Origin of the sequence: Ramlibacter sp., assembly GCF_028291745.1 — a bacterium.
GTDB lineage: Bacteria > Pseudomonadota > Gammaproteobacteria > Burkholderiales > Burkholderiaceae_C > Ramlibacter.
Genome location: NZ_JAQGNQ010000086.1, coordinates 1 through 57,671, shown reverse-complemented (window position 1 = coordinate 57,671; position 57,671 = coordinate 1). Strand labels below are relative to the sequence as shown.

Here is a 57,671-nt window from a genome sequence, read left to right as displayed (position 1 = left end):
ACCAGCCGGTAGCCCGCGTTCTCGGGCGCCCAGCGGACGGCTTCGGTACCCTCGGTGATCGCGGCCTTGATGTCGCCGGCCTGCAGCGCACGGTACATCGCTTCGCCCGCGGCCTGGGCGCGCATGCGCGCGAGCTCGGTGCGCGCGCGGGCCAGCGCCTGGTCGTCGCCGCGCAGCTGCGCGGCGCGGTTCAAGGCCTGGTCGGCCTGGTCCATCTGCTGGTTGCCGGCATGCGCCTGCGCCAGCAGCAGCCAGTAGTCGCGCCGTTCGGGCGCGAGTTGCACGGCGCGCTGCGCGCTCTCCACGGCAGCGGCGTAGTCGCGGCGCGCGAACGCCTTGTAGCCGGCGTCCGCCGCCGCATTGGCGGCCTGCGCGGTGCGTGCGGTCGCGGCATTGCGGGCAGCCGCGCCCCGCGGCGCGGTCTGGGCCGCCACCTGCCAGGAGGAGAGCGCGAGCACCGCGGCGAGTGCCAGCGCCTTTCGTTGTTGTTGTTGTTGTTTCATGTTCTTTGGGGGGCGGTTCCCTAGGTGGGTTGGGCGGACGGCTTGCCGAAGAATCCCCTGTGCGCTTGTTCCGGTTGCGCGGCGGTGCGGGCGAAGTAGCTGCGCTGCTCCTGCACCACCTGCTCCAGCATCTCGCGCGCGATCACGCCGCGCTGCACCAGGTAGTCGCCGATGCGGCCATGGCGGTCAGGCTTGTATTCGTGCATCGCGGTCTCGAACTGATCGCGCCGCAACAGGCCACGCTCGATCAGCATGTCGCCCAGCAGCGGCCCCGTGGGGACGGTGCTCTTGCCGTCGTGCCCGGCATCGCGCAGCAGGCGCAGGGCCACGGCCAGTTCACCCTCGCGGGCGATGCGCTGCACCGGCTCCACGCCCAGGCCCTGCGTCATGTCGGCCAGCGCTGCTTCGGACAGCGGGCTGGTGACCGCCAGCACCGGCCGGCTGTGCTTGTTCAGGCCGATGTGCACGGCGCGATGGCGGATCGCCAGCTCCAGCGGCATGTCGGCTGCGTGCTTGCGCACGGTTTCGGCAGACAGGTGCGCGCGCGGCAGGTCGGCCTGGTACGCGATCGCTTCGGCCAGCGTCTCCTCATCGAGCCAGCCGTTGGAAACCAGCACGCGGCCCAGCGGCACGTCGGCACCGGCCTGCTTTTCCAGCGCGCGCTGGATGGCACTCTGGTCGACCGCGTTCCACGAGGTGAGCAGCTCGCCCAGGCGCTGGCGCCTGCGGGCCAGTTGCGCGGACGACGGGAATTCGTGCGCCGTCTTGTCCCACGCCAGGCGCGTGCCCTTGAACAGGTACGACAGGTACATCTTCCAGGCGCGCGCCACGGCCATGCAGTTGACGAAGTTGCCCACCACCATGCGCGGCAGCGACATCAGCCCGTGCTCCCATCCGTACAGCGCCGAGGTGAAATACACCCGGTGGGCCGCGCGCAGCGCGAGGAAGAAGGCGTTGATGTAGATCATCTTGCGCCAGATGCTCCCGTCCTGGAACAGCGAAGGATAGTACGCATGCCACCAGCCGGTGGCGAGTCCGACGTGGAACACGATGAAGTGCGCCACCAGGATGTAGGCCAGGATGCTGACGAACGACGTGATCACGCCCTTGCGGTCGTGCAGCAGCAGGTAACGCGCCGCGGTGGAGCGGCCGCGCCAGCGGATCTGCTCCCAGCTCTGCAAACCGATGCCCAGCACCCAGCGCGCCTTCTGGCGGTAGGCGGCGCGGAAGTTGTCGGGGAAGTACTCGCGCACGCACAGGGGCATCTGCATCAGCAGTTCGCGCCGGCGGCTGGTGCCCCAGGAATTGCGGTTGATGTGGAAGGTGACCGGGAACACGCCGAAGATCGAGCTCATGCCCAGCTGCGACAGGCGCATGCCGACGTCATAGTCCTCGGTGAGGCTGTCGATGTTGAAGGGCTTGTTGCGCGTCGCGCCGACCAGGCCGAGCAGGGCCTTGCGCGAGAAGCAGGTGCCGACGCCGGCGGACGGGACCATGCCCGAGACGCTCTCGCGCACCACCATTTCCTTGGCGTGGCTCTCGGCGAATTCGTCCATGTAGGTGCCGGCCACGAGCTCGTACCACTCGCGCTCCAGCGAAGCCACCGGCAGCTGGATCATGTCCTTGCGCGGCAGCAGGTAGTTGAAGAACTTCAGCTCCAGCGGATGCAGCACGTCTTCGCTGTCGTGCAGCACGACGCCCGCGAACTCGACGCCCATTTCCTTCTCGTGCTCGAAGATCGCCGCGACCACCGCGTTCAGGCAGTCGGCCTTGCTGGTGGGGCCGGGGTGCGGCACTTCCACGCGCTGCAGCTGCGGGTAGCGATTGACCATGCGCTCGACCTCGTCGATGGTCGGCTGGTCGTTGGGATAGGTACCGACGAACACGCGGTAGTTGCGGTACTCCATCACCTCCACCATGTTCTGCACCATGGCGGCGATCACGTCGCTTTCCTGCCAGGCCGGGACCATGATGGCCATCGGCTGCTCCTGGCGATCGCGCAACGCCTCGGGCGTGAGGCGGCGGTACTGCGCGCCGCGCTCCACCCTGGCCCGGCGGAACAGCCGCCGCGCCCAGTACCAGCAGTCGATGAACACGTCATCGAGCGACGACACGAAGATGACCAGCGCCAGGATCGCCGCAAGCACCTCCAGGCCCGAGTTGTACTCCGCAATCAACAAGTCCCAATTCATGGCGATCCCCTTACTGCTTCAATCTTCTGGACTGCATTGCGCGGCAAGCCGCGCCCCTCTTGCTCGGACCGCGCGCGAGCACGCGCGGTCCTTGTGGCTCACCGGTCGCCGGCGATGGCCTTGCGGCGACGCATGCGGCTTGCGAACACCAGCAGGCCGACGAACAGCGCCACCAGCACGATCGGCAGCAGCCACCAGTAGCCGCGCTCGAACAGGCCGGGTTGGGCTTCCTTCATGATGCCCTGCCCCGAAGGATCGCGGGTGTTCACCTCGGTGCGCAGGCCGTTGTTGCCCATGATCGCGAGGTTGCCGCTGGATAGCTGGATCGGCTTTTCCATCGACGGCGCCTGCGGACCCAGCGTGCGGTAGACCGCGCCGATGTCGTTGCCCTTGCCGTTGACTTCGAGGATGCCGACGCGGTTCAGGCCACGCACGTCCAGCAGCGGACGGTCCTTGGTGCCGGCCAGGTAGAGGCGGTCCTGCTCGGGCTTGACGCCTTCGGCGTAGCCGTCGGGGATCACGTCCACCGCCAGGTAGGGACCGTCGACCTTCGGATGCGCGCCGTCGGCCACGGTCTGGAACTTCGCCTTCGAGGGCGACAGGCCCGTGCTCGCGGCCAGGCGGATCACGCGCGGCAGCGTGCCGGTGGCATCGCCCATGTGCGCCTGCGGCACCAGCAGCGTGCCGCCGCTCGCGAACTTGGACATCAGGCCGGTGAAGTCACTCGACGGATCGATCTTGTCCAGCAGCATGTGGCTGGAGGGCAGCACCGACACCGGATAGGGCTCGGGCGTCTCGCGGCAGCGGTCGGAGGCGAGCTGGCGCACGAAGGACACGCGGATCACGTTGCGCGTCTGCAGCGCGTAGCGCGGCACGGGCGCGACGATGCGCTCGCGCTTGCCGGTCGCTTCCATTTCCTTGGCGCCCAGCAGCACGTCGTTCATGAACACGGACACCACGGGCGGCGTGCGGGCGGCGCTCGGAGAGGCGGCGACGTCCATCACCAGCGTGCCGGGAGCCTTGCCGTCGGCAGCCACCGAGCCGATGTCGAAGGTCGCGGTCCAGTCGGCATGGGCCAGCACGTCGAAGCTCGAGGGCTTGGCGCCGAGGTACTGCAGCGACACCGCGTTGGAGTCGCTGTTCTTCGGCGTGTCGACCGCGTTGATCGTGAGCTTGGTGCCGTCGGCCGCCTGCTGCCAGATCTGCGTGAACAGGCCCGCGGCTTCGGCGCCGGCATCGGGTGCGACCACGATGATCGGGCGGCCGCCCACGTTACCCAGCGCGATCTGCTTGGAGGCCACCTGCTGGCCGCCGGCCGAGGCGCCGATCACGATGTCGGCATCCGCCGGAGTCGGCGCGGGCGTCGCCTGCACGCCGCCGGGCGTGGTGGGAGGAGGCGGCGTGCCGCTGCCGTCGCCGGTGATGATCCGCGGCCGCTTGCCGGCGCGCTCCAGCGCCACGCCGACGCGCCAGGCCGTGTCGTACACCTGCGGCTCGACCCGGTTGGACGGGATCAGGATCGTCGGCGTCGTGGGCAGCGAGCCCCAGGCCGTGGACAGGTCGTGGATCGCCGAGCCGTCGTAGCGGAACACGAAGCGGGAAGTCGGTTCGATCCGCAGGATGTTGCCCGGCGTGCGCGCGTCGGCACAGGTGTTCTCGCGGGCGACTGCCGTGCGCCAGTCGACGTTCAGGCGCACGAAGCCGCTGGGCCGCGGCTTGCCGTCGACCGGAATCGAGGCGCTGGCGTCACCGCGGTCGGCAGTGATGCCGTTGGCGATCGCCGGCGCGCCGTCGATGGCATACACCAGCGTCGTGCGGCCGCCGTCGGCGCGCACGTAGCTGGCATCCAGCTGCAGGGTCGCGCCGGAGAGATTGATGCCGGGCGGCACCGGCAGGTAGATCTCCTTGATCGTGTCCGGATAACCCAGGACCACGGGCTCGGTGAACCCCAGGTCCGCGAAGCTCACGGTGCGCGGCACCCACACGCCGGCGTTGGCCTGGGCCGCCGCCGGCGAGGCGCCCGGCTGGGACGGATCCACCGGCCGGAACACCGAGGTCTGCGGCGGCACGTTCGCCCCTGCCGGCTGTTGCACCGGCCGTAACGGCGGCTGCGTAGGCTGCTGCGCCTCTCCCCAGCCGGGCAGCAGGCACAGGGCCGCCAGCGCGGCGGCGGGCAGGACACGGGCGATTTTCATGGTGCACCTCGTAGTGGAGTTCATGGCACGGCTCATGGCAGCTTGCTGGGCGCAACCCAGGTGAAGCCGAGCTGGCTAATGCCATCCATGGTCTTCTGGAAATCCGCGAAGCCGGGGGTGCCCACTTCGGGCTCCAGCCAGAACGGATGGAAGAAGAAGGATGCAAAGCCGTCACGCACCGCCTTGGCGTATCTGGCGTTGGTGACGATGTCGTCGGCCGTGTAGCTGTAGTTCGACGTGGGGTCGATCGTGTGGATGTCGTACTCGATGTTGCCCAGGTTCTCCGGCAGCACGCGCTGGCCGTAGTAGTCCTTCTGGATCACGTACGGGAAGATCTGGCCGAGCGCGAAGTCCTTGCCGGTGGGGGCGAAGAAGTTCGGCTTGTCCGCGGTGTAGTACACGACGCGCTGGTAGGTGGTGTTGAACATCGTCGCCGCCGTGCGGTTGGCGATCGCCGAGCCCTGGTAGTGCGGCATCTCCCACGCCACCGGGTTATAGCCGTTCGCACGCAGGTCCGTGAGACCCGCAGCCAATCGGCCGCGCACCCAATCGACCGAGTCCTCGGGCACCGGCTTGTTGTCGACGATGTCCCACATCTCGTAGTCGTCGCCGCTCACGCCCGTGTTGGGGTTCTTCATGCGGCCGTACTGGTGGGTATAGCCGTGCATCACGATCTCGGCGCCGCGGTTGACCGCGTAGTCGAGCGAGCGCTTCAGGTTGGTCGCCTGCGACAGCGGCACCGTCTCGGCCACGCCGCCGTTGTAGGCACCCAGCGGGTCGAGGTAGAGCGGGATCGTCGCGATCGAATACGGGAGGTGCCGGGCGAACATGTAGTCCGACAGCGTCTTCATCGCCTGCACGCTGACCAGCGCACCGACGTCTTCGAAGCGCACCATGGCCTGGTGGCTTTCGGCGTGGTTGATGCCCAGGATGTCGTGCAGCATGTCCGCGAACACCAGGTAGCGATCGCGCGGGCCTATGAAGCTGAAGGGCATGTCGGCGACATACCAGAAGTTGCCGGAGCGGGTCACGTAGCCGGCCGCTTCGGCGCCGTCGTAGATCGAGACCAGTTGCTGCGCCTTGGTGGCGTCCTGGATGGTCGTCACGCCGATGTCGGGATCGGCGTTCACCACGTTGCGCGCGGCGTCGTACGCGTAGTACTTGACGAAGTCCAGGCCCTTGTACTTCACCGTGTCGAAGAAACCAGGCGCCGGGTTCGCGGCCGACGCAGCCGCATTCAGGCCGCGCAGCGCGCTGAACGCAATCCCCTTGGAAGCCGTGAAGTTGTAGGCGGCATTGCCCGCGAGCTGCCACAGGTTGTACTTGAACCAGACCAGCGGCTTGGCCGTGGTCATGGTGTCCTGCAGGAACGCCGCCGGCACCGGGTTGTCGTAGATCGCGCCGAGGTAGAAGGTCGCGTTATAGGCCTCGACCTTGCCGGCCGTGTAGGCGCTGATCGGCTGCAGGTCGACGTTGGCGTTGAAGTGGCCCAGCAGGTTGCGCAGCATGATCGCGTAGCCGAACCCGAGCTTGTCGAATTCGGTCCCGGAGGCCGCGTCGTACAGGACGAGCACGGACGGAGCGGCACCCGCCGGCGCAGGCGCCGGCGTCGGAGTGATACCCGTGCGCAGGATCTGCAGCGCCTGCAAGCCGAGCGACTGCAGCGTGGCGAAGTCCGGGCGCGCCGGCAGCTGCGCCAGCAGGGCCTGCAGCTTCGCGCGCTGCACGGGATCCCGCACTTGGTTGATCAGGTTCTGCAGTTGCGTGCGGTCGACCGGCAGCGTCTGCGCGCCGGCGGCACCGGCCAACGCGAAGCAGGCCACCAGGGCGAGCAGGATTCGGCGAAAAAACATCATGGTTGGCGGCTCACTTCTTGGTGTTGTTGTTGTTGTTGCCGCGTGCCTTGGAGCCGGCGTTGTCTTGCGGCCCGTCCGTGCTGTCGTCCTTGGTGTAGTCCTTCTTGTTCTGCATCTTGTGGTGATGCGCACGGACGTAGCGCTTCTTCTCGTCGTCGTTCAGCCCGGCGCCGGGGCGCACGAGGTTGGCGCCCGGCGGCAGCGGCGGCGGCGTGACGGACTGGGCCAGGGCCACCGCAGCGCTCCAGGAAAGAGCGGCCGTCGTGGCGAGCCGGATGATGTTGGACGTCATTCGTTTGGAACTCCTCTTGTTGGTCAGGCCGGCTCGGCGGCTACTTGGGCAGGGACGACCAGCCGTGCCATCACGGCCTGGGCGATGCGACGGGACGCTTGCCCGTCGCCAAAGGGGTTGGCCACCTTGCGCATCGCAGCGGCGGCGACGGGGTCGGTCAGCAGGCGCTCGGCTTCGCGCACGATCGCCTCGCGCTTCGGGCCGACCAGGCGCGCGCAGCCGGCCTCGACCGCTTCCGGGCGCTCGGTCTCGTGGCGCAGCACCAGCGTGGGCACGCCGAAGGTGGGCGCTTCTTCCTGCAGGCCGCCGGAGTCGGTGAGCAGCAGCGATGCGCTGACCAGCGCCTGCTGCATGCCCAGGTAGTCGAGCGGAGCGACCAGCTTCACGTTCTCCAGGCCGGCCAGGATCGTGTGCGCGGGACGCTGCACGACCGGGTTCAGGTGCACCGGGAACAGCACGCGCTTTTCGGGGTGCGCCCGGGCGATGTCGGCCACGGCATGGAAGGTCTGCTCCATCTCGTCGCCCCAGTTTTCACGGCGGTGCGCGGTGACCAGGATGTGGCCGTTCCCGGCATCGCCTTCGCGGCGGATCCCGTTGCGCTCGCACACCCACTGCTGCGCGTCCACCACCGTGTTGCCGGTGAGCTGGATCTTCTCGGGCTCGATGCCCTCGCGCAGCAGACCAGCGCGGGCGCGCTCGGTCGGCGCCCAGTGCATGTTGGTGATGCGGCTGATCATCTGGCGCAGGCCTTCCTCGGGGAAGGGGCGCTCGAGGTTGTAGGTCCGCAGGCCCGCTTCGACGTGAGCTACCGGCACCCGGCGATAGAACGCCGCCAGTGCACCGAGGAAGGCGCTCTCGGTATCGCCTTGCACGATGCACAGGTCCCAGCGCTGGCGGGCCATCAGGGCGTCGAGTTGCGAGCGGCAGTCGACGCTGAATTCCTCGAGCGACGAGCCCTTGCGCGCCAGGCGCTCGTCGGGTTCGATGCCGAAGCAGCGCAGCATGTCGGCGGCCATGTCACCGTGCTGCCCGGTGTGCACCCAGAGGACGCACAGCTCCTCGTGCTGGCGCAATGCGTGGTAGACCGGCGCGAGCTTGATGATTTCCGGCCGCGTGCCGCTCACGATCCCGACGATACGTTTGTCCAAAGACGCCTCCCTGTGGGCGCCGGTCCTACCCGGCTGTTACTGCTGGTCGGCGGAGGTAACGCCCGTTACGGTCCGCCTGCACGTCTGTTTACAAACAAGGCCTTGCTGCGATGTGCGCACTGCTCGACGGGGCTGGTATCGAGTTCCCTCGACGGCCGCATGCAGTGCAACGTGCTTGTTTCAACCTGTTTGTTTCAAACTCGAACGGATGTTGGATTTCCAAGGTCAGCCGCTTCGACAGTGCCACCCGCATTCGCGGGTAGGACGGTGCCTACCGCCGAGTGAATGGCGCCTGCATGGCAACATTGCCGCGCCTGCAAGACTTTTTTCGTATGACCCCGACCCTCGATTCCCCCCTGCAGCAGGTGCTGCTGCAGCTGCTGCGATGGCTCACCGAAGAGGGCTATGCCTTCACGACCGTCACGCCCGCCACGCACGAGCGCGTGCTGGCGCGCGACCCCGATGCGACTGCGCGCTCCTTGCGCGACGTCTTCGGCTTCAGCCGCGCCTTCACGCCCGATCTGCTGCCGCGGCACGCGCTCGACGCCCTGCGCGCCGCGGACCTGCTGGCGCCCGCAGACGGCGGCCGCCTGCGCAGCGCGGTGCGCTTCTCCACGCTGCACGAGCTGCTGTTCGCGCATTCGGCCTACCCGACCACCGCCGCCGATTCGGTGTTCTTCGGGCCGGACACCTTCCGCTTCGCGGATCTGGTGGTACAGGAGCTGGCGCGCGCGCCGCTGCGTGACGGCGCGCGCATCCTCGACGTCGGTTGCGGCGCTGGCCCCGGCGGCATCGTGGCGGCGCGTGCCAGTGCGCCGGCCTCGCCGCGCCTGGTCCTGAGCGACATCAACCCGCGCGCCCTGCACTTCGCAGCGGCCAATGCGACCCATGCGGGCCTGCCGGACGCGAGCTTCGCGCAGGGCGACCTGTTCGCGCCGGTGAGCGGGTCGCTGGACCTGATCGTCGCCAACCCGCCTTATCTCAACGACGCGGCGCAGCGCACCTACCGCCACGGCGGCGGCCGCTGGGGCGAGGCACTGTCCCTGCGCATCGTGCGCGAAGGCATGCCGCGGCTGGCTCCAGGTGGGCGCCTCGTGCTGTACACCGGCGTTGCCATGGCCGAAGGCGTCGATCCGCTGCTCACTGCCCTGCGCCCTTACCTGCAAGATGCAGGCTGGACCTGGCGCTACCGCGAGCTGGACCCGGACGTCTTCGGCGAGGAGCTCGCGCAAGCCGCGTACCGCGATGCCGAGCGGATCGCCGCCGTCGCCCTGATCGTTGAGCGTGCAACTACCTGAGCAAGGGCGTCCTGCCCCCGCGTAGGAGCGTCCCCACGCAATGCGGCGTCCGGTCCCGATAGCGTCGGGCAAGCCATCGCCACACAGTGGTGCCATGCATATCGGACAACAAGAATGGCGGCAACTTCAGAGCGCGAGCGAACCGCTCGCATTCCGGCCCCTGTACGAGCGGCTGGCCGCGGGTGAACCGGACGCGGCAACCCGTGCCGCCGCCGCCGACTTCCTGCGTGCGCGCCTGCAGGCGCTCCAAAGCGAGCAAGGCGAGCTTCCGCCCTCCCCCGCCGACCTGCTGGCCTGGATGGAAGAGAACACGCGCAGCGTGCATGCCCGCTACGCGCACTACCTGGAGCAACGCCGCGCAGGTGCGCCGCGCCGCTTCTTCGGCAACCGCGCGCATGCGCTCTACTTCCTGCGCAATGTCGCTCCGACCAAGCTGGTGGACGGCGCCTGGCTGTACGGGCTGCTGCCGCACTGGGGCAGTCCGCGCCTGGGCGATCTGGTGCGCACTTATGTCGAGGAGTTGGGCGAAGGCGCGACCGACAAGAACCACGTGGTGCTCTATCGCAGCCTGCTGGCGCGCTACGCGCTGGACCCGCTGGACGACCTGCCGGATGCCCTGTACGAGCAGGGGCTGATCCAGCTCGCACTGGCGTGGAACGCGCAGGAGTTCCTGCCCGAGGTGGCGGGCTTCAACCTGGGCTACGAGCAGCTGCCGCTGCACCTGCTGATCACCGCCTACGAACTCAACGAGCTGGGGCTGGACCCCTACTACTTCACCCTGCACGTGACGGTGGACAACGGCGACACGGGACATGCACGCCGCGCCTGCCAGGCGGTGCTGGACCTGCTGCCGCGCCTGGATGACGGCGGCGCCTTCTGGCGGCGCGTGCAAGGCGGCTGCAAGCTGGCGGGCGCCGGCCTGGGCACCAGCGACGTCATCGCCGGCTTCGACATCCAGGCCGAAGCGCTGCGGCTGCTTGCGCGCAAGGCCGGCGCCGGCAGCGGCGCCCACTCGGACTATTGCCGGGTCGGGGGGCGCAGCATCAACGAGTGGCTCGCGCAGCCGCAGCGCATGGGCGAATTCGTGGCCGCCCTGCAGCAGGCGGGCTGGATCCGCATCGGCGAGCCGGCGGAGCAGAGCCGCTTCTGGTCGCTGCTGCAGGGCGAGCGCGCGGAGATGTTCGGGGTGTTTTCGAGCTACGAACTGCAGGTGCTGCACGACTGGCTGCGCGGCGCGGGCAGCGCCGACGGCCGGCCCTTCACCGAGGCAGCGCCGACGCAGCCGCGCCGCCGCGCCACCTTCCGTGCACTGGCGCGCAATGCGCCGGCGCTGGCGTTGCCCGGCGCCGACGATGCGGTGGATCCCGATCTGATGCTGCTGCGCGAGCAGCTGCGCGGATCCGACCCCGTCGCCCGATCGGCGCTGCTGCTGCGTGCGATGTCGCCGGCGCAGCACTGGACGCCGGCCGGCCTGGAAGCGACGCGCCTGTTCTGGGCGGAGGCGACGCGCTAGGGTCGGTGAACAGGCCCCAGGGTCGGGCGCTGCACGGTGGGGCTCGCTGCGCGAGACCCACCCTACCCGCTGGCCCTGGTGCAATCAGTGGCGCCGGCAAAAGGGCTATCCTAGCCGCCGAGGTGCCACCGCATGAAGCGTGATCCATCCCCCGCCGAACCGCCCGTGCAGGCGATCAGCCAGGACGTCCTGCGCGAGAAGTACCTGAAGGGCAGCGAGACGTCCGGGCTCGATGTGATGCGGCGCGTCGCCCGGGCGCTCGCCAGCGTCGAGGCCGAGCCGTTGCGCGCGGAATGGGAGCGCCGCTTCCTCGCGAATCTCCAGGCGGGCGCGATCGGCGCCGGCCGCATCATGAGCGCCGCCGGCACCGACCTTTCGGCCACGCTGATCAACTGCTTCGTGCAGCCGGTGGGCGACGCCATCCAGGGCCGCGACGACGAGGGCTATCCCGGCATCTACGAGGCCTTGCGCGAAGCCGCCGAAACGATGCGCCGCGGCGGCGGCGTCGGCTACGACTTCTCGCGCATCCGCCCCCGGGGCGCCGAAGTGCGCGCCACCGCTTCGCTGGCCTCGGGCCCGTGCAGCTACATGGACGTATTCGACCGCTCATGCGCCACCGTCGAAAGCGCGGGGGCGCGGCGCGGCGCGCAGATGGGCGTGCTGCGCATCGATCATCCCGACGTGCTGGAGTTCATCACCGCCAAGCGCACGCCGGGGCGCTGGAACAACTTCAATGTCTCGGTCGCGGTCAGCGACGAATTCTTCGCCGTGCTCGCGGCGGCCGGCGACTGGGCGCTGGTGCACCGCGCGCGCCCCGGCGCGGCGCTCATCGCACAGGGGGCGCACCTGCGCGCGGACGGCCTGTGGGTGTACCGCACCCTGCCCGCGCAGCAGCTGTGGGACACGATCATGCGCTCGGCCTACGACTTCGCCGAGCCGGGCGTGGTGTTCATCGACACGATGAACCGCGACAACAACCTGCGCGCCATCGAGCGCATCGCCGCCACCAATCCCTGCAGCGAGCAGCCCCTGCCCGCCTATGGCTGCTGCGACCTCGGGCCGGTGATCCTCACGCGCTTCGTGAGCCACCCCTTCGGCCTGGTCGGAGCGCCGCGCTTCGAATTCGAACGCTTCGCCCGCGCGGTGGCCATCCAGGTGCGCGCGCTCGACAATGTGCTGGACCTCACCGTGTGGCCGCTGCCGCAGCAGCAGCAGGAAGCGCACTCCAAGCGCCGCATCGGCGTGGGCTTCACCGGCCTGGGCAATGCGCTGGCCATGCTGCGCCTGCGCTACGACGCGCCCGAAGGCCGCGAGATGGCATCGCGCATCGCCCGTGCCATGCGCGATGCCGCCTATGCCGCATCGGTCGAACTCGCGCAGGAGAAAGGCGCGTTCCCGCTGTTCGACGCCGATGCCTACCTGGAAGCGGGCACCTTCGCGAGCCGGCTCGAGGCGCCGCTGCAGGAGGCGATCCGCGCGCACGGCATCCGCAACAGCCACCTGCTGTCGATCGCGCCGACCGGCACCGTGAGCCTGGCCTTTGCCGACAACGCTTCCAACGGCATCGAACCCCCGTTCTCGTGGACCTACCGCCGCCGCAAGCGCGAGTCCGACAGCAGCACCACCGAATACGAGGTGGAAGACCACGCCTGGCGCCTGTACCGCGCGCTCGGCGGCGATACCGCGCAGCTGCCGCCCTACTTCGTGTCGGCGCTGCAGATGCCCGCCTCGGAGCACCTGGCCATGCTGCAGGCGGTGCAGCCCTTCATCGACACGGCCATCTCCAAGACCGTGAACGTGCCGGCCGACTATCCCTACGCAGAGTTCCAGGGCCTCTATCTCGCCGCGTGGCGGGCCGGGCTGAAGGGCTTGGCGACCTACCGGCCGAATGACATCCTTGGGTCGGTGCTGTCGACGCAGGCCGCCGCCGTCGATCCCGCGCCGGAAGGAGACCGCCGCAGGCACGACCCGATGCGCGCCATGATCGAAAGCCGGCCCAAGGGGCAGCTGCCCGCGGTGGTCGAGAAGCTGGAGTACTGGACGCAGCAGGGGCGGCAGGCGCTCTACATCGTCGTCTCCTTCATGCCGGTGGCCGACGGGCGCGAGCGCGCGATCGAGTTCTTCATGCCGGTGGGCCAGAGCGGCGAGTCGCAGCAGTGGATCACCTCCAGCATGCGGCTGTTGTCGCTGGCGGCACGCGGCGGTTTCCTCGAGCGCGCGCTGGCCGACATGCGCAAGGTGGCCTGGGACCGCGGGCCGGTGCGCCTGGGCACGCACCTGCGCGCCGACGGCAACACCGTGCCGCTCTGGCACGACTCGGAGGTGGCGGCGATTGCCTATGCCATCCAGAACATCATCGCCCGCCGCAACGGCGAGCCGGTCGCCGCGCTCGCCACGCCGCCAGCGCCGGTCGCCGCCGCACCGACCCTGGCGGGCGCGAAGTGCCCGGAGTGCGGCGCCCACGCGATGATCCGCCGCGACGGCTGCGATTTCTGCACGCAGTGCGGGCACGTGGGCGCCTGCGGGTGAGGCGGCGGGCGGCCTCGCGATGACGCAGCCCATTGGCCTCGCCTCGCTGTTCGCCCCGCCGGCCGCGGGCTTCGAGCAGCCGTTCGAGATGCTCGCGGCCTGCCACGAACGGATGCAGCGCATGCTGGCCCTGCTCGCGCGGCTGCGCACGCACCTGGCCAGCCACCGCGCCGACCCGCAGGCGCAGCAGGCCGCCCGCGATGTCATGCGCTACTTCGACCAGGCGGCGCCGCAGCATCACCGCGACGAAGAACTGCATGTGTTCCCACCACTGCTCGCCGCGGGCGATCCGCCCCTGGTGGCCATCGTGCAGCGGCTGCTGCGGGAGCACGCCCGGATGCAGGAGCGCTGGCCGCCCGCCCGCGCCGTGCTGCTGGGCATTGCAGAGGGCGCCCTGCCGGCACTCGCCACGGACGACGATGCCGCACTCGACGCTTTCGCGGCCCTGTACGAGGAGCACCTGCGGGCGGAAGACGCCATCGCCTATCCCGCCGCGCAGTCCCTGCTCGACCCGCAGGCGCAGCACGCGATGGGCGAGGAGATGATGCGGCGGCGCGGCGTCAAGTAGTACGCGCCAAGCCCCAGCGCCCGCCATCGTGAGGATGCCGGCAACCGGCAGCGGTGGCATGCTGGCTCCATCGCGGGCCGCCCGCGGCGGTGGCGCAGCAAGCGCCTGCCACGGAAGTACCGGCCGCGAGTCAGGACAAACACCGACTCAAGGATCCGCTCGCGAGCCCGAGCATGCTCATCGTGCCTGCACTGCCATCCACCGACGCGCTGTATCCGCTGCTCGCCATCGCCCTGGCGATGGTGATCGCGCTGGCCTGGGCGCTGTGGCGGCGGCGCCGGCAGATCGCGCGGCGGCGGGCGGCCGGCTACCGGCTGATGGATTCCCTGAAGGCGTATACCGCCTGGATCGACTGGCACCGTGGCGAGCCCCTGCTGCACCAGGACCCCGAGAACCTGACGATCCCCGCCGCGCTCGCCGCGGCCGTGTGCATCAAGGATGAACACTTCCCCGAGCTGCATCGGCTGATGGTGCAACTGCTCGAGACCCATCGCGAGCTGATGAAGTACCTGTGGGAAGAGAACATCCTGCGCATGACGCACTCGTCGCACCAACGCGCGCACTATGCCGACCCGCGCTATCACGCGTTGCGCGATACCCAGGACGCCGCGCTCGACAGCCTGTTCCTGCGCTGCCGCCAGTTGATCGGCGAAGGCGAGATGAAGTGGACGCGCACGCGCAGCGACTTCAGTTTTTCCAGTGACCTGGGCCTGCCTTCGCAGCCGAACACGCCGACCTGAACCGGCGGCTCAGACCCAGGGCAGCGCCTCCAGCACGGTCGCCCATTCCTCGTCCGACAGCACGTGACCTTGCGGCGTGGGCGCCACCGCCGGCGCACTGAGCAGGCGCGTGCCGTCCCAGCGCATGCTGCGGTCGGGCGTGAGCAGCAGCCAGGGGGTGGCCGGGTCGCGATTGGCCAGCCAGGCACCGACGGTTTCGCCGATGAAGTGCGCGGGTTCGTACCAGGCCACCGAGACGGTACCGCCGCGCAGCACCAGCGGCCGGAAAGCGAGCCGCGTCTTCATCTTCTGGATGTCGCGCCGCACCGCCTGCGCCATCTGCCGCAGGCGCGCGAGGTCGCCGTCGCCGAAGTCGTGCTTCAGCTCCGGCTCGTACACGAGCCGCCAGAGCGAGCGATACAGGAGGTCGAAGCGTTCGCGGTCGCGGTGCAGCACCACGAGTTCGCTCATGCGGATGAAGGATTGCGGAATGATGGCCCGCGCCGCCCGGTTGCGGATGGCCGCGCGGCCGGGATCGAGCGACTCCTCGTCGACGGACTGTGCGGGGGCGGCGCTCCATTCGACCGACTCCGGCGGCACCTGTTGGCCGAGCAGCCGCGTGGCTTCGCTATGGAAGCCTGCGATGTCGACCTGGGAGAGAGGGACCTGCACGAGGCGTACTGCCGGTTAGGAGACACCAACATTGTGCGTGCATCGCGTTACCCGTGGGCGAATTTGTTGCCTTTATTTGCGCGACCGCCAGAACACGCGTTCAAACTTGCACCAGGTCCGCGCGCGTCACCGGCCGCGGGCAGGAATCCCTCGACCGAGAGATAACGCTCGCCCGTGTCGTAGTTGAACCCGAGGATGGTGGCGCCGGCGGGGATGTCCTTGAGCTTCTGCGCGATCGCCGCGAGCGCCGCACCGGAGGAGATGCCCACCAGCAGGCCCTCCTCGCGCGCGGCGCGCCGCGCCATCTCGCGCGCGGGCTCGGCGTCGACCTGGATCACGCCGTCGAGCAACGTGGTGTCCATGATCTGCGGGATGAAGCCGGCGCCCAGGCCCTGGATCGGGTGCGGCCCCGGCGCGCCGCCGGAAAGCACGGGCGATCCGGTGGGCTCCACCGCGAAGACCTTCAACTGCTTCCACTGCTGCTTGAGCACCTTGGCGCAGGCCGTGATGTGGCCGCCGGTGCCCACGCCGGTGATCAGGTAATCGATGCCTTGCGGGAAGTCCTCGAGGATCTCGCGCGCGGTCGTGCGCTCGTGCACCTCGACGTTGGCCGGGTTCTCGAACTGCTGCGGGATCCACGCGCCCGGCGTCTTGTCGGCGAGTTCGTGGGCGCGGGCAATCGAGCCCTTCATGCCCTTTTCCTTGGGCGTGAGGTCGAAGCTCGCGCCATAGGCGAGCATCAGCCGGCGCCGCTCGATCGACATGCTGTCGGGCATCACCAGCACCAGCTTGTAGCCTTTCACGGCCGCCACCATCGCCAGGCCGATGCCGGTGTTGCCCGAGGTGGGCTCGATGATCGTGCCGCCGGGCTTGAGCTTTCCGCTGCGCTCCGCGTCCTCGATCATCGCGAGGGCGATGCGGTCCTTGATCGAACCACCGGGATTGGCGCGCTCCGACTTCACCCACACCTGGTGCGTGTCGCCGAACAGGCGATTGATGCGGATGTGCGGGGTGCGGCCGATGGTCTCGAGGATGCTGTTGGCCTTCATGCGTGTCTCCTGCGCGCTCTCGTGCGCTGCCTGCTCAGTGTCGCGGCAGCAGATGAACCAGCCGTTGCGACAGGAACTGCACCGCGCCGGCATGCGCGTGGCGCACCGTCTGCAGGTCCCGGTACACGGCCTTGCCCTGCTGCACGTGCCACAGCGTGTGCGTCAGCTCGAAGTGCCGGATCAACACTTCGACCCAGGGCCCGGCGCAGTCCGGCAGCGCCGTGGCGTAGCGACGCATCTCGTCCATCCGGACCCCCAGCGCCTGGTAGATACCGAGATCGCCGTGCGCCTGCACCAGCCGATCGGCCTCCTGGTCGTAAACCTCCAGTGCCGCGGCGAACTGGAACGCGATCGCCGAAAGTGCGGCGCCTTGCGAGATGGACATGGAGCCAGTGTAGACCGTGACGGTCGCGATGCACGAGGCGACCGAAATTTTTCCCCGGGGCGCACAATGGTCCATGACTGCCAGTCCCGACCCCGGATTCGTCATCGTGATCGGCGCTTCCGCGGGCGGTGTCGGCGCATTGCTGCACTTGAGCGAATGCCTGCCGAAGTTTTTTGCCGCGCCGATCTGCGTCGTGCAGCACGTCGGCCGACAGCCGAGCTTGCTGCCGGAACTGCTGCGCGCGCGCGGCCCCAACCACGCCATGCACGCCGAGGACGGCCAGCGGCTGATGCCCGGCACGCTGTACGTCGCGCCGCCAGACCACCACATGATGATTCAGGGCAACACCCTGCGCCTGTCGCGCGGTCCCAAGGAGAACTACGCCCGCCCGGCAATCGATCCCCTGTTCCGCACGGCGGCCGTCGACTGGGGGCCGCGGGCGATCGGCGTGGTGCTCACGGGCCAGATGGACGACGGCAGCAGCGGCCTGAAGTCGATCAAGGAATGCGGTGGCATCGCCATCGTGCAGGACCCGGACACCGCGGCGGAGCCGGCGATGCCGCGCAACGCGCTGGCCAACGTGCAGGTGGATTACATCGTGCGTCTGGAAGAACTGGCGCCCCTGCTCGTGCAACTCGTAGGCGAGCCCGCGCGGGTGGCGCCGGCCTCGGTCCCGGAGGAACTGATCCGTGAGGCCGAACTGAATCGAAGAGGCATGAAGATGGAAGACCTGGCCGTGATTGCCACGCCCTCCACCTTGACCTGTCCCGACTGCAGCGGGACGCTCTGGGAGCTGAAGGACCGCAAGCCGCTGCGCTACCGCTGCCACACCGGGCACGCGTATTCCTCGATCAACCTGCTGCAGGCGCAGAAGGAAACGGCGGAACACGCGCTGTGGAGCGGCGTGCGGGCGCTGCAGGAGCGCGAGATGCTGCTGCGCCGGCTGGCCGGCATCGCCAATGCCACGGGCGACCGCCCGCAAGCGGCCGCGGGGCTCGCCGAGGCCGATCGCCTGCGCGGCCAGATCCGCATGCTCACCGAGATGGCCGAGACCTCCCCCACTGCGGAAGAGGATGAGCCCGACGCATAATCGTCCGGCACCGAAGGGGATGGAATGAGCGAGGAAACGGCGCAGCCGGACCGGGCCGAGGAGGACTTCGCCGACGAAATGGATGACGCCGTCCCGGGCTACGGTTACGCGAAGGTGCCGGTGGTGGGACTGGGCGGTTCGGCCGGCAGCATCGAAGCGCTGCAGAGCTTCTTCGCCACCCTGCCCTCGCGCACCGGCCTGGCCTACGTGGTGGTGATCCACCTCTCGCCCGAGCACGAGAGCATGCTGTCGGAACTGCTGCAGCGCTGCACGCGCATGCAAGTGGTGCAGGTCCGCGAGACGCTCGAGGTGCGCCCCGACACGGTGTACGTGATCCCTCCGCGCAAGCTGCTGCAGGCCGTCGACGGCCGGCTCACGCTGCAGGACGTCGACGGCGATCGCACCGGCCACGTCACCGTCGACCTCTTCTTCCGCACCCTCGCCGACAGCCACGGCCCGCATGCGGCTGCCGTGGTGCTCTCCGGCATGAATGGCGATGGCGCCATCGGCATCAAGCGCATCAAGGAACGCGGTGGCCTGACCATCTCGCAGGATCCGGAAGAGGCCGCGCATTCGAGCATGCCGCGCACGGCCATCGGCACCGGCATGGTCGACTGGGTGCTGCCGGTGCAGGACATGCCGGCGCGCCTGCTGGCCTACTTCCGGCTGGAGCACAGCGTCTCGCTGCCCCCCGAGGCGGGACCGGAAGCGGAGCCCGGGCAGGGCGAAGGCGACGAGGCGCAACTGCGCGACGTGCTCAATTTCCTGCGCATGCGCACGTCGCGCGATTTCAGCCACTACAAGCGTGCCACGGTGCTGCGGCGCATCGGCCGGCGCATGCAGGTCAACGGCGTCGACAACCTGCCGGCTTACCTGAACTGTCTGCGCACCCGCCCCGGCGAATGCGGGGCACTGCTGCAGGACCTGCTGATCAGCGTCACCAACTTCTTTCGCGACCCGGAGTGTTTCAGCGCGCTCGAAAGCTACATCCCTTCGCTGTTCGAGGGCAAGGGGCCGACGGACGCCGTGCGCGTCTGGGTGATCGCCTGCGCCACGGGCGAGGAGGCCTACAGCCTGGCCATGATGCTGAGCGAGTACGCGCGCACCCTGGAGTCGCCGCCGCTGATCCAGGTGTTCGCCACCGATCTCGACGAAGTGGCCGTGCAGGCGGCGCGCGATGGGGTCTACCCCGCGGCCATCACCGCGGACGTCAACGAGGAGCGGCTGCGTCGCTTCTTCACCAAGGAGCACCGCGGCTACCGGGTGCGGCGCGAACTGCGCGAGATGGTGCTGTTCGCCGTGCACGACGTGCTGCGCGATTCGCCCTTCTCGCGCCAGGACCTGGTCACCTGCCGCAACCTGCTGATCTACCTGGCCAAGGAGGCACAGGCGCGGGTCTTCGACACGGTGCATTTCTCGCTGGTGCCGGCGGGCAAGCTGTTCCTCGGTTCCTCCGAGTCGGTCGACGAGGCCAACCCGCTGTTCATCACCCTCGACAAGAAGCACCGCATCTACCAGCACCGGTCGACGGTGCGCCCGACGCTGCCCGTGCTGGCGCCGGCGCTGGCCAACCTGCGGTTCACCAGCGAGGAGCAGCACCCGGTGCGCGAGGCACCGGTGGTCGCCGGTGCGAACTTCGACCGGGTGTTGCACGCGCCGCCCGGGCCCAGCCTGACGCGCACGGCGCCGGGCACGCGCGCGCCGGAAGCCCACCTGCGCCTGCTCGAGCACCTGGGCCCGCCCTCGGTACTGGTCGACAGCGAGTACGAGATCCTGCACCTGTCGCCCAGTGCCGGCCGCTTCCTGCAACTCTCCGGCGGCGAGCCGAGCCGCAACCTGCTGCGGTCAGTGCCGGCCGAACTGCGCATCGAGCTGCGGGCCGCCCTGTTCCAGGCAGCGCAGACCGGCGTCGCCGTCGACCTGCCGCCCGTGTCGCTGGAGTTGCCCGGCGGAGCGACGCTCACTTCACTGCGGGTGGTGCCCGCCGAGTCGGGACCTTCGACGCTGTACCTGGTGATGTTCACGGTACGCACCGGGCAAGGTGCCGAGGGCGAGCAGCAGGGCGAGCAGCAGGGCGTGCCGCTCGAGGCCGATCCGCTGGCCCGCCATCTCGACCTGGAGATCGACCGGCTGAAGGCGCACCTGCGCGACACGGTCGAACAGTACGAGGCCTCCACCGAGGAACTGAAGGCCAGCAACGAGGAGTTGCAGGCCATGAACGAGGAACTGCGCGCCGCCACCGAGGAGCTGGAGACCAGCCGCGAGGAACTGCAGTCGATCAACGAGGAGCTGACCACCGTCAACCACGAACTCAAGGGCAAGGTCGACCAGCTCAGTCATGCCAACAGCGACATGCAGAACCTGATGGACGCGACGGCGATCGCCACCGTGTTCCTCGACCGCGAGCTGCGCATCATGCGCTACACGCCGGCCGCGGTGGTCCTGTTCAACCTGATCCCCGGCGACGTCGGCCGGCCCCTCACGGACATGGCGACGCAACTGGAATACCCCGAGCTGGGCGAGGACGCGCGGCGCGTGCTGCAGCGGCTGGTGCCGATCGAGCGCGAGGTCGGCCAGTCCAGCGGCAACTGGTACCTGGCGCGGGTGATCCCCTACCGCACGCTGGACGACCGCATCGCCGGCATCGTCTTCACCTTCATCGACATCACCGAGCGCAAGCAGGCCGAGGAGATGCGGCTGTGGCTGTCCGCCGTGGTCTCCTCCACCTCCGACGCGATCATCAGCTTCGCCCTCGACCAGACCATCCTGAGCTGGAACAGCGGGGCGCAGAAGCTGTTCGGCTACAGCGCGGAAGAGGCGATCGGACAGCCACTGTCGATCCTCTCGCTCGACGGCAGCGGCGAGCAGCAGAAACTGCTGGCGCAAGTGGCAGCCGGACGCGCCGTGGAGAATTTCGAAACGGTGCGGCGGAACAAGGACGGCGCCGACGTGCACGTGGCGGTCACCATCTCGCCCATCACGGACCAGGCCGGCCATGTGATGGCCGCCACCGCGATGGCGCGCGACATCACGGCTGCGCGCGCCGCCGCCGAGGCGCTGCGCCAGAGCGAGGAACGGCTGCGGCTGCTGGTCGAAAACGTGGTGGAGTACGCGATCTTCTCGACCGACCTCGAGCGCCGCATCACGATCTGGAACACCGGCGCCCAACGCCTGCTGGGATACACCGAACAGGAAGCGATCGGTCAATCCGCCGACGTGATCTTCACGCCCGAAGACCGCGCGGCCGGGGGGCCGGACCAGGAGGCCCGCCTGGCGCACGACAGCGGCCGCGCCGCCGACGAAAGGCAGCACGTGCGCAAGGACGGCAGCCGCTTCCAGGGCAGCGGCGTGCTGATGCTGATGCGGGATGGCGCCGGGCAGGCGGTCGGCTACGTGAAGATCCTGCGCGACCTGGCCTCGCGGCCGCCGCTGCCGCCGCACTAGCGCCACCAGCACCGCGGCGCCAGCCGCGGCGCGTTCAGCGTGCGAGGTCGCTGGCCGGCGGCAGACCCCGTGCCCCGAGCTGTCGCGCGAGGTAGCGCAGCGCGCGCTTGCGCAGGGCGGCCACGCAATCGCTGTGGTGCTCGCGCACGGTGCCGACCTCGGCCCGCGCAGCCTCCTGGTTGCCGTACTGCACGCGCCAGAGGAAGTGGACCAGTTCCGAATGGGCGATCAGCAGTTCCACCCACTGCACCCGCAGCTCGGGCAGTGTCGCGCAGTACATGCGGATGGTCTCTACCTGAGCGCTCGCTTCGTGATAACGCTCCAGGTCCGGCCAGCCGGCCACCATGGCTGTGGCGGCCTGGTCGTAATTTTCCAGTGCAGTGACCAGTTGGAAAGCGATGGCGTCGCGCGCCTGGCCTTGAGTTGCGGACATGGTGAAGGAAGGGGCGGCTGGCCAGTTTAAGGAGTCGCGAGCGGCTGGACCAGTAGGTTCGGCGCTCGTTAAGCCATTCCCCCAAGGCGCGCGCGAGCGCAGTCCGGTGCAATGTACCAAGCCCTAGTACTAATTTCCTTCGCCCGCGGCCGTAGGCTGCCTCAGGCGTAGAGCGTCCGGTGCTGTTCCCGCAACAGGTTCTTCTGCACCTTGCCCATCGTGTTGCGGGGCAGCTCAGGCACGACGAAGCAGCGCTTGGGAATCTTGAAGTTCGCCAGCTGCGACTTCAGCGTGGCGATCAGTTCCTCGGGGTTCACCTGCGCACCCGGCTTGGCAATCACGACCGCCACGCCCACTTCGCCGAAGTCCGGATGCGGCACGCCGACGACCGCACTCTCGGCCACGCCGGGCATCTCGTTGATGTAGCCCTCGATCTCGGCCGGGTACACGTTGTAGCCGCCGCTGATGATCAGGTCCTTGCTGCGGCCGACGATGGTGACGTAGCCGCGCCCGTCGATCTTGCCGACGTCGCCGGTCTTGAACCAGCCATCCTCGGTGAACTCCTCTTTGGTCTTCTCGGGCATGCGCCAGTAGCCCTTGAACACGTTGGGGCCGCGCACCTGGATCGCGCCGATCTCGCCGGCGCCCGCCTCCTCGCCTGCCTCGTCACGCACGCGCAGGCCGACCCCGGGCAGCGGGAAGCCCACCGTGCCGCCGCGACGCTCGCCGTCCTGCTCCGCGTAAGGGTTCGAGGTCAGCATGATCGTCTCGCTCATGCCGTAGCGCTCGAGGATGGTGTGGCCGGTGCGCTCGGACCATTCGTTGAAGGTCTCCAGCAGCAGCGGCGCCGAGCCGGAGATGAACAGGCGCATGTTGCGGCACACCACCTTGTTCAGGCGCGATTCGGCCAGCATGCGCACGTAGAGCGTGGGCACGCCCATGAACACCGTCGCATCGAGGAAGCGATCGATGACCCGCCTGGGATCGAACTTCGCGAACCAGAGGATCTTGCTGCCATTGAGCAGGGCCCCGTGCAGTGCCACGAACAGGCCGTGCACGTGGAAGATCGGCAGGGCGTGAATGAGGACGTCGCCCTCCTTCCATCCCCAGTACGTCTTGAGCACTTCGGCGTTGGACAGCAGGTTGCCGTGCGTGAGCATCGCGCCCTTGCTGCGGCCCGTGGTGCCGGAGGTGTAGAGGATGGCGGCGAGGTCGTCGTCGCTGCGGGCGACCGGCTCCTGCCGGTCCGACTGCTTTGCCGCGCGCTCCAGCAGCGAGCCGGTGCGGTCGTCGCCCAGCGTGAACACGTGCTGCGTGCCGGCCTGGAAAGCGATCTTGCTCACCCAGCCGAAGTTGGCCGGGCTGCACACCACCACCGCGGGCTCGGCGTTGCCGACGAAGTATTCGATCTCCGCCTTCTGGTAGGCGGTGTTCAGCGGCAGGAAGGCATAGCCCGCGCGCAGCGTGGCGAGGTACAGCATCGCCGCCTCGACCGACTTCTCGACCTGCACCGCGATGCGCGCGCCCTCCTCGATGCCGAGCGACTGCAGCAGGTTGGCGATCATCGCCGTGCCGCGCTCGAGGTCGCTCCAGCTGTAGGCGAGGCCGTTGTCGGTCTCGATGGCGGTGGTGTCGAGGTCCGAGGGGAAAGCGGCGCGCAGCGCCGCGAAGAGATTGCGGTTGTCCATGTCCGTCCGAATGCGTCCTAGAAGCGGGGAGATCTTTTTTCGAGGAAGGCCGAGATGCCTTCGCGGTGTTCCGCGCTGGTGGCGTAATCGTACGCGCGCGCCATGAAGTCCTCGGGCAGCGGTGCCTGGGCGGCACGGCCGGCCATCCGGCGCAGCGTGCGCTTGTTCATGCGGGCGGCCTGCGGTGCGAGCTGCGCCACGCGTTCGGCCGTGGCGCGCACTTCGCCCAGCAGGTCTTCGTTGGGGACCACGCGCTGCACGAAGCCGCGCGCCTTCATCTCGCGCGCATCGAGCTGCCCGCCTTCGAGCAGCAGCTCGCGCAAGGTGGCTTCGCCAGCAACCGCGGCCAGCAGTTGCGCCTCGCGCGGCGCCAGCGGGAAACCGAGCCGGCCGATCGGCGCGCCGAAGCGCGTGGACACGCCGGCAATGCGCAGGTCGCAGCAGCAGGCAATCTCCAGTCCCGCTCCCATGCAGGCGCCGGCCAGCTCCGCGACCATGGGCACCTCGCAGGCCAGCATGGCCGCCAGGCCGCCCCACACTTCCTCTTCATGGAAGCGGCGCAGCGTCTCGGGGTGGAAGCGGAACTGCGGGTATTCGGCGATGTCGCCGCCGGCGCAGAAGCCGCCGTTCTCGCCGCCGACGATCACGCAGCGCAGGTCGGGCGCCCCCTGGATCTGGACGAATATCTCGCGCAGCTCGCGCCACATCGCGCGCGAGATGGCATCGATCCCGGCGGGGTGCGACAGCGTCACGCGGGCGATGGGCCCCTGCAGCGCCAGCCGCACCGGTGCTGCCATCGCTTCAATCCAGCCGCACGTTGGCGGCCTTCGCGACCACCGCCCAGCGCTTGATCTCGCCGTCGATGAAGGAGGCGAATTGCGGTTGCGTCAGGTTGGGGAAGTCCGCGCCGTTCTGCTCCCAGATGTCCTTGAGTTCGGGCGTGGCCATCGCCTTGCGCACTTCGTCGGCCACGCGCGTCTGCACCTCGGCCGACGTGCCGCGCGGCGCCCAGATGCCGTACCAGCTGGTGACGTTGTAATCGGGCAGCCCGACCTCGCGGGCGCAGGGCACGTCGGGGAACGCGGCGTTGCGCTGCCTGCCCGCCATCATCAGCGCGCGGATGCGGCCGCCCTTGATGTGGGGGGCCGAGCCGCCCAGGCCGTCGAACATGAGGTCGCAGTTGCCGGCGACCAGGTCCTGCAGCGCGGGGCCCGCGCCGCGGTAGGGAATGTGCGTGATGAAGGTCCCCGTCTGCATCTTGAACAGCTCGCCGGCCAGGTGATGCGAGGTGCCGTTGCCGGCCGACCCGTAATTGAACTTGCCGGGGTTGGCCTTCAGCAGCTTCACGAGCTCGCTGAAGTTCTTGGCCGGGATCCGCTGCGGATTGACCACGACCACCTGCGGCACGCTGGCGACCAGCGTGATGGGGATGAGGTCCCGCTGCAGGTCGTAGTCGAGGCGCGGATAGATCGAAGGGGCAATGGTGTGGTGCACCGCGCCCATGAACAGGTTGTAGCCGTCGGGTGCGGCGTGCGAGGCGATCGATGCACCGACCGTGCCGCCGGCGCCGCCGCGGTTGTCGATCACCAGCTGCTTGCCGGTCTGCTTGTTGAACTGCGCTGCCAGCGGCCGCGCGAAGGCATCGGTGCCCCCACCCGGCGGGAAGGGAACGATCATCATGACGTTCCTGGCGGGCCAGGCCTGCTGTGCGCGGGCCAAGGGAATGGCGCCGGCCGCCGCTGCCCAGGCGGCCACGCGCAGGACCTCGCGCCGGGTTGCACGGCTCGAATGCATCATGGTGTCTCCTCTAGCTGGCAGCTGGCCAGACCGCTAACGGTACAGGTCCTCGATGGCCCCGGCCATCGGGATTTCTCCTTGCGACAGCATCGTGCGGTGCTTGTCGAGCCGCTTGGGATCGTACAGGTAATTCACCATGAGGCCGAACGATTGCTTCAGGCCCTTGGAGGAGGGATCGCCGGCCCAGTTGATGCGCTCGACGCGCGCACCGTTGCCCAGGTGGAAGCGCGCCACCGGATCGGCCGGCTTGCCTTCGTGCATCTCCTTGCCCAGGTAGCGGGCCGCCCAGGACAGCAGCTCCTGCCGCTCGGGCGACTTCGGGGCCAGCTCCAGCGGCTTTTCCCAGGCCGCGAGCTTCTCGGCAGGTAGCTGCTTGGTGAGCCAGCCGCGAAAGCCGGGGATGGGCGACAGCGTGGCAAAGGTCTTGAGCTTCGGGAATTCGTCCTTCAGCGTCTCGACCACCCGCTTGATCAGCGAGTCGCCGAAGCTCACCCCGCGCAGGCCGGTCTGGCAGTTGCTGATCGAATAGAAGATCGCGGTGGTCGCCTTGGTCAGGTCGGCGACCGCCGCGGCCTCGTCGAGCAGCGGCGTGATGCAGTCGGAGATGCTGTCGGTGAGCGCCACCTCGACGAAGATCAGCGGCTCGCCATCCAGGCGCGGGTGGAAGAAGCCGTAGCAGCGGCGATCGCTGTCGAGGCGGTTCTTCAGGTCGGACCAGCCGCGGATGTCGTGCACCGCCTCGTACTTGATCAACTTCTCCAGCAGCGAGGCCGGCGAATCCCAGGACAGGCGCCGCAGCTCGAGGAAGGCGACGTCGAACCAGGTGGAGAACAGCGTCTCGAGTTCGGCGTCGAGCGGCAGCAGGCGCTTGTCGGACTTCAGGTGCGGCAGCAGTTCGGCGCGCAGGTCCACCAGGAAGCGCATGCCTTCGGGGAAGGCGGCAAAGCGTTGCAGCAGGCGCATGCGCGGCGACACCAGGGCGCGGCGCAGGCGGATCTCCGCCCCGCCCTCTTCGGGCGTGCCTTGCACGGCCTCGTAATGTTCGCGCGCGGTCTTGATCTTCTTCGGGTCGGGACCGAACTGCTCGCTCACCAGCAGCCAGGCGTCGCGCCGCTCTTCGGCGCCCGCCCCGGCATACCACTGCGCGAAGGCGCGGGCGCGGCGGCTGCCCTCGACCTCGCTGGCGCGCTGGTCGACGATCGCCTGCATCTCGGCGAGGGTGCGTCGCAGCACGCGGGGCGACAGCGCCTCCTGGCCGCGGCGCAGCGTGGCCTGCAAGCGCTCGCGCGTCGTGCGGGAAGCATGGGCGATGGTGGGGACAGTCCCCGCTTTCGCGGGTTCGGCCGCAATCCTGGGGCGATCCTCGGGCGCGCCGCCGCCGCCCGCCTTTTCGAACGAGGGGCGCCAGAGAGAGGCACCGCGGGTAATCCAGTCGGTTGGGCTCACGATGACGCCGCCTTTGCAGAAGTCTTGTGGAAAAAGGATGCAACGCTCATGCCAACCTCGGCCGTTGCCTGGCCAGCTCGCGCAGGGCGCCGCGCTGGCGGGTGAGGTGGGTGCGCATGGCGGCTTCGGCGCCCTCGCCGTCGCGCGCCTTCAGGGCGGCGAACACGGCCAGGTGCTCCGACAGGCTTTGTTCCAGCCGGCCCGGCGCATGCAATTGCTGCAGCCGCGCGAGCCTGACGATCTTGCGCAGGTCACCGATCACGCTGGCCAGCCAGCGATTGCCGGCCAGCGCGATGATCGCCTCGTGAATCGCGTAGTTGGTCTCGTAGTACTCGTTGATCCGCTTGGCCTTGGCATGGCGCGCGAGCTTCTGGTGCAGGTCTTCGAGCGCGGCCAGGTCGGCATCGGTGGCGTGCTGCGCCGCCTCGAAGGCGCAGCGGCCTTCGAGCAGCGCGATGACGGGGAAGATCTCGTCGAGGTCCTGGTCGGTCACTTCGTTGACGAAGCAGCCGCGGCGCGGCTCGTGCCGCACCAGGCCCTCGGCCGTCAGCACCTTCAGGGCCTCGCGCAGCGGCGTGCGCGAGATCGCCAACTGCTGGGCGAGCTGCACCTCGTCGAGGAAGGTGCCGGGCGTGAGCTCGCCGGCAAAGATGCGCTCCCGCAGCTGCGCAGCGACTTCGTCGTGCAGGGAGTTGTGGACCAGGCGCATCGCGAACTGCCTCTCATGCCGTGTAATTACGCATAATTATGGCGGAGTGCGGGCCCGCGTGGGTCCGCGCCACCGTAAAGAATGCGATTGCGGCAACCGCGACAGTCTCGGTCGCGCCGCCCGGCGGCGGGGTCAGTCCGCCGCTGGCCGGCGGCTGGCCGGGGGACGGCCGGCGCTGTTCGTGCGGGTTTCCGCCCAGACCCACAGCAGCACGCCGGCCAGGATCATCGGAATGCACAGCCACTGCCCCATGCTCATGTGCAGGGCAAGGATGCCGAGGAAGGCGTCCGGCTCCCGGAAGTACTCGGCGGTGAAGCGCACCGCGCCATAGCCGACCAGGAAGGCCGCGGAGACCTGCGCCTCCTTGCGCTCCTTGCGGGCATAGAGCCACAGCACGATGAAGAGCAGCACCCCTTCGAGCAGGAACTCGTACAGCTGCGACGGATGGCGCGGGATGCCGCTGCCGCTTTGCGGGAACACCATGGCCCACGGCAGGTTTGGATCGGCCGGGCGGCCCCAGAGTTCGCCGTTGATGAAGTTGCCGAGGCGCACGGCCCCGAGGCCGGGGGGCACGCAGGGGGCGATGAAGTCCATCAGCCGCCAGAACGGCTTGTGGTGGGTGCGCGCGTACCAGACCTGCGACAGGATCACGCCGATCAGCCCGCCGTGGAAACTCATGCCGCCCTGCCAGACGAAGAGCATCTCGAGCGGATGGGTGAGATAGAACTCCGGCTTGTAGAACAGGCAGTAGCCCAGGCGTCCCCCGATCACCGTGCCGAGGACGCCCATGAACAGCATGTCCTCGATGTCCTTGCGGCTCAAGGCGCCGGGGCCCTGGAGCGAGCGGAAGGGCTCGTGCTTGAGTCGCTGGTTGGCCAGCAGCATGAACAGGCCGAACGCCAGCAGGTAGGTCAGGCCATACCAGTGGATGGCAATGGGGCCGAGCTGCAGCGCGACGGGATCGATCTTGGGGTGAACGAGCATGGGGGCGTATTGTGGCGCAGCGGCTAGCCGGCGGGTGTGCTGCACCTGCTGCCCCCTCCCCTCCGCGCCAGCACGCTGGATTCGCTGCGCCGGGCCACTCCGGTGGACCGCCACACAAGAAGCAGGTGACGTCCCTCACCGGGAATTCGCAGGTTCTCTCGTATCGTTTCCCTGCCCGTGCTGCCTGCGGGCACCGGGCTCGACCCCGGATCCGTCCGCAACACAAGCAAGAACAAGGACAACACCGCTGGCCAATTGACAGGAGCGAATCGATGTACCCGCAAGTGCAGCAGAACGCTTCGGCGCATGGCCAGCCGGATCAGCGCGCGCCGCGCGCAGGGCCGCCCCATGCGTAAGCTCAAGGTCGCAGTGATCGATCTGATCGGCAACGGGGAGAACCGCTCCCTCTACGGCTACGTCATGTTCGCGAACTCGGCGAGCATCATGCCCCAGGTGGTCGCGACCCTCTGCGAAAGCGAAGGACACGCGGTCAACTTCATCGTGTACACGGGCCGGGAGGACCTGGCCCGCGAGGTCGGTACCGAGGCCGACGTCGTCTTCATCAGCGCCTTCACCACCGCGGCCGCGCTCGCCTACGCGATCAGCGCGTGGTGCCGCTCCAACGGCGCCATCACGATCCTCGGCGGGCCACACGCGCGCAGCTACCCGGAGGACGCCTGCCGCTACTTCGACTACGTCTTCGGCTTCACCGACCGCGAGACGCTGGTCGACGTGCTGCGCGCCAACGAGCGGCAGCGCCCGCTGGGACGCTACGTCACGGCGCCGGGCCAGCCGCAGTCGCTGCCGGGCGTGCGCGAGCGCTGGAAGTTCGTCGAGAAGACCCTGCAGAAAGCCCCCTGGATCAAGGTGGTGCCGATGATAGGCAGCATGGGGTGCCCGTATTCGTGCAGCTTCTGCATCGACGCCAACGTGCCCTACCAGACGCTGCCGTTCGACGTCATCGAGGAGGATCTGCGCTTCCTCCTGACCAAGTTCGCCAAGCCGCTGGTCGCCTGGCACGACCCGAACTTCGGCATCAAGTTCGATCAGTACATGGGCCTGATCGAGCGCGCCGCGCCGCGCGGGGCCATCAACTTCATCGCCGAGACCAGCCTCTCCATCCTGACCGAGCCGCACCTGCGGCGCATGCGCGACAACGGCATCGTGGCGCTGCTGCCCGGCATCGAGTCCTGGTACGACCTGGGCGGCAAATCCCGGGTCGGGCGGACCACGGGGACGGAGAAGCTGGAGAGGATCTCCGAGCACGTCAACCTCATCCAGAGCTACGTCCCCTACCTGCAGACCAACTTCGTGATCGGCATGGACAACGACCAGGGGGCCGAGCCGTTCGAGCTCACGAAGCGCTTCGTCGATCTGTGCCCGGCGGCGTTTCCCGGTTATTCGCTGCTCACCTCCTACGGCAGCGCCGCGCCGCTCAACCTGGAGTACCAGGAGGCGGGGCGGATCCTGCCTTTCCCCTTCCCGCTGCTGAACAACAACTTGGCGATGAACGTGCGGCCCAGGCACTACGGCTGGGTGGAGTTCTACGACCGGCTGATCGACGTCGTCGGGCATACGTTCTCGCCCCGGGCGATCTACCGGCGGTTCGCCAGCGCGACGCAGCGCGAGACCCGCTGGTTGAACCTGGTACGCGGCCTCTCCCAGGAAGGGCGCGGCCGGCTGCGGCATCACCGCCGGGTACGCGAGCTGCTTGTTTCGGATCGCGCGTTCCGCGACTACTTCGAAGGCGAGTCGACGGTCTTGCCGCAGTTCTATGTCGACCTGATCAAGCGTTCGCTCGGCTCCTGGTACGAGCGGCTGCCCGAGGGCGCCCTCTGGCACGATCATCTCGCCTACTCGAAGCGGGAACGCACGGAAGCACGCGGCGAGCTCGTACCGAAGATCCCGGCGGTGATCCAGGCTCCGATCCTCTGGCGAGACGCCCGAGGGGTGGCGCCATGAGCGGGGCGGACTACGCCGACGGCCGCGCCGATCTGCCGCTGCTGCGCGGCGCCGCGTACCCGATGCCCGGGCCGCAGCGGCGCGATCGCTCCGGTCGAGCCGGCGTAAGCAGCATGGACAGAATCGCACCAGCAAACGTTCCAGGGGGTTTCACATGTCGCGCTTGAGTTCCTTGAAAAGGATGCTCCACATTCAAAGCTTGCCGTTCCAGGACCGGATCACGGAGGCGAGCGCACTGATCGCGACCCTGTATCGCGGCTCCGGCGATATCCATCGTCGCGAGTTCGCCGTCGACGGCCCGTGCCGGGGAAGCGTCTCGAACGCCGACGTCAGGAACGGTACCGAGCAGGTCGTCATGTTCGGCTCGAACGACTACCTGGGACTGTCCCAGCTTGCGGAGGTGAAGCAGGCGGCGCTTCGCGCCGTCGAGCAATTCGGCACCAGCTTTTCCGGCTCGCCGGTGATGAACGGGCTGAACCCGCTGCACACCGAGCTCGAGCGCAAGCTCGCCGCCTTGAAGAACACGCAGACCTCGGTGCTCCTGCCAAGCGGGTTCGCCGCGAACCTCGCCTGGGTCCGGGCCCTGGTGGCGGAGCACGACTACGTGGTGGCCGACCAGTACGGCCATACGAGCTTCCGCGAGGCGGCGCGCGCGCTGCCCAAGGCCCGGCGCCGGTTCTTCGCGCACAACTCGATCCCCGACCTGGAGCGCCACCTCTCGGAGATCCGCAGCGACCACGCGGGCACCATCTTCGTGTTCGTCGAAGGCCTGTACTCCATGCACGGAGACCTGCCTCCGCTCCCCGGCATCCTCGAAACCTGCGAGCGCTACGGTGCCCTGCCGGTGGTCGACGACGCCCACGGCACCGGCACGCTGGGGCCGACCGGGCGCGGGGTGTTCGAGCATTTCGGCATCCGCGAAGTGCCGTTCATCGTCGTCGGCACCCTGAGCAAGGCGCTCGGTGCCGTCGGCGGCTTCGTCGCGTGCAAGAAAGACGTGGCGCTCGCGATCCGCGCCAACGCGAGCTCGTACATCTTTTCCGCGTCCCTGCCGCCGGCGACCGTGGCGGCCGCCAGCGCGGCGGTCGACGCGCTCGCCAACCACCCGGAGCGGCTCGAGCGGCTGCGGCGCAACATCCGCCACGCTGCCAACCGGCTGCATGCGCTCGGCGTGCCCAAGGACTGGCAGAGCCCGATCTTCCCGCTCGAGGTCCCGGCGAACAGCGACGTGACGGCGCTCGTCACCAGCGTCGGCCAGGGCGGCTTCTTCGTCAACGGCGTGAGCTTCCCCGCGGTGCCGCTGGAGGACCAGCGCGTGAGGGTCAGCATCTCGAGCGAGCACACCACGGCGCAGATCGACGCGCTCGCGGATCTGCTGGAGCGGGTGATGGCGTCCGGCACCCCGGAACTGGACGTGCAGGAAGCGAGGCTCGCATGATGAAGACCGCCGATCCGCCGGGCGACCGCCCCCAGGAGGAGGCGCTCGAACGGGCACGGAGGCAAGTGCAACTGGGCTCCGCGCTCCTGTTCGCGGGCTCCGTGCTCCTCTATTGCACGGCGCTCGCCAACCACGACAACCTGCTCGGCGCCGCCGCGCTGCTCCTGCTTCCGTTCGCCGTGATCGGGCTGGCGATGCACGCGGGCCACAACGCCGTCCACGGCGCGTTCGCGCAAGGGACGCGCGCCAACGACGTCGGGCTGTACGCGATCGACTGGACGGGCGTCAACGGCCGGCTCTGGCAGCTGCGGCATCTGGAGCACCACAAGTACCCGAACAACCCGCAGTTCGATCCCGACCTCGACGGCGGCGGGGTGCTCGATCTCGGTCCGTCCCGCACCAGCCCGCTGCGAGGCTTCGCGCAGGCGTGCTATTGCCTGCTCGCGTATGCGCTGGTCGTGTTCAAGCTCCACGTCAACGACGATCTGCGGTTCATCGTCGGCGGCCGCGTGGGCTCGAAGGATCTGACGGGGCGGCAGCGGGCCGGCCTGGCCCTGCGCTCGGTGATTGGCAAGACCGTGTTCGTCGCCTGGGCGCTGGTCCTGCCGCTCGCCCTGCTGCCGACGGGCCTGGCGCTGGCCGCGTTCGCCTACAACTACGCGGCGATGGGCCTGATCCTTTCCCTCATCTTCCAGGTCGCGCATTGCAATACCCGGGTCGAGCACGAGACGCCGCTGCCCGTCCGGGGCGGTGACTTCTTCCGGATCCAGACCTGCGCGACCGCAAACTTCCGCGTGAAGTCGAAACTCGTGTCCTGGTATCTCGCCGGCCTGAATCTGCAGGTGGAGCACCACATCCATCCCTCGGTCCCGCATCCGCTGCTGCGCAACAAGCGCGAAGAGATCAGGCAGGCCTGCGACGGCAAGCAAGGCAGGTACATCGAGTACGCGAGCTACCTCGAGGCCTTCCGGGACCACCTGAAGTTCCTGTACAAGGGTGCCGCGCGTGCCGCCCGATAGCCCACCGCGGCGTCGCTCCATCTGCATCACCGGCGCGAGCCGCGGGATCGGGCGCGCGCTCGCGCTGCGCCTGGCCGGCCCGGACGCCTACCTGATGCTGTTCGCGCGGGATGCCGAACGCCTCGATGCGGTCGCCTCGGCGTGCCGGCAACGCGGCGCGGAGGTGCTCGTGAGCGCCACCGACGTCACCGATTTCGCTGCCTTCTCGGCGGCGATGCGCAGCGCATGCCGCGACCGGGGGATCGACCTGGCGATCGTCAACGCCGGCGTGAGCAAGGGCATCTTCGAGCCGCTCTTTCCCATCGACGCGTCGATCGACATCGTCAGGACGAATCTTCTGGGAGCCATGCACACGATCTCCGTCGTCGCGCGCGAGATGACCGAGCGCGGCGCCGGGCATCTCGCGGTCATCCTTTCGCTTTCCGCCTTCCTGTTCAGCCCGGGCTCCCACGGCTACTGCGCGAGCAAGGCGGGCCTGCGCGCCTTCGCGAAATCCCTGCGCGACCCGCTCGACGAGTGCGGCGTCCGGCTGACCGAGGTGTATCCAGGCATCGTGCGGACGGCCATGTACGAGCGGATGGGCCTGCGCTCGCCTTTTTCGATCTCCGCCGAACGTGCCGCCGAGCTCATCGAACAAGCGATCGAGCGCAGGCGCAGGACGGTCTACGTGCCCTTGCGTCACGTGCTCCTGCTCCGCCTGGCCAAGGCCCTGGTGCCGACGAGCCTGGTGCGCAGGACCCTGATGCGATCAGGAGCCGAAGTCTATGCAGAATGATCTCAAGAGCGCCCCGGGACGGCCGCGGCGCGGACCGGCGCAGCGCCTGACGCTCTTCCAGAACCCGATCCTCGAGTTCTGCACCTACTCGCACCCCTTGGCGGCGATCACCTTGTGGCTGCCGCTCGGCCTCGTCTGCTTTGGCTGGCCCGAGATTTCGGGGTCGGCACAGGGGATCGTCGCGCGGCTGCTCCTGGCGCTTGCCGGCGTGGCCGTCTGGGGCCTGGCGGAGTACTCCATCCATCGCTGGATCTTTCATTTCCCCGCCAAACGGGAGTATTCGCGCCGGTTCGTCTTCGTGATCCACGGCTGCCACCACGTCGATCCGCAGGATGCGCGCAGGAACATGATGCCGCTGACTGCGTCGATCCCGATCGGCCTCGCGGTGTTCTGCACCGCGTGGTGGCTGCTCGGCTTCACGCCGGCGACCCAGTTCTTCGGCGCGTTCGCGCTCGCTTATCTCGCCTACGACGTCACCCACTTCGCGCTGCATCAGCTGACGTTTTCCAACCCGCTGTTCCGGGCCCTGCAGGAACGCCACCGCACCCACCACTTCAGGAACGCGCGCAGCAACTACGCGACGCTCTCCACGTGGGTCGATCACGTCTTCGGCACCGCGTCGAGGTAAGGACATCGTGGGCGGGCCGCAAGCTCTCGCGTCGGTCGCGTGCGGCGCCCTGCTGCTCTGGGCGGTGCTGGGCTGCGCGAGCGCCATCGTCGCGCTCGTGCTGCCCGACCCGAGAAGCGAGCGCCGCCGTGCGCCGGTGCGCGTCCAGCTCGCCGGCTATCTCCTCGAGCTGTGCCTGCTGCTGCCGTATTCGCTGGCCGTGTCCGCCATCGCATCGCTGCCGCTGCTGGTCGCGGGCGGGAGCGGCCTGGCGGCCGCGCTCGCCTGGGCTGCGCAGGCGGCGAACGCCTTCCTGTTCTACACCCTCGCGACGAGCTGGGGCTTCCTGCGGGCGACGGGCCATTTCCTCGACCGCGACGGGCTCGTCTTCTCGCTGCGGAATTTCCGCATGGGGCTGCTCCAGGAGGCGGAGTCGGCGCCTGCCGTGGTGCCGCTGCTCGTCGTCGTGCTGCTCGCGGCGCTGATAGTGCCGCCGCTTGCCTTCCGGGGCCTGGTCGACGCGCTCGCGCCTTCGGCCGTCCGCTACGCGCAAAGCGCGGTCGTGGCCGGCCTCGCGCTCTCTGCGCTGGTCGCGCTGGCTACGTTCGCGCTGGCACGGCTTGCCTTGGCGGAGAACGAGCCGGTGACCTCGCCGAGATTCGGGTCCCAGGTGCCCCGGCAAAAATTCGTCGCCGCGTTCCTGCGCAACCAGGCAGGCGCGCTCTCCACGCTGCTGTTCGGCGGGCCGGCGGGGGGGCACTCGTCCGGGACGACGCCGGAGGCGGCACGGCCTCGCACGCCAGCGCAGGCTTCGAGGGCGCCCGGGCGTCCGGCGGGCGGCGAAACGCCGAGGACGCGCTTCATCGTCATCGTGATCGAGTCGCTCCGGGCCGACGTCGTCACCGACGCGGCGCGCGCCCGGGCCATCCCGGCCATCGCGGCGATCGCCCGGGAGGCTGTGAATTTCCCCGCCCACTATTCCAACGCGAGCCACTCGGATTACGCGGACGTCTGCCTGTTCGACGGCAGCTATCCGGAATTGAAGGGCCGGCGCGGCCGCGCACCGCGCACTGCGGGGCGTGCCCCGCGGCACGGGCCGCTGGTCTACGACGAACTCGCGCGCGCGGGATTCCGCTGCGCGTTCTTCTCCTCGCAGGACGAGACCTGGGGCGGCATGCACGAACGCCTGCGCTCGCCGGCGCTCGCCCCCTATCTCCACGCCGGGCCCGGCGGGGGCGACGCCGCGCACGCGAACCCGGCGCTGCGCGAACGGCTGGCGCGGGGCCGGCACGGCGGCAAGTTCGACGACGCCGACACCGTCGCCGCCGCCATCGACTGGCTGGAGCAGAACCGGGACCGCAAGACTTTCCTGGCGATGAACCTGCAGTCGACGCACGTGCCGTTCTTCGTGCCCGAGGGATTCTCGCGCGACCCCCGGCGCGCCGTCCCGTCGCCACCCAGCCTGCGCTTCGCGCGCTACGCCGCCCGGGACACGGCCGATGTGTGGACGCGGTATCTGTCCAGCCTGGGCTACATCGATCTCCAGATCGCCCGGCTGCTGGACGCCTTGCGGGCCTCGGGGACGTATTCGGAGACCGCGATCCTGATCACCGGCGACACCGGACAGGCGTTCTACGAGCATGGCTTCTGCTGCCACGGAGCCAGCCTCTTCAACGAGGTAATCCATGTGCCCATGATCGTGCACGGCGCCGGACGCGCCGCGCCGCGCCCGCCCATCGTCACGCAGCATGTCGACATCGCGCCGACGATCCTGGATCTCGCCGGCCTCACCATTCCCGAGGGCTACGCCGGCCGCTCGATGTTCGACGCGCGTGTCGGGGAGCCCGCGCGCGTCGCCTACTCGGTGTGCGAGACGCCGCTCGCGCACGAAGTGGCCGCGATGACGGCCGGCTGGAAGACCTTGCTGGACCGCCGGCTCGGCGAGTATTTTCTCTACGACCTGGCGTCGGACCCCGCCGAATCGTCGGACTGCAAGAGCGATCATCCCGAGCGCCTGCGCGAAGGCATCGCCCGCATCGAGGAATTCCTGCGCGGTCCGCAGTGCAGCGCGGGCGCGGAACACGCGCCCCCGGGGCTTTCTCCCTCTCCCTCCGGGAGAGGGTTGGGGTGAGGGCAGCGGCTCTCCAGAAGGTAGGGAGTCTCAATCTCCCTGCCGCGCAGTCTCCTGGAGCGTCTTCGAGTAGATCCACCATCGGCGCCGGGGTGCGGCGCCGATCCGCTTGATCGTGTTCACCATGCGGTGGTTGTCGGCGAGCACCCAGGAGATATCGCATCTGCGGATCCCGCGCCGGTAGCCTTCGCGCCAGAGGTCCGCGATCAGTGCTCCGTCGATGCCGCGCCGCCGGTGCTCGGGCAGCACCCCGATCAGCGGCAGCCGCGCCGAATCGGTCCGGGAAAGCCGGTACATCGCCAGCGGCGCGCGGATCGGGCCGAGCCGGCCGTTCAGCGTCTTCAGCGCCTCGACCCCGTCGGGAATGGCCAGGGCGATGCCGACGGGCTGGTCCTTGTAGTAGGCGAAGGCGACCAGCTCTTTCCTGAGCAGCGGCCGCATGTGTTGCGCGAGGTACTCGCGTTGCCCGTCGGTGAACTCGACCTCGCCCCAGTTGGCGTTGATCGCGCCCCAGTGGACCTCGAAGAATCTCTTCAGCTCGCCGGAGAACGAGCGGAAATCCGGGTGCCGGATCTCTATCCCGGACCGGCGCGCCAGTTGCTCGGCCCTGAGCAGCCCTTCGGGAAGCTCTTCGCTCACCGCGATCTCGAAAGCGAGCAGCTCCTTGCAGCGCACGAACGCGGCCGCCGCGAAGAAGTCGCGGTACCAGGGAGGATTGAAGCTCGTGAGCAGGGTGGCCCGCGCGTCGAATCCCTCCTCGAGGATGCCGGGGTAGTCGTACAGCGTCGGGCTGAACGGCCCCAGCAGCCTGGAGCGCCCGCGCGAGCGCGCGTACGTCGTGACGCTCTCGAGCAGCGCCGCCGCCGCTTCGGCGTCGGGGCGGCAGGCGAAGTAGCCGAAGCAGCCCACGCCCTGCTCGAAGCCGGCGACGAGATACGGTCCCTCGAGGTAAGCGATGCGGCCGACGACCCGTCGTCCCCGCATCGCCATGAACAGCCGCACGTGCCCACCCGCGAGGAAGGGGTTGCGGGCGGGGTCGATCTGGTCCAGCTCCTCGGAGATCATGGGCGGCGTCCAGTTGGCCTCGTCTCCGAGGAGCTCCCACGCCGCTTCGACGAACTCGCGCCGGTCCCGCTTGCGCGCGACGTCGCGCTCGGCGATCACGACGCTGTCTACCTCTGTGAGTACGATGGTTGAATCCATGCTTCGAGTCGGAAGTTGACGGGCGGGACGCCGCCGCCGGCGAGCGGCTTGTAGTCGCTCCACGCCGGACGGATCATGCTGTCAGCACGGATGCGCGCGTCGTCCGCTCCGATCGTGCGCTTCTCCACCTGCGGCGCGATGCGCGAGACCCTGCCTTCGCCGATGCGGATCCTGCTGCCCGGCAGCACGAAGGCGATGGGCTGGCCGAGCTCCACGCGGTCGGCGAGCGAGTCCTCGATCTCCACGCGCACTTCGACGCGCTTGGGGTCGACGATCTTGAACAGCGTCGGGGAGGTGACGTTCGTACCGATGATGTCGCCGGGATTGATACTGCGCGCCATGATGATCCCGCCGATGGGCGCGGCGATGCGGGTGCGCGAGAGCGCCACCTTGCTCTGGTTCAGCACGGCGACGGCGGCAGCGAGCTGCTCGCGTGCCGCGCGCACTTCCGCCGGGCGGCCGCCGGCGTCGCCCGCCTTCATGCGCATCCGGGCCTCGCGCGCCCGGGCCTGCGCCGTGGCCGCCGCGCGCTCGGCCTCGATGACGGACTGCGGGCTGACGAAGCCCTGGTCGGAGAGCTGGCGCTGTCGCTGCAGGCGATCCGCGGCCAGGTCCGACTCGCTGCCCGCCGCCTCCGCGGCCGCCGCCAGCGCCTCGCGATCCTCGGGACGGGTGCCTTCCGCCGCGAGCGCGAGCCGCTCGGCGGCGGCCCTGGCGTCGGCCTCGCGCTGCTGCAGCGTCGCCCGGGGCAGATCGTTCTCGATCTCGGCGAGCAGCTGGTTGATCTCGACGCGGTCGCCGGGCTGCACCAGGACCCTCAGGACCTTGCCTTCGGCGAGCGGGCGCACTTCGATGATGCCGTCGATCGGCACGATCTGCGCCTGCGCAACGACCCGCTGCTCGCGCTCGTCCGCCTTTTCTGCGCGCGCAGGCTCTCCGCGGCCCGAGGGAGCTTCCCACCACGCCAGCGCGGCGGCGAACCCGATCCCGGCGGCGAGCGCGAACGCCGCCGTTCTACGCATGGTCGCGCTCCAGCGCCTGCCCGGATTGCGTCACGGGAGAGTCCGCCACGATGCGGCCGTCGTCGATCTCGATGATCCGGTCGGCGAACCGGCGCAGGCGCAGGTCGTGGGTGACCAGCAGCACGCCACGCGCTTCGCTCACCTGGTCGCGCAGCAGCTGCACGATCGCGTACCCGGTGTTCTTGTCGAGCGCGCCGGTCGGCTCGTCGCCCACGATCAGCGTCGGCTCGCCGGCGAGCGCCCGGGCGATCGCCACGCGCTGCCGTTGGCCGCCGGAAAGTTCGCCCGGGCGATGGCGCAGACGGTCGCCGAGGCCAACCCGCGTCAGGATGTCGGTCGCCCGCGCGTGCGCCTCGTGCCTGGGGGCGCCCTTCATCACCGACACCTCGGCCACGTTATCGAGCGCGCTCAGCGCCGGGAACAGGTTGTAGGTCTGGAAGATGAAGCCCACGTGCCGGCGCCGGACCTCGGCGGAGACCTTGTCGGAGTGGCGCGTGATGGTCACGCCGCACAGCTCGACGTCGCCGCTCGTGGGCCGCATCAGCCCGGAGAGGATGTAGAGCAGCGTCGTCTTGCCCGAGCCCGACGGCCCCATGAGCAGCGCGAGCTCGCCGGTGCGCACCTCGATCGAGACGTCGTGGAGCGCGTCGGCGTCGATCGCCCCGGAGTGGAAGCTCTTGGAGACCTCGTGCGCGCGCACGAGGACGGATTGCGGCGGTGCGGCGCTCATCGCAATACCTTTGCCGTCTCGACCTTGAGGACGACGCGCAAGCTCGTGACGCTGGCGACCATGCACATCGCGAGCGTGGCGGCGGCGCCGAGCGCCACCGTTTGAAGCGAGAGCACGACCGGCAGACTCGCCCGCACGAGCACGCGCTGGAGCGCGAGCGCCAGGGCGAAGCCGGCCGCGCCGCCGATCGCGCCGAGCACGGTCACCTGCCACAGCACGAAGCCCGCCAGCTCGCCGGGCCGCGCGCCCAGCGCCTTCAGCGTGGCCAGCTCGATCAGGTGCTCCTTGGTCATCGAGTAGAGCGTCTGGCCGACGATGACGCCGCCGACGATCAGGCCGAGCACGGCGGTGAATGCGAGCACCATGCCGACGCCCGAGCGGCTCACCCAGTGCGCCTCGGTGGTCTCCATCCACTGCGAGGTGGGCAGGAGCCGCACGTCCGGCTGCCGCTTCATCCAGGCGATCACCTCACCGGCGCAGGCCGGCGCCGCCAAGTCGACCGCGTAGTACATCGCCTGGCTCTCGCCGAGATCCAGCAGCCTGCGCGCGTTGGTCATGGAGGTGAAGAAATAGGGGTTCAGCGTGAACGCCCGGATGCCCTCGGTGACCGCCGCCACGACGACGCGCTTGCCCCGCACTTCGAAAGTGGAGCCGAGTGCCTTGGCCGGCAGCTCGAGCTTGTCGAGATCAGTGCGGTCGACGCTGATGCGCAGCGGCTGCTCGAGCCCGGCCGCGGTGCCGTCGATGACGGCCCAGGGCACTTCCCGTCCGCGCCGCGGATCGGCGGCGACCACGAGGGCGGTGGAGCGCGTGCCGCTCGGTTTCTGGATCACCACGAAGCCGTAGATCACCGCCCGCGCGTCGGCGACGCACGGATCCGAGAGCAGGAGATTGCGCGGGCCTGGCGACATGATCTGCGCGTTGTCTATGACGTCGATCCCGGTAGGCACCACCCACAAGTCGCCGCCGACGTGCTGGATGACCGTCGAGGAGTTGATCTGGAATCCGCGGTACAGCCCGATCTGCACGAACGCGAGGGCCGTGGCCAGGGCCACGCCCAGCAGCGAAGCGACCAGCTTGCCGCGATCGAACAGGAGGGACTGGATGGCGATCCGTCGCATGGGGTGCGGCACGGGAATTGCGCCTATCCACCAATGCCGCGATGAGAATAGCAGCGAGGGCTGCCGGTGCCTAGGCGAGCGCGCGGCACAGGCAATAAGTCACTCGGACGATTCAGCTGGCGACCACTTCGACGAACCGCTCCAGCACCGCCGACGACTCCCCCCACACCAGCGTCGTCTCGCACTCCGGCACGCTCGCCCCCTGCTTGCCGGCGAGCTGCCGGTACACCACCCCGCTGCGCTGGAATTCGCGCACGCTCGCCGGCACCCAGGCGATCCCGAGTCCCGCCGAGACCAGGTTGACGATGGTCTGCATCTGGATCGCCTCCTGCACGATGCGCGGCTCGCGGCCGGCCGCGTGGTACATGCCCAGGATCGCGTCGTGCAGCGAAGGCACGATGCGCCGCGGGAACAGCACCAGCGGCTGCGCCAGCACCGCCGCCAGCGACAGGCGCGGCGCCGCCGCCATCGGATGCGCCTCGGGCAGCGCGAGCACCAGCGGCTCGTGCGCCACGCGCCGGTGCGCGAGCCCCTGCGGCGCAAAGCCGGGCGAGTGCAGCATGAAGCCGGCGTCGATGTCGCCGCGTGCGAAGGCGTCGAGCTGCACGTCGCCGGTCGCCTCGATCAGTTCCATCTGCACCTGCGGATGACGCGCGCGAAAGGCCCGCAGCCAGTGCGGCAGCAACGCGAAGCCGACCGTGGAGACGAAGGCGACGCGCAGCCGCCCCAGTTCGCCGCCCGCCGCCGCCCGCGCCTGGGCCGGCAGCGCCTGCGCGCGCGCCAGCAGCTCGCGCGCCTGGGGCAGCAGGACCTCGCCGGCGGCCGTCAGGTGCACGCTGCGCTTCGTGCGCTCGAACAGGCGCGCGCCCAGCAGCCGCTCCAGCTGCGCGATGGCCTGCGTCAGCGGTGGCTGCGTCATGTGCAGCGAGCGCGCGGCGCGGCTGAAGTGCAGCTCCTCGGCCACGGCAATGAACTGGCGCCACAGGCGCAACTCGATGACGGGATCGCTCATATGCCAGACATATTAGTCGCGCCGGAAAATCGGATTGGAAAGAATCAGGGGCGAGGCGTATCCTGCGCCCTTCCCTCTCCCGGACACCAGCCACCATGGACAAGAAGACCATCCCCATCCAGCCGCTGCGCAGCGCCAACATCACCGAAGGCAAGTCGCGCGCGCCGAACCGCTCCATGTACTACGGCATGGGCTACAAGGAGACCGACTTCGGCAAGCCCATGGTCGGCGTCGCCAACGGCCACAGCACCATCACGCCGTGCAACAGCGGCCTGCAGAAGCTGGCCGACGCAGCCGTGCGCGGCATCGCGGAGGCCGGCGGCAATCCGCAGATCTTCGGCACCCCGACGATCAGCGACGGCATGGCCATGGGCACCGAGGGCATGAAGTACTCGCTGGTCAGCCGCGAGGTGATCGCCGACTGCATCGAGACCTGCGTGCAGGGCCAGTGGATGGATGGCGTGCTGGTGGTCGGCGGCTGCGACAAGAACATGCCGGGCGGCATGATGGGCATGCTGCGCGCCAACGTCCCGGCGATCTACGTCTATGGCGGCACCATCCTGCCGGGCAAGTGGCGTGGCCAGGACCTGAACATCGTCAGCGTGTTCGAGGCCGTGGGCCAGAACGCGGCCGGCAAGATCAGCGATGCGGATCTCCGGGAAATCGAGCAGGCCGCGATCCCGGGCACCGGCTCCTGCGGCGGCATGTACACGGCCAACACGATGTCGTCGGCCTTCGAGGCGATCGGCCTGTCGCTGCCTTATTCGTCGACGATGGCCAACCCGCACGACGAGAAGCAGAACTCTGCGCACGAATCGGCCAAGGTGCTGATGGAAGCGATTCGCAAGGACCTGAAGCCGCGCGACATCGTGACCCGGAAGTCGCTCGAGAACGCCGTGGCGGTGATCATGGCCACGGGCGGCTCCACCAACGCGGTGCTGCACTTCCTGGCCATCGCGCATGCCGCCGAGGTCGAGTGGACCATCGACGACTTCGAGCGCATCCGCAAGCGCACCCCGGTGCTGTGCGACCTGAAGCCCTCGGGCAAGTACCTGGCCGTCGACCTGCACCAGGCCGGCGGCATTCCGCAGGTCATGAAGATGCTGCTCAAGGCCGGCCTGCTGCACGGCGACTGCATGACGATCACCGGCAAGACCATTGCCGAGACGCTGGCCGACGTGCCGGATGCACCGCGCGCCGACCAGGACGTGATCCGTCCGATCAGCGATCCGATGTACCGGGAAGGCCACCTGGCGATCCTGAAGGGCAACCTGTCGCCCGAAGGTGCGGTGGCCAAGATCACGGGCCTGAAGAACCCGGTGATCACCGGCCCGGCGCGCGTGTTCGACGACGAGCAGACCGCGCTGAAGGCCATTCTGGACGGCAGGATCAAGCCCGGTGACGTGATGGTGCTGCGCTACCTCGGCCCGAAGGGCGGCCCGGGCATGCCGGAGATGCTGGCGCCCACCGGTGCGCTGATTGGCGCCGGCCTCGGCGAGAGCGTGGGCCTGATCACCGACGGCCGCTTCTCCGGCGGCACCTGGGGCATGGTGGTCGGCCACGTCGCACCGGAAGCCGCGGCGGGCGGCACGATCGCGTTCGTGAACGAGGGCGACTCGATCACCATCGACGCGCTGCAGCTGCGCTTGCAGCTGAACGTCCCCGACGAGGAAATCGCCAAGCGCCGCGCCGGATGGACCGCGCCCGCGCCGCGCTACACGCGTGGCGTGCAGGCGAAGTTCGCATTCAATGCGTCGAGCGCGAGCAAGGGGGCGGTGCTGGACTTGTATTGAGGATTTGATCGCGCGGCGGAACATGCGCCGCGCGATCGTCGGCATTCTTGAACGCAGAAGGCGCAGAAGTGCGCAGAAGGCGCAGAAAAATCCTTGAGGGATGTTCTTCTGCGTGTTCTGCGTTTCTTCTGCGCCTTCTGCGCCTTCTGCGTTCAGAAGTACCGCATTGCACCCCGCCCCAGGTTGTCGTCCCCGTCCTACGCCGGTGACGGCAGGGTCTCCCTAGCATGAAGTCTTTGCCCAGGGAGCACCTCATGGAGACGCTTTCCGTCTGGCGCGGCACGGCGCCGCCGTCCGGCTTTGGCATGCTCGGCGCGGACGTCACGGCCGACGTCGTGATCATCGGCGGGGGCATTACCGGGGTGACGCTGGCCAGCCTGCTCGCCGGCCAGCAGACGCCCGTCAAGCCCAAGGTCGTGCTGCTCGAGGCCGACGAGATCGGCGCCGGCAGCACCGGCAACTCCACCGGCAACCTGTACGAGACCGTCTCCAACGGCCTGCAGGAGATCGCCGCCAAGTGGGGCGCCGAGGTCGCGCGGCAGGTCGCCGCCGAGCGCCGCGCGGCGGTCGCCTTCATCGAGGAGCGCTGCAGCCAGCTGCCGGACGTCGGCTTCCGGCGCTGCCCGCTCGTGCTGTGGGCAGACTCCGCGCACAACGCTTACGTCCGCAAGGAGTACGACGCGCTCGCCGCGGCAGGCTGCCCGGTGGAAATCACCAGCTCCGTTCCTTCCCCCCTGCCGGCGGCGCAGGGCGAGGTGATGGTGCTGCGCAACCAGGCGCAGTTCCAGCCGCAAGCCTATGTGGTGGCGATGGCGCGGCGGGCCGCCGAGGCCGGCGCGAGCGTTCACGAGCACTCGCGCGTGCTGGAGATCGACACCAAGGCCAGGCGCGTGGTCACCGCCTCGGGCAGCGTGACGGCCAGGGAAATCGTCATGGCGACGCATTCGCCCAAGGGCGTGCACCTGGTCCATGCCGAGATGCCTGTGCACCGCGAATATGCGATCGCGCTGGAATGGACAGCCGATGCGCCGCCCGGGCCGGGCACCTTCTGGTGGAAGGCCGGTGAGCACCTGTCCGTGCGCACGCTGCAAGCCGGCGATCGCCATTACCTGATCTGCGCCGGGCAGGAACACAAGGTCGGCATCCACAACGCCACGGCGGGTCTGATGGCGCTGGAGCTGTTGGCCAAGCAGTACTTCGGCGACCGCCCGATCACGCATCGCTGGTCCGCCCAGAACTACCGCGGTGCCGACGCCCTGCCCTACATCGGCCGCAACCACGAGGGCTGCTTCATCGCCACCGGCTTCGCCGCCGACGGGCTCACCTGGGGCACGGTGGCCGCGCGCCTGATCGCCGCGGAACTGCTCGGACACAAGGCGGCCTTTGCCGACCTGGTGAAGCCGGGGCGCATCTCGCTGGTGAAGGGCGCCAAGGCCATCCTCGCAGAGAACGCGCTGGTGATGAAGCAGCTGGTGAAGGACTACCTCACCCACCGCCAGACCGAGAAGCTGGCCAGCCTGGCGCCGGGCGACAGCGCGATCGTCGATGCCGAGGGCGAGACGCTGGCGGCCTGGCGTGCGCCCGACGGCGAACTGTTTGCCGTCTCGAACGTGTGCCCGCACATGGGCTGCAAGGTCCACTGGAACAGCGTGGAGACGAGCTGGGACTGCCCCTGCCACGGCAGCCGCTTCCGCCCGGACGGCACGGTGATCGAAGGCCCGGCATTGCATGGCCTCAAGCGCAAGCACCCCTCGGCGCTGGGCACGGACGGCTCGGGCTCGGGCTCAGCGCCGGCCTGACTTCTTGGTGCCCAGCCCCATCTGGGCGCGATTCTTGTCGATGCGCTCCTGCTTGCGGGCGCTCTCGCGCTCCATCGCCTTGCGCTTGGTGTAGCCCGACATGTCGGCCCACGTCCACCAGACCACGGCCAGCGCGAACGGCGACAAAACCACCCACCAGGACCAGGCGGCCACGACGCCGATCTCCAGGTATTTCAGCGCCAGCAGGACGATTCCCACCCCCAGCAACAGCATGCGTGCTCCTTGTCGATGCCAATCCCGTGCCGGAAGGCGAGGTCAACGCCATCCGTACAATAACGTTGAAGCAATGTAACTCACCCAAAGGTCCCTCATGAAACGAGCGCTGATTGCGCTGGCGACGCTGGCCGTCCTGGCCGCGCCGGCTCTGGCCGACCAGGCGCTGGCCACCGCGAAGAACTGCATGTCGTGCCATGCCATCGACCGCAAGCTGGTCGGGCCCGCCTACCGGGACGTTGCGACCAAGTACGCCGGCCAGAAGGACGCAGTGGACCGCCTGGCCGCCAAGATCATGCGGGGCGGCTCCGGCGTCTGGGGCCCCGTACCCATGCCCGCGAACTCGCAGGTCAACGAAGCCGAGGCGAAGAAGCTGGCGGGCTGGGTGTTGACGCAGCACTGAGGCTCCCTGGCCCAGGAAGAAGCCCGCTTGCAGCGGGCTTTTTCATTCCAGCAACCGGAGGCAGCTTTTTGCGTTTTCTGCGCGACTTTTGCGACTTCTGCGTCCGGCAGTCTGTATTCAGTTCGTCTCTGACAACTGCTCCAGGATCGCCGGGTTCTCCAGCGTCGTGATGTCCTGCGTGATCGCCTCGCCCTTGGCGATACTGCGCAACAGGCGGCGCATGATCTTGCCGCTGCGGGTCTTGGGCAGGTTGTCGCCGAAGCGGATGTCGCGGGGCTTGGCGATCGGGCCGATCTCCTTGGCCACCCAGTTACGCAATTCGTTGGCGATCCGCTTCGCCTCCTCCCCGGTCGGCCGCGCGCGCTTCAACACCACGAAGGCACACACCGCCTCGCCGGTCAGGTCGTCGGGGCGGCCCACCACCGCGGCCTCGGCCACGAGGTCGGTCTTGGAAACCAGGGCCGATTCGATCTCCATCGTGCCCAGGCGGTGGCCCGACACGTTCAGCACGTCGTCGATGCGGCCGGTGATGCGGAAGTAGCCGGTCTTCGCATCGCGCACCGCCCCGTCGCCCGCCAGGTACAGCGTGCCCCCCATCTCCGGCGGGAAGTAGCTTTTCCTGAAGCGCTCGGGATCGTTCCAGATGGTGCGGATCATCGACGGCCAGGGGCGCTTGATCACCAGCATGCCGCCGGCGCCATTGGGCAGGTCCTTGCCGGTCTCGTCGACGATGGCGGCCATGATGCCGGGCAGCGGCAGCGTGCACGACCCGGGCACCAGCGGCGTCGCGCCGGGCAGCGGGGTGATGACGTGGCCGCCGGTCTCGGTCTGCCAGAAAGTGTCCACGATCGGGCAGCGCTCGCCGCCCACGTTCCGGTAGTACCACATCCACGCTTCGGGATTGATCGGCTCGCCCACCGTGCCCAGGATGCGCAGGGAGCCGAGGTCCCAGTTGCGCGGATGCACCTTGGCGTCGGTCTCGGCGTCCTTGATCAGCGAGCGGATCGCCGTCGGCGCCGTGTAGAACAGCGTGACCTTGTGCTTTTCGATCATCTGCCAGAAGCGCCCCGCATGCGGGAAGGTGGGGATGCCCTCGAAGATCAGCTGCGTGGCGCCAGCGGCGAGCGGCCCATAGGCCACATAGGTGTGGCCGGTGATCCAGCCGATGTCGGCGGTACACCAGAACAGGTCCTGCGGCCGCAGATCGAAAGTCCACTCCATCGTGAGCTTCGCCCACAGCAGGTAGCCGCCGGTGGAGTGCTGCACGCCCTTGGGCTTGCCGGTGGAGCCGGAGGTGTAGAGGATGAACAGCGGATGCTCCGCGCCCACCTGCTCGGGTGCGCATTCGCTCGATTGGCCGGCCAGCGCCTCGTCGAAGCTGAGGTCGCGCCCGGCGACCATGTTGCACGCGGTGGCCGTGCGCAGGTAGACCAGCACGGTGCGGATCGTGTCGCAGCCGCCCATGGCCAGCGCCTCGTCGATGATGGATTTCAGCCCCATCTCCTTGCCGCCGCGCATCTGGTAATTGGCCGTGATCACCGCCACCGCACCGGCATCGATGATGCGTTCCTGCAGCGACTTGGCCGAGAATCCGCCGAACACCACGCTGTGCGTCGCGCCGATGCGCGCGCAGGCCTGCATGGCCACGACGCCCTCCACGCCCATCGGCATGTAGATCACGACGCGGTCGCCTTTGCGGATGCCTTGCGCCTTCAGTGCGTTGGCGAACTGGCTCACGCGGGCCAGCAGTTCCCGGTAGCTGATGCGGCTGACGGTGCCGTCATCCGCCTCGAACACGATCGCCGTCTTGTGCTCGGTGGGCGTGCCGATGTGGCGGTCGAGGCAGTTGGCGCTGGCGTTGAGTTCGCCGTCCTCGAACCACTTGTAGAACGGCGCCGCGGATTCGTCGAGCGTGCGGGTGAAGGGCTTCGTCCACTGCACGTGCTCGCGCGCCAGCCGCGCCCAGAAGCCCTCGAAGTCCTGCTCCGCCTCGCGGCACAGCGCTTCGTACGCGGGCATGCCGGAGATGCGAGCGGCCCGCACGATGGCGTCGCTCGGGGGGAAGACACGGTTTTCGACCAGGACCGACTCGATGGCGCTCATGCTTTCTCTCCGATGGTGTGGGGGCTGCCCTTGCCCGGGAATCCGACTTCCCGTCTCCCGAATCTACAACGCCCGGGCCCCGGACCACGCTGGGGCGTCCACCCTATCGTTGGCGCCGGCCGGTCACCGCCGGCACAGGCCACAATCGCGCATGCTCGAAATCCGGGAAATGCGCCGGCTGCACGTCGGCCCCGTGAGCCTGCGACTTGGGTCCGGCTCCTGTGTCTCGATCGAGGGCGCTTCCGGCTCCGGAAAGAGCGTCCTGCTGCGCATGGTGGCCGACCTGGATCCCCACGAGGGCGACTGCTTCCTGGATGGCCATGCCTGTACGGCCACGTCGGCACCCGCATGGCGTCGAATGGTCACCTACGTGCCGGCGGATTCCGGCTGGTGGCACGAACGCGTCGGCGACCATTTCGCGCGCACCGCGGACCTGCCGCAGTTGCTGGCCGCGGTGGGCATGGACGCGGCCGCGGCTGCCTGGCCGGTCGCCCGCCTGTCCACCGGCGAGCGACAGCGGCTCGCATTGCTGCGGGCGCTCCATCCCGGCAACCGCGTGCTGCTGCTGGACGAACCGACCTCGGGTCTGGACGAGCAAAGCAGGAGCCAGGTGGAACAGTTGCTGCGGCAGCTCCTCGACCAGGGGACGGCGATCCTGCTCGTCACGCATGACGGCGCCCTGGCCCAGCGCATGGCGTCCGAGCGATTCGAGATGCGCAAGGGCCGGCTGGAGGGTCGCGTCCATGCATGACTCCCCCGGCTACGCCGAATTGCTGGCCGCCGCCTCCCTGCTGGTGGTCAACGGGATCCTGTCGCTGCGCTTCGACATGCGGGTTGCGCGGCCCCTGCTGATCGCGGGGCTGCGCGCGGCCGTGCAATTGCTGCTGGTGGGCTTCCTGCTGAAATCCGTGTTCGCCTTGAACTCGCCCGTGCTGGTCGCTGGTGTGCTGCTGGTCATGCTGGCGAGCGCCGGGTGGGAAGCGTTTTCCCGACAGCGCAGCCGCTTTGCGGGTGCGTGGGGCTATGGAATCGGCATCGCAGCCATGGCCGCGGGCACATTCCCGGTGACAGCCCTGGCGATCGTGGCGCTGCAGCCCAGACCCTGGTTCGCGGCGCAGTTCACCATCCCGATGTTCGGCATCGTGCTGGGCAGCGCGATGAGCGGCGTCAGCATCAGCCTGAACGCCTTCAACACGGCCCTGGTTCGGGAGCGGGCGGCGATCGAAGCCCAGCTCACGCTGGGCGCCACCAGGCACCAGGCCCTGGCGATGGTGCAACGCGATGCACTGGGCGGCGGCCTGATTCCCGTCCTGAACCAGATGTCGGCCGCCGGCATCATCACCCTGCCGGGAATGATGACGGGCCAGGTGCTGAGCGGCATCCCGCCGCTCGAAGCGGCCAAGTACCAGGTGTTCGTCCTGTTCTTGCTGGCGGGGGCGACCGGTCTGGGCACTCTCGCCACGGTGCTGGCCGCGACGTACCGCGCGACCGACGAACGCCACCGCCTGCGGACGGACCGCCTCACCTGAGCACATCGCCGGCTGGATCGCAGCGCACGAGGCACGGGAATTCACGGTGCCGGTGAGACCCTGTGGCGCCCCAGCGATTCGGCCCGCCGATCCCGCAGCAGCGGAGGACGATCCGCGTGACGGCGGCCACACGCTTCCTATAATCGCCGGCACCGCCGCCTCGTCCACGGGGAGTATTTTTCGATGTCGACGATCCCCGCCATCCATACCACCGAAGGCCGCACGCGACAGATCGCGGAGCAGCTGAAGCAGTTGATCTACGCCGGCGAATTCAAGGCCGGCGATCGGCTGAACGAGGCCGCCCTGGCCGTGCGCATGGGCACCAGCCGCGGCCCGATCCGCGAGGCGATCCGCATCCTCGCCGGCACCGGCCTGGTCACGCCGGTGGTGAACCGCGGCGTGTTCGTGCGCCAGGTGTCGCTCCCCGAATTGCTGGAGATCTACGACCTGCGCGCGCTGGTGTTCGGCTTCGCCGCGGAGCGCGCGGCGGAGAACATCACCGATGCGCAGCGCGCGCAGTTCGAGTCGCTGCTGCAAGGCATGGACACGGCGGCGCAGGCCGACGACAGCGGTCTCTACTACGAGCTGAACGTGCAGTTCCATGCGCAGGTCCTGCAGCTGTCCAACAGCCAGCGGGCGCACCAGCTGTACGACAGCTACGTGAAGGAACTGCACCTGTACCGGCGCCAGAACTTCAATGCGGCGGGCAACATGCGCCGCTCGAACCTGGAACACCGCAGGCTCTACGAGGCGATCGCGCAGGGCGATGCGGCGCGGGCGAAGCAATACGCCGAGGAGCACATCCAGGCGGGCCGCCAACGACTGCTGGCGTCGGCGGACGAGAAGTAGCGCCGGTATTCGTTCATGGCTGTTCAACACGGACATCCGAACGCAAAGGACGCGAAGGTTACGCAAAAGGCGCAAAAGAAAACCATCAAAGTTTTCTGGGTCTTTTTTGCGACCTTTGCGCAACCTTTGCGCCCTTTGCGTTCGGATGTCCGCCTTCGGATGTCCTCAAGCCACCGCGCGATCCTTGCGCGCGGCCGCCATCCGCGCCGCGATCCGGATCGCCTGCTCCAGCGCGCCGGTGTCTGCCTTGCCCTGCCCCACGATGTCGAAGGCCGTGCCGTGCGCGGGCGTGGTGTAGACCGTGCGCAGGCCCGCGGTCACGGTCACGCCCTTGTTGAAACCGAGCAGCTTGGTCGCGATCTGGCCCTGGTCGTGGTACATCATCACCACGCCGTCGAACTCGCCCTTCAGCGCCTTCAGGAAGATCGCGTCGGACGAGATCGGCCCGGTCACCGCGATCCCCTCTTCGGCCAGGCGCCGCACCGCGGGCGCGATCAGCCGGATCTCCTCGTCGCCGAACAGGCCGCCCTCGCCGCAGTGCGGATTGAGTGCCGCCACACCGATGCGTGGGCTGGCGATGCCCGACGCACGCAGGCTGCTGTCGGCCAGCCGCACGGCACTGGCGATGCGTTCCGGCGTGATCATGTCCAGCGCCTGCCGCAGGGCCACGTGCGAGGTGACGCGGAAGGTCGAGAACTGCTCGATCACGTTCATCTCGCCGAAGAAGCCTTCGTGCCGGTTCCAGGCCGCGAACATCTGGTGCTCGTCGGGGTACTTCCAGCCGCCCTTGTGCAAGGCGCCCTTGTTCAGCGGCGCGAACGAGATGCCGTCGATCGCGCCACTCAGCGCAAGCTGCGTCATGAGATGCAGCGTCTCGCCGGTCAGGCGCCCCGACTCCACCGAGACTTCGCCGCGCGGCAGCGTCGCCGGATCGATGTTGCCCAGGTCCAGCAGCGGGATCTCGTCGCGCGACCAGTCGATGTTGGCGACGCGCTCGTAGCTGCGCACCGCGGGCTGCACGCGCGCATCGCGGCAACCGAGTTCCAGCACGCGGGCGTCGCCGATCACGACGATGCGTGCCAGGTCCTTCAGCTTGCCACTTGCCAGCAGGCGGGCGCTGATCTCCGGGCCGATGCCGGTGACGTCGCCCAGCATCAGGCCGAGGATGGGGCGTTCAGCGGCGGTCATGCGCAAGCGCTCCCATCAGGCGGTCGATCGAAGGCAGCGTCTCGAGCTCGCGCACCATGGCAATGACCTCCTCGGCCTGCTGTTTCGGGAAGCGCGCGAACTCGGTGTTCTCGCGGAACTTGTCGGCCACGTCGTCGTAGCTCATGGGCATCGCGGGGCTGCCCTTGCCGAAGTCGGCGCGCCCGCTCACCTTGCGGCCGCCGGCCAGCTCGATGTCGATGATGGTCGTCATCTTGTGGTAACCCGCCGCTTCGGCATCGGCATCCACCCCGAAGTCGACCTTCTCGATCATCTTCTGCACGTCGGGACGCAGCACCACTTCGTCGGTGAATTCGTTCAGGCCCGCCCGCCCTTCCAGCAGCAGGATCGCCATGCAGAACTCCATGGAGAACTTGGCCTGCAACTCGTTCGTGGGTCTGTGGTGGATCAGCGCATTCGGCATGTTGTGATTGGTGCCGACGCGCACGCGCACCACGTCTTTCGCCTGGATGCCATGCTCGCGGATCAGGCGCAGCATCTCGGTCATGCCGGGGTGCGTGAGCGAGCCGCTCGGATGGGGCTTGATCGAGATCCCCGGTTCGGCAAAAGTCCAGGGCTTGCCGAGGCGGCCGGCGATCGCGCTCGGATCCCAGCCGCCGCCGGCGGCGCTGAAGAAGCCCCGCGGCGCTTCGAGGATGCGGTCCGTCGCGGTCCAGCCGTAGCCGGCAAACTGCGCCGCGGCCACGCCGCTCTCCGAGGAGCGGCCGGCGTGGAAGGGCTTGGTCATCGTGCCGAAGTTCTCGCGCAGTCCGGCCGACTGGCTGCCCGCGATCGACAGCGCGCGCGCGGTCGCCTCTTCCGAGAGCCCCATCAACTTCGATGCGGCAGCGGCCGCGGCGAAGGTCCCGCAACTGCCGGTCGAATGGAAGCCGCTCTGGTAGTGGCGCGGGTTGATCGCCTCGGAGATCTTGCACTCCACTTCCACGCCCAGGTGATAGGCCAGCATGGCCTGGGCGCCGCTCGCGCCGGTGGCTTCCGCCATCGCCAGGGCAGCCGGCAGCGCCGGCGCGGTCGGATGCGTGAGCAGGCCGTACACGCGGTCGGTGGCCACGGCCAGCTGCGTGTCGTCGTAGTCGTCGGCGTGGATGCCGACGCCGTTCGCGAAGGCGGCGAAGCGCGGTGCGATCTTCAGGCGCGTGCCGATCACGGTGGCCGGTCCGGCACCCAGGTGCAATTCGTCCAGGTGGCGGCGCACCAGCGCGCCGCAGTGGCTGGCGCCACCCGAGACGGCGAGGCCCAGGCCGTCCAGAATGGATTTCTTGCCGAGGGCAACGACCTCCTGCGGCAGGTCTCCCAGCCGCGCACTGCAGACGAAATCGGAAACGTAGCGGGTCAGGTGCTCGGCGGCCTGCTGGTCGATGATGCTCACGGGGGCTCCTCGGTGTTGTTGGTGTTGCGGATTCAGTGCGCCAGGGCGCGGCAATGCTGCGGCGGCAGCTGCAGCCACACGGTTTCGCCCGGGGCGATGCTCAGGTCGGCGCTCACCAGCGCGCGCACCGTCTCGCCGTCGGCCAACGTGACCAGGTAGTCGCGATGCGAGCCCAGGTAGACCTGGCGCGTCACGGTTGCCTGCACGCAGTTGCTGTCGCCTTCCGGGCGCGTCGCGCTCAGGCGCACGTCGTGCTGGCGCACGGAGACGGCGGTGTCGCCCTGGCCCGCGAAATCGCCCGAGCCGCAGCGCAGGAACAGGCCGTTGCCGGCGGCTACGCCGTCGTGTCCGTCCCAGCCGCCGCGAAAGATGTTGGTGCCGCCCAGGAAGCGGGCGACGAATTCGGTGCGCGGGCGCGCATAGATCTCCTCCGGCGAGCCGGCCTGCTCGATCACGCCCTGGTTCATCACGACGATGAGGTCCGCGGTCGTCATCGCCTCGGCCTGGTCGTGCGTGACGTAGACCGTGGTGTAGCGGTACTTGTCGTGCAGCCGGCGGATCTCGAAGCGCATCTCCTCGCGCAGGTTGGCATCGAGGTTGGAGAGCGGCTCGTCGAGCAGCAGCGTCTCGGGTTCGACCACCAGCGCGCGCGCCAGCGAAACGCGCTGCTGCTGGCCGCCGGAGAGCTCGCCCGGATAGCGCTGCGCCAGTTGCGCCAGCTTGGTGGCGGCAAGGATCGTGTCGGCGCGCTGCTGCGCCTCGGACTTCGACAGGCCGCGCAACTTCAGGCCGTAGGCGACGTTGTCGAACACCGTCATGTGCGGCCAGAGCGCGTAGCTCTGGAAGATCATCGACATGTTGCGCCGCTCGGGCGCCTCGCTCTGCCCGGGCGCCGAGATGCGGCGGCCGCCGACGCGGATCTCGCCGGCATCCGGTTCGATGAAGCCGGCGATCAGCCGCAGCGTCGTGGTCTTGCCGCAGCCCGAGGGGCCGAGCAGGCACACGAGCTGGCCCTTTTCCACCGAGAGCGAAAGCTCCTTCACCACCGGCGCGCTGCCATACCGCTTGGTGAGTCCGTTCAGTTCCAGGAATCCCATTGCCTCTTTCCGGTTGGCTAGCGCAGCGCCGGCAGGCGCGGTCCGCCCAGCAGCGGCAGGCGGTTGGCGATGAGCACCACCGCGAAGGAGACCACGAGCAGCATCAGGCCCAGCACGGAGATCGCGCCGAGGTCACCGCTTTCGTTGAGGTCATAAATGATCACGGAGACCAGCTTGGTGTTGGCCGTGGTCAGGAGGATGGTCGCGGAGAGTTCGCGGATGGTGCCGATGAAGACGAAGCACCAGGTGGCGATCACGCTCGTTCGCAGCAGGGGCGCGGTGATCAGGCGCAGCGTCTTCAGGCGACTGGCGCCCAGGATGCGGCTGGCTTCCTCCAGCTCCGGATGGATGCCGTGGAAGGCCGCGGCCAGCTGCTGGTAGCCGGCCGGCATCTCGATGGTGAGGAAGGCCACCAGCAGGATCCACAGCGTGCCGTACAGCATCAACTGCGGATGCGAGTAGGTGAGGAACAGGCCCACCCCCAGCACGATGCCGGGGATGGCGACCGGCGCGGTCGCCAGTGTTCCCAGCAGGCGCGAGCCGCGCACCGGAGTGCGTGCCACGAAATACGCGGCCAGCAGCGCCAGGCCCGTGCCTAGGGTCGCCGTCGAGAATCCGAGCACGAAGGTGTTCCACATCGCCAGCCGCGTGGCCGAGAACTCGAAGAACACGAAGCGGAAGTTGTGCAGCGTGAGCCCCGGGACACCGTTCTTCGTCAGCGCCATCTTCACGAGTGCGCCATAGGGCAGCAGCACGGTGAGCGACAGCACCGCGAGCGCGAAGAACAGCCCCAGCGGCATCCAGAAACCCAGGCGCGTCACGCGCGGCTCGCCGCTCTTGCCACCCAGCACCGTGTAGCCCTTGCGCCCCAGGATCCAGGCCTTGCCTTGCAGCAGCAGCACGGTGATGCCCAGGAGTGGCAAGGAGGCCGCCGCGGCGAGGCCCGGTTTGGGCGGGTACTGGAACAGGCTCCAGATCTTGGTGGTGATCACATGGAAGCCGGCGGGCAGCGCCAGGATGGCGGGGGAGCCGAACATGGTCAGCGCCTGCAGGATCGCGATCAGCGAGCCCGCCAGCATCGCGGGGAGCACCAGCGGCAGCGTGATGCGGCGCAGGGTGGTCCAGGCGCGGCCGCCGAGGATGGAGGACGCATCCTCCAGGTCCGAAGGCACGCGGTCCAGCCCGTTGGCCACCAGCGTGAAGACATAGGGGAAGGTGTAGCACGCGATCGCGAACACCAGCCCGCCGAAGCTGTAGATGTTCAGCAGCGGCGCGTCGTACTGTTGGCCGCCAGCGAGCGCGCGCCAGGCGACGTTGAGGAGACCGCTGTTCGGCGCGGCCAGGATCTCCCAGGCGATCGCGCCCAGGAAAGGCGGGGTCACGAACGAGGCCGTGACCAGCACGCGCACCAGCCGCCGCCCCGGCATGTCGGTCCGCGCGACCAGCCAGGCCAGCGGCGTGGCGATGGCGCACGAGAGCGCGCCCACCGCCAGCGCCATGGCGATGGCCACCAGGAAGGGCTTGCGCATGGTTGCGTCCGCAACCAGCGCCGCGAAGTTGGCCAGCGTGAGCCGGCCGTCCTGGTCGACGACGCTGTAGTACGCGAGCCAGGCCAGCGGCAGCAGCACCAGCACCGCCAGCACCGCGGCCAGCAGCCAGAACGCCGGCTTGAGCAGGTCGATGCGCAGGGGCGGCCGCGCCACCGAGACCGGCGCTTCCGGGAGGGCGACGGCCATCCGTCAGGTCCCGAAGTACTCTTCGTATTTCTTCTTGATGGCCTCGGCGTCGAGCTTGGTCGGATCCGAATTCAGCAGCTTGATCTGCGACAGCGGCACGCGCCCCGCCTTCTCCTTCACCTCGGGATGGAAGGAGCGCAGGCCGCCCACGTCGCTGTTCAACTGCTGCGCCTCGCGCGTGAACATGAAGTGGTAGAACAGCTTCGCCGCATTGGGGTCGGGCGCGTTCTTCAGGATGGCAGCGTTGCCCACCACCAGCGGCGTGCCCTCGGGGGCGTAGACCGGCTCGATCGGCACGCCGCTTTCGCGCAGCAGGAAGACGTTGTATTCGTTGCCGTCGGCCATGATGGGGCGCTCGCCGGCGGCGAGCTTCTTGGGCGGCTCGGTCGAAGACTGCACCTGCATGATCTTCTGCTTGCCCAGTTGCTCGAAGTACTTCCAGCCCAGGCTGGTCTGGCTCAGCGCCTGGGTGCCGGTCATGATCGTGCCGCTGTAGCCGGGATGCGCCTTGACGATCTTGCCGGCCCACTTGGGATCGAGCAGGTCGGCATGCGACTTGGGCGCCTGGTCCTTGGACACCAGCTTGGAGTTGTAGGCAATCACCGAGAGGTGCGCCCGGTAGGCCGCGAACTGGCCGTCCGGGTCCTTGTATGCACTGGGCCAGAACTTGGCGACGTCGCTCGGCACGGCCGGCTGCAGCCAGCCCTGCTTCTTGAAATACACGAAGTGCACGGCGTCGGAAGTCTCGACGACGTCGGCGTTGTAGATCTTGCTGCCGTATTCCTGGTTGATGCGCTGGAAGATGCGCTCTGCGCCCGAGCGCTCGACCTGCACCTTGACGCCCGGGTATTTGGCCTCGAAGGCCCGGGCCAATTTCTCGGCGACTTGCACGTCGGTGGCCGAATACCAGACGACCTTGCCTTCCTTCTGCGCCGCGGCCACCAGTTGCGGTGTCACGTCATAGGGCGGGGGCGCCTGGGAATGGGCCACGCCGCAGGCGAGTGCGGCCACCAGCGCCAGGACGGCGGGCTTGGCTGACATGCTGTCTCCTTCAGGCGGCCTCGACGGACCGCGCCGCGCATTATTGGAGACGCACTTTTAAAGTGTCAACAGTTCAGACCATAGCGTAGACACTGATGGAAGAAAGGCCTAAGGGGAAGCCCCCGTGCGTGCAAGAGGGCTGGCGCTCATGCGAGCGATCTTGAAGTCTTGCCTTCATTTCCGCTGTTTCACTTCCGCGCTTTTGGCTGTTCCTTCTGCGCCTTCTGCGTTCAAAAAGCCAGGATCCACCCACCGCGCAAAAATTCAGACCATCTGCTCAGGCTTCACCCACTGATCGAACTGTTCCCCGGTCACATGGCCTGACGCAATGGCTGCCTCGCGCAGGCTGCTGCCTTCCTTGTGGGCCTTCTTGGCGATGGCGGCCGCCTTGTCGTAGCCGACGTGCGGATTGAGCGCGGTCACCAGCATCAGTGAGCGCTGCACGAGTTCGGCGATGCGCTCGCGGTTCGGCTCTATGCCCACCGCGCAGTGGTCGTTGAAGCTGCGCATGCCGTCGGCCAGCAGCCGCACGCTTTGCAGGAAGTTGTGCGCGATCATCGGCCGGAACACATTCAGCTCGAAGTTGCCCGAGGCGCCCCCGAAGTTCACCGCCACGTCGTTGCCGAACACCTGGCAGCACAGCATCGTCATCGCCTCGCTCTGCGTCGGGTTGACCTTGCCCGGCATGATCGAGGAGCCCGGCTCGTTTTCCGGCAGGGCCAGTTCGCCCAGGCCCGAACGCGGGCCCGAACCCAGCAGGCGGATGTCGTTGGCGATCTTGAACAGGCTGGCGGCCACGGTGTTGATGGCGCCGTGGGTGAACACCATGGCGTCGTGCGCGGCCAGGGCCTCGAACTTGTTGGGCGCCGTGGTGAAGGGCAGGCCGGTGATCTCGGCGATCTTGTCGGCCACCATCTCGGCGAAGCCGATCGGGGCGTTCAGGCCGGTGCCGACCGCGGTG

Annotated in this window: 47 protein-coding genes and 1 pseudogene (1 of these 48 running past the window's edge); 19 read left to right on the top strand and 29 right to left on the bottom strand. The window is 68.7% G+C overall.

Going from position 1 to position 57,671, the window contains the following annotated elements:
- The 6 genes from JWP60_RS15925 to wecB all read right to left on the bottom strand — a co-directional run.
- Nucleotides 1–503 carry the start of a hypothetical protein gene (locus JWP60_RS15925; RefSeq protein ID WP_299793356.1) on the bottom strand. The gene continues 1,837 nt to the left of window position 1, outside the view, so only the first 503 of its 2,340 coding nucleotides appear in the window; its start codon is at nt 501–503; its stop codon lies beyond the left edge, outside the window.
- Between the two features lie 20 nt (nt 504–523).
- A complete protein-coding gene (locus JWP60_RS15920) occupies nt 524–2,695 on the bottom strand; it encodes a glycosyl transferase family protein (RefSeq protein WP_299793353.1) in 2,172 nt (723 codons plus the stop codon).
- 98 nt (nt 2,696–2,793) lie between these two features.
- Entirely contained in the window at nt 2,794–4,890 is a 2,097-nt protein-coding gene (locus tag JWP60_RS15915; RefSeq protein WP_299793350.1) for a hypothetical protein, read from the bottom strand.
- Nucleotides 4,891–4,922: 32 nt separating this feature from the next.
- Entirely contained in the window at nt 4,923–6,746 is a 1,824-nt protein-coding gene (locus JWP60_RS15910) for a DUF2334 domain-containing protein (RefSeq protein ID WP_299793347.1), read from the bottom strand.
- Between the two features lie 10 nt (nt 6,747–6,756).
- The gene (locus tag JWP60_RS15905) at nt 6,757–7,038 is read right to left on the bottom strand and encodes a hypothetical protein (protein WP_299793344.1); all 282 of its coding nucleotides are present in this window, start codon (nt 7,036–7,038) and stop codon (nt 6,757–6,759) included.
- 23 nt (nt 7,039–7,061) lie between these two features.
- On the bottom strand, nt 7,062–8,186 hold the full coding sequence (gene wecB / locus JWP60_RS15900; protein WP_299793341.1) for a UDP-N-acetylglucosamine 2-epimerase (non-hydrolyzing): 1,125 nt from the start codon (nt 8,184–8,186) through the stop codon (nt 7,062–7,064).
- A gap of 332 nt (nt 8,187–8,518) precedes the next feature.
- Between wecB and JWP60_RS15895 the strand changes: the two genes are divergently transcribed.
- The 5 genes from JWP60_RS15895 (at nt 8,519) to JWP60_RS15875 (ending at nt 14,834) form a co-directional block, all read left to right on the top strand.
- The gene (locus tag JWP60_RS15895; RefSeq protein WP_299793338.1) at nt 8,519–9,484 is read left to right on the top strand and encodes a class I SAM-dependent methyltransferase; all 966 of its coding nucleotides are present in this window, start codon (nt 8,519–8,521) and stop codon (nt 9,482–9,484) included.
- Between the two features lie 94 nt (nt 9,485–9,578).
- Nucleotides 9,579–10,997: an iron-containing redox enzyme family protein gene (locus tag JWP60_RS15890; protein ID WP_299793335.1), complete on the top strand. Its 1,419-nt coding sequence runs from the start codon at nt 9,579–9,581 to the stop codon at nt 10,995–10,997.
- Nucleotides 10,998–11,129: 132 nt separating this feature from the next.
- Nucleotides 11,130–13,526 carry an adenosylcobalamin-dependent ribonucleoside-diphosphate reductase gene (locus JWP60_RS15885; protein ID WP_299793332.1) on the top strand — a complete coding sequence of 799 codons (2,397 nt, stop codon included), beginning with the start codon at nt 11,130–11,132 and terminating at the stop codon, nt 13,524–13,526.
- 19 nt (nt 13,527–13,545) lie between these two features.
- Nucleotides 13,546–14,094 (top strand): hemerythrin domain-containing protein, encoded by a 549-nt coding sequence (locus JWP60_RS15880; RefSeq protein WP_299793329.1) that lies wholly within the window; start codon nt 13,546–13,548, stop codon nt 14,092–14,094.
- A 182-nt stretch (nt 14,095–14,276) separates the two neighbouring features.
- Nucleotides 14,277–14,834 (top strand): hypothetical protein, encoded by a 558-nt coding sequence (locus tag JWP60_RS15875; RefSeq protein ID WP_299793326.1) that lies wholly within the window; start codon nt 14,277–14,279, stop codon nt 14,832–14,834.
- A gap of 9 nt (nt 14,835–14,843) precedes the next feature.
- On the opposite strand, the gene JWP60_RS15870 is transcribed toward JWP60_RS15875, so the two are convergent.
- From JWP60_RS15870 to JWP60_RS15860, 3 genes and pseudogenes are all read right to left on the bottom strand, one after another.
- Nucleotides 14,844–15,485, bottom strand: coding sequence for a DUF4130 domain-containing protein (locus JWP60_RS15870; RefSeq protein ID WP_299793323.1), 642 nt, complete (start codon nt 15,483–15,485; stop codon nt 14,844–14,846).
- A gap of 134 nt (nt 15,486–15,619) precedes the next feature.
- Nucleotides 15,620–16,534 (bottom strand): annotated as a pseudogene (cysK, locus tag JWP60_RS15865) (cysteine synthase A); the annotation flags it as partial.
- Nucleotides 16,535–16,568: 34 nt separating this feature from the next.
- A complete protein-coding gene (locus JWP60_RS15860) occupies nt 16,569–16,919 on the bottom strand; it encodes a hypothetical protein (protein ID WP_299793320.1) in 351 nt (116 codons plus the stop codon).
- Nucleotides 16,920–16,992: 73 nt separating this feature from the next.
- Between JWP60_RS15860 and JWP60_RS15855 the strand changes: the two genes are divergently transcribed.
- Both JWP60_RS15855 and JWP60_RS15850 read left to right on the top strand, forming a co-directional pair.
- Entirely contained in the window at nt 16,993–18,009 is a 1,017-nt protein-coding gene (locus JWP60_RS15855; protein ID WP_299793317.1) for a chemotaxis protein CheB, read from the top strand.
- A 24-nt stretch (nt 18,010–18,033) separates the two neighbouring features.
- Nucleotides 18,034–21,453 carry a chemotaxis protein CheB gene (locus JWP60_RS15850; protein WP_299793314.1) on the top strand — a complete coding sequence of 1,140 codons (3,420 nt, stop codon included), beginning with the start codon at nt 18,034–18,036 and terminating at the stop codon, nt 21,451–21,453.
- 34 nt (nt 21,454–21,487) lie between these two features.
- On the opposite strand, the gene JWP60_RS15845 is transcribed toward JWP60_RS15850, so the two are convergent.
- The 7 genes from JWP60_RS15845 to lgt form a co-directional block, all read right to left on the bottom strand.
- Nucleotides 21,488–21,886 (bottom strand): hypothetical protein, encoded by a 399-nt coding sequence (locus tag JWP60_RS15845; protein ID WP_299793311.1) that lies wholly within the window; start codon nt 21,884–21,886, stop codon nt 21,488–21,490.
- A 161-nt stretch (nt 21,887–22,047) separates the two neighbouring features.
- Nucleotides 22,048–23,574: a malonyl-CoA synthase gene (locus JWP60_RS15840; RefSeq protein WP_299793308.1), complete on the bottom strand. Its 1,527-nt coding sequence runs from the start codon at nt 23,572–23,574 to the stop codon at nt 22,048–22,050.
- Nucleotides 23,575–23,591: 17 nt separating this feature from the next.
- On the bottom strand, nt 23,592–24,371 hold the full coding sequence (locus JWP60_RS15835) for an enoyl-CoA hydratase-related protein (RefSeq protein ID WP_299793305.1): 780 nt from the start codon (nt 24,369–24,371) through the stop codon (nt 23,592–23,594).
- A gap of 4 nt (nt 24,372–24,375) precedes the next feature.
- Nucleotides 24,376–25,368, bottom strand: coding sequence for a tripartite tricarboxylate transporter substrate binding protein (locus JWP60_RS15830; protein WP_299793501.1), 993 nt, complete (start codon nt 25,366–25,368; stop codon nt 24,376–24,378).
- Nucleotides 25,369–25,404: 36 nt separating this feature from the next.
- Nucleotides 25,405–26,721, bottom strand: coding sequence for a malonyl-CoA decarboxylase (locus JWP60_RS15825; RefSeq protein WP_299793499.1), 1,317 nt, complete (start codon nt 26,719–26,721; stop codon nt 25,405–25,407).
- Between the two features lie 142 nt (nt 26,722–26,863).
- A complete protein-coding gene (locus tag JWP60_RS15820) occupies nt 26,864–27,526 on the bottom strand; it encodes a GntR family transcriptional regulator (RefSeq protein WP_299793302.1) in 663 nt (220 codons plus the stop codon).
- 132 nt (nt 27,527–27,658) lie between these two features.
- The gene (gene lgt / locus JWP60_RS15815) at nt 27,659–28,510 is read right to left on the bottom strand and encodes a prolipoprotein diacylglyceryl transferase (RefSeq protein WP_299793299.1); all 852 of its coding nucleotides are present in this window, start codon (nt 28,508–28,510) and stop codon (nt 27,659–27,661) included.
- 306 nt (nt 28,511–28,816) lie between these two features.
- Here lgt and JWP60_RS15810 point away from each other — a divergent pair, with 306 nt between their 5' ends.
- The 6 genes from JWP60_RS15810 to JWP60_RS15785 all read left to right on the top strand — a co-directional run bounded on the left by JWP60_RS15810 (nt 28,817) and on the right by JWP60_RS15785 (nt 36,442).
- The gene (locus JWP60_RS15810) at nt 28,817–30,472 is read left to right on the top strand and encodes a cobalamin-dependent protein (protein WP_299793296.1); all 1,656 of its coding nucleotides are present in this window, start codon (nt 28,817–28,819) and stop codon (nt 30,470–30,472) included.
- Between the two features lie 181 nt (nt 30,473–30,653).
- Complete coding sequence (locus JWP60_RS15805; protein WP_299793293.1) at nt 30,654–31,910, top strand: pyridoxal phosphate-dependent aminotransferase family protein; 1,257 nt, start codon at nt 30,654–30,656, stop codon at nt 31,908–31,910.
- Entirely contained in the window at nt 31,907–32,929 is a 1,023-nt protein-coding gene (locus JWP60_RS15800; RefSeq protein WP_299793290.1) for a fatty acid desaturase, read from the top strand. Before JWP60_RS15805 ends, JWP60_RS15800 begins: the two co-directional genes overlap by 4 nt.
- Nucleotides 32,916–33,704 carry an SDR family NAD(P)-dependent oxidoreductase gene (locus JWP60_RS15795; protein ID WP_299793287.1) on the top strand — a complete coding sequence of 263 codons (789 nt, stop codon included), beginning with the start codon at nt 32,916–32,918 and terminating at the stop codon, nt 33,702–33,704. The genes JWP60_RS15800 and JWP60_RS15795 overlap by 14 nt, the downstream gene beginning before the upstream one ends.
- The gene (locus JWP60_RS15790; protein ID WP_299793284.1) at nt 33,694–34,332 is read left to right on the top strand and encodes a sterol desaturase family protein; all 639 of its coding nucleotides are present in this window, start codon (nt 33,694–33,696) and stop codon (nt 34,330–34,332) included. Before JWP60_RS15795 ends, JWP60_RS15790 begins: the two co-directional genes overlap by 11 nt.
- Nucleotides 34,333–34,339: 7 nt before the next feature.
- A complete protein-coding gene (locus JWP60_RS15785; protein WP_299793281.1) occupies nt 34,340–36,442 on the top strand; it encodes a sulfatase-like hydrolase/transferase in 2,103 nt (700 codons plus the stop codon).
- A gap of 30 nt (nt 36,443–36,472) precedes the next feature.
- Here the strand turns inward: JWP60_RS15785 and JWP60_RS15780 are convergent, their stop codons facing one another.
- From JWP60_RS15780 to JWP60_RS15760, 5 genes are all read right to left on the bottom strand, one after another.
- Entirely contained in the window at nt 36,473–37,606 is a 1,134-nt protein-coding gene (locus JWP60_RS15780) for a GNAT family N-acetyltransferase (protein WP_299793278.1), read from the bottom strand.
- Nucleotides 37,607–37,614: 8 nt separating this feature from the next.
- A complete protein-coding gene (locus tag JWP60_RS15775) occupies nt 37,615–38,667 on the bottom strand; it encodes an HlyD family efflux transporter periplasmic adaptor subunit (RefSeq protein ID WP_299793275.1) in 1,053 nt (350 codons plus the stop codon).
- The gene (locus tag JWP60_RS15770) at nt 38,660–39,397 is read right to left on the bottom strand and encodes an ABC transporter ATP-binding protein (RefSeq protein WP_299793272.1); all 738 of its coding nucleotides are present in this window, start codon (nt 39,395–39,397) and stop codon (nt 38,660–38,662) included. Before JWP60_RS15770 ends, JWP60_RS15775 begins: the two co-directional genes overlap by 8 nt.
- Entirely contained in the window at nt 39,394–40,518 is a 1,125-nt protein-coding gene (locus JWP60_RS15765; protein ID WP_299793269.1) for an ABC transporter permease, read from the bottom strand. Before JWP60_RS15765 ends, JWP60_RS15770 begins: the two co-directional genes overlap by 4 nt.
- A gap of 112 nt (nt 40,519–40,630) precedes the next feature.
- Nucleotides 40,631–41,530 carry a LysR family transcriptional regulator gene (locus JWP60_RS15760; RefSeq protein ID WP_299793266.1) on the bottom strand — a complete coding sequence of 300 codons (900 nt, stop codon included), beginning with the start codon at nt 41,528–41,530 and terminating at the stop codon, nt 40,631–40,633.
- A 95-nt stretch (nt 41,531–41,625) separates the two neighbouring features.
- Here JWP60_RS15760 and ilvD point away from each other — a divergent pair, with 95 nt between their 5' ends.
- Together ilvD and JWP60_RS15750 are read left to right on the top strand one after the other, a co-directional pair.
- On the top strand, nt 41,626–43,323 hold the full coding sequence (ilvD, locus tag JWP60_RS15755) for a dihydroxy-acid dehydratase (protein WP_299793263.1): 1,698 nt from the start codon (nt 41,626–41,628) through the stop codon (nt 43,321–43,323).
- 254 nt (nt 43,324–43,577) lie between these two features.
- A complete protein-coding gene (locus JWP60_RS15750) occupies nt 43,578–45,122 on the top strand; it encodes an FAD-dependent oxidoreductase (protein ID WP_299793260.1) in 1,545 nt (514 codons plus the stop codon).
- Here JWP60_RS15750 and JWP60_RS15745 read toward each other — a convergent pair.
- Entirely contained in the window at nt 45,108–45,356 is a 249-nt protein-coding gene (locus JWP60_RS15745; protein WP_299793257.1) for a TIGR04438 family Trp-rich protein, read from the bottom strand. The genes JWP60_RS15750 and JWP60_RS15745 overlap by 15 nt on opposite strands.
- A 97-nt stretch (nt 45,357–45,453) precedes the next feature.
- Between JWP60_RS15745 and JWP60_RS15740 the strand changes: the two genes are divergently transcribed.
- The gene (locus tag JWP60_RS15740) at nt 45,454–45,759 is read left to right on the top strand and encodes a c-type cytochrome (protein WP_299793254.1); all 306 of its coding nucleotides are present in this window, start codon (nt 45,454–45,456) and stop codon (nt 45,757–45,759) included.
- 117 nt (nt 45,760–45,876) lie between these two features.
- Here JWP60_RS15740 and acs read toward each other — a convergent pair whose 3' ends face one another.
- Nucleotides 45,877–47,862, bottom strand: a complete 1,986-nt coding sequence (gene acs / locus JWP60_RS15735; RefSeq protein ID WP_299793251.1) for an acetate--CoA ligase — start codon at nt 47,860–47,862, stop codon at nt 45,877–45,879.
- A gap of 151 nt (nt 47,863–48,013) precedes the next feature.
- Between acs and JWP60_RS15730 the strand changes: the two genes are divergently transcribed.
- From JWP60_RS15730 to JWP60_RS15720, 3 genes are all read left to right on the top strand, one after another.
- Complete coding sequence (locus JWP60_RS15730; RefSeq protein WP_299793248.1) at nt 48,014–48,613, top strand: ABC transporter ATP-binding protein; 600 nt, start codon at nt 48,014–48,016, stop codon at nt 48,611–48,613.
- Nucleotides 48,606–49,391: an iron export ABC transporter permease subunit FetB gene (gene fetB, locus JWP60_RS15725; protein WP_299793245.1), complete on the top strand. Its 786-nt coding sequence runs from the start codon at nt 48,606–48,608 to the stop codon at nt 49,389–49,391. The genes JWP60_RS15730 and fetB overlap by 8 nt, the downstream gene beginning before the upstream one ends.
- A 183-nt stretch (nt 49,392–49,574) precedes the next feature.
- Entirely contained in the window at nt 49,575–50,240 is a 666-nt protein-coding gene (locus JWP60_RS15720; protein ID WP_299793242.1) for an FCD domain-containing protein, read from the top strand.
- A 165-nt stretch (nt 50,241–50,405) separates the two neighbouring features.
- Here the strand turns inward: JWP60_RS15720 and JWP60_RS15715 are convergent, their stop codons facing one another.
- From JWP60_RS15715 to JWP60_RS15690, 6 genes are all read right to left on the bottom strand, one after another.
- On the bottom strand, nt 50,406–51,428 hold the full coding sequence (locus JWP60_RS15715) for a 4-hydroxythreonine-4-phosphate dehydrogenase PdxA (RefSeq protein WP_299793239.1): 1,023 nt from the start codon (nt 51,426–51,428) through the stop codon (nt 50,406–50,408).
- Entirely contained in the window at nt 51,415–52,836 is a 1,422-nt protein-coding gene (locus JWP60_RS15710) for an MmgE/PrpD family protein (protein WP_299793236.1), read from the bottom strand. Before JWP60_RS15710 ends, JWP60_RS15715 begins: the two co-directional genes overlap by 14 nt.
- Nucleotides 52,837–52,868: 32 nt before the next feature.
- The gene (locus tag JWP60_RS15705; protein WP_299793233.1) at nt 52,869–53,933 is read right to left on the bottom strand and encodes an ABC transporter ATP-binding protein; all 1,065 of its coding nucleotides are present in this window, start codon (nt 53,931–53,933) and stop codon (nt 52,869–52,871) included.
- Between the two features lie 17 nt (nt 53,934–53,950).
- The gene (locus tag JWP60_RS15700) at nt 53,951–55,669 is read right to left on the bottom strand and encodes an iron ABC transporter permease (protein WP_299793230.1); all 1,719 of its coding nucleotides are present in this window, start codon (nt 55,667–55,669) and stop codon (nt 53,951–53,953) included.
- Between the two features lie 3 nt (nt 55,670–55,672).
- Nucleotides 55,673–56,710, bottom strand: coding sequence for an extracellular solute-binding protein (locus JWP60_RS15695; protein WP_299793227.1), 1,038 nt, complete (start codon nt 56,708–56,710; stop codon nt 55,673–55,675).
- A gap of 264 nt (nt 56,711–56,974) precedes the next feature.
- The coding region (locus tag JWP60_RS15690) for a lyase family protein (RefSeq protein WP_299793224.1) at nt 56,975–57,671 on the bottom strand (697 nt) is incomplete at its 5' end.

Excerpts from the sequence above, each read along its gene's own strand:
- JWP60_RS15810 (WP_299793296.1), top strand. The coding sequence starts at position 28,817 with ATGGCCAGCCGGATCAGCGCGCGCCGCGCGCAGGGCCGCCCCATGCGT.
- JWP60_RS15830 (WP_299793501.1), bottom strand. The coding sequence starts at position 25,368 with ATGCATTCGAGCCGTGCAACCCGGCGCGAGGTCCTGCGCGTGGCCGCC.
- JWP60_RS15745 (WP_299793257.1), bottom strand. The coding sequence starts at position 45,356 with ATGCTGTTGCTGGGGGTGGGAATCGTCCTGCTGGCGCTGAAATACCTG.
- JWP60_RS15790 (WP_299793284.1), top strand. The coding sequence starts at position 33,694 with ATGCAGAATGATCTCAAGAGCGCCCCGGGACGGCCGCGGCGCGGACCG.
- JWP60_RS15715 (WP_299793239.1), bottom strand. The coding sequence starts at position 51,428 with ATGACCGCCGCTGAACGCCCCATCCTCGGCCTGATGCTGGGCGACGTC.
- JWP60_RS15775 (WP_299793275.1), bottom strand. The coding sequence starts at position 38,667 with ATGCGTAGAACGGCGGCGTTCGCGCTCGCCGCCGGGATCGGGTTCGCC.
- JWP60_RS15885 (WP_299793332.1), top strand. The coding sequence starts at position 11,130 with ATGAAGCGTGATCCATCCCCCGCCGAACCGCCCGTGCAGGCGATCAGC.
- JWP60_RS15910 (WP_299793347.1), bottom strand. The coding sequence starts at position 6,746 with ATGATGTTTTTTCGCCGAATCCTGCTCGCCCTGGTGGCCTGCTTCGCG.
- JWP60_RS15915 (WP_299793350.1), bottom strand. The coding sequence starts at position 4,890 with ATGAAAATCGCCCGTGTCCTGCCCGCCGCCGCGCTGGCGGCCCTGTGC.
- JWP60_RS15845 (WP_299793311.1), bottom strand. The coding sequence starts at position 21,886 with ATGTCCGCAACTCAAGGCCAGGCGCGCGACGCCATCGCTTTCCAACTG.
- JWP60_RS15760 (WP_299793266.1), bottom strand. The coding sequence starts at position 41,530 with ATGAGCGATCCCGTCATCGAGTTGCGCCTGTGGCGCCAGTTCATTGCC.
- JWP60_RS15840 (WP_299793308.1), bottom strand. The coding sequence starts at position 23,574 with ATGGACAACCGCAATCTCTTCGCGGCGCTGCGCGCCGCTTTCCCCTCG.
- JWP60_RS15770 (WP_299793272.1), bottom strand. The coding sequence starts at position 39,397 with ATGAGCGCCGCACCGCCGCAATCCGTCCTCGTGCGCGCGCACGAGGTC.
- JWP60_RS15880 (WP_299793329.1), top strand. The coding sequence starts at position 13,546 with ATGACGCAGCCCATTGGCCTCGCCTCGCTGTTCGCCCCGCCGGCCGCG.
- acs (WP_299793251.1), bottom strand. The coding sequence starts at position 47,862 with ATGAGCGCCATCGAGTCGGTCCTGGTCGAAAACCGTGTCTTCCCCCCG.
- lgt (WP_299793299.1), bottom strand. The coding sequence starts at position 28,510 with ATGCTCGTTCACCCCAAGATCGATCCCGTCGCGCTGCAGCTCGGCCCC.
- JWP60_RS15765 (WP_299793269.1), bottom strand. The coding sequence starts at position 40,518 with ATGCGACGGATCGCCATCCAGTCCCTCCTGTTCGATCGCGGCAAGCTG.
- JWP60_RS15800 (WP_299793290.1), top strand. The coding sequence starts at position 31,907 with ATGATGAAGACCGCCGATCCGCCGGGCGACCGCCCCCAGGAGGAGGCG.
- JWP60_RS15695 (WP_299793227.1), bottom strand. The coding sequence starts at position 56,710 with ATGTCAGCCAAGCCCGCCGTCCTGGCGCTGGTGGCCGCACTCGCCTGC.
- JWP60_RS15860 (WP_299793320.1), bottom strand. The coding sequence starts at position 16,919 with ATGTCCATCTCGCAAGGCGCCGCACTTTCGGCGATCGCGTTCCAGTTC.
- JWP60_RS15895 (WP_299793338.1), top strand. The coding sequence starts at position 8,519 with ATGACCCCGACCCTCGATTCCCCCCTGCAGCAGGTGCTGCTGCAGCTG.
- JWP60_RS15750 (WP_299793260.1), top strand. The coding sequence starts at position 43,578 with ATGGAGACGCTTTCCGTCTGGCGCGGCACGGCGCCGCCGTCCGGCTTT.
- fetB (WP_299793245.1), top strand. The coding sequence starts at position 48,606 with ATGCATGACTCCCCCGGCTACGCCGAATTGCTGGCCGCCGCCTCCCTG.
- ilvD (WP_299793263.1), top strand. The coding sequence starts at position 41,626 with ATGGACAAGAAGACCATCCCCATCCAGCCGCTGCGCAGCGCCAACATC.
- JWP60_RS15805 (WP_299793293.1), top strand. The coding sequence starts at position 30,654 with ATGCTCCACATTCAAAGCTTGCCGTTCCAGGACCGGATCACGGAGGCG.
- JWP60_RS15720 (WP_299793242.1), top strand. The coding sequence starts at position 49,575 with ATGTCGACGATCCCCGCCATCCATACCACCGAAGGCCGCACGCGACAG.
- JWP60_RS15740 (WP_299793254.1), top strand. The coding sequence starts at position 45,454 with ATGAAACGAGCGCTGATTGCGCTGGCGACGCTGGCCGTCCTGGCCGCG.
- JWP60_RS15705 (WP_299793233.1), bottom strand. The coding sequence starts at position 53,933 with ATGGGATTCCTGGAACTGAACGGACTCACCAAGCGGTATGGCAGCGCG.
- JWP60_RS15835 (WP_299793305.1), bottom strand. The coding sequence starts at position 24,371 with ATGGCAGCACCGGTGCGGCTGGCGCTGCAGGGGCCCATCGCCCGCGTG.
- JWP60_RS15890 (WP_299793335.1), top strand. The coding sequence starts at position 9,579 with ATGCATATCGGACAACAAGAATGGCGGCAACTTCAGAGCGCGAGCGAA.
- JWP60_RS15905 (WP_299793344.1), bottom strand. The coding sequence starts at position 7,038 with ATGACGTCCAACATCATCCGGCTCGCCACGACGGCCGCTCTTTCCTGG.
- JWP60_RS15730 (WP_299793248.1), top strand. The coding sequence starts at position 48,014 with ATGCTCGAAATCCGGGAAATGCGCCGGCTGCACGTCGGCCCCGTGAGC.
- JWP60_RS15850 (WP_299793314.1), top strand. The coding sequence starts at position 18,034 with ATGAGCGAGGAAACGGCGCAGCCGGACCGGGCCGAGGAGGACTTCGCC.
- JWP60_RS15700 (WP_299793230.1), bottom strand. The coding sequence starts at position 55,669 with ATGGCCGTCGCCCTCCCGGAAGCGCCGGTCTCGGTGGCGCGGCCGCCC.
- JWP60_RS15855 (WP_299793317.1), top strand. The coding sequence starts at position 16,993 with ATGACTGCCAGTCCCGACCCCGGATTCGTCATCGTGATCGGCGCTTCC.
- JWP60_RS15820 (WP_299793302.1), bottom strand. The coding sequence starts at position 27,526 with ATGCGCCTGGTCCACAACTCCCTGCACGACGAAGTCGCTGCGCAGCTG.
- JWP60_RS15920 (WP_299793353.1), bottom strand. The coding sequence starts at position 2,695 with ATGAATTGGGACTTGTTGATTGCGGAGTACAACTCGGGCCTGGAGGTG.